Genomic DNA, 55,531 nt, shown 5'->3' with positions numbered 1-55,531 from the left:
AGCGCCGACCCGGCCGTGAGCACGTGCGTCAGCCGCCCGGGCAGCGACTGGACGGCGCGCCACGCCCGTTTCTGGTCCAGGCAGTGGTCGACCGCGCGGTGGAAGGTGTAGGGCACGGCCCCGTCGCCGACGAGTTCCCCCACCACCTCGGTGTCGATCTCGTTGAGCCCGTTGAGGAAGCCCAGGACGACCCCGTCGGCCCCGGCGTCCATGAAGCTCGCGATGAGCCCCTTGAGCCGGACGACCTCGCCGCCGTCGGTGGCGAACCCGGCACGCAGCCGCAGCATGGGCCGTACCTGGATCGTGGTGGCGAGGCGGACCTTCTCGATGAGGCCGGGCTCCGGCGAGAGCCCGCCGTCGTCCATCGTGCCGACGAGTTCCACCCGGTCGGCACCGCCCGCGTCGGCGTTTCTCGCGTCGGCCGCGGTCATCGCTATCACTTCAAGAAGCGCCATGACGACATTTTGCCGGGCCCGGGCGCGTTTGGGGCTGAGGCGCGACGGCGCGGGCCGCAGGTGGCCGCGCTGCGGGTGAGAAAACGCCCACAGAGCCCCCTGTGCAGGGCTCTGTGGGCGTGAACGCACTCCGTGTTCTCGGCACCCGCCTCAGTAGAGCGTGTAGCCGCCGTCCATCACGACGATCGTGCCGGACATGAAGCTCGCGGCGTCCGAGGCGAGGAACACCACCGTGGGCGCCACCTCGTCGGGGGTCGCGTAGCGCTGCTGCGGCGCATCCTCGATCCAGTACCGCTGGAAGCGCGGCTCGTCGACCGGCGACATGTCGGTCTTGATGTAACCGGGCGCGACCGCATTGACCCGCACTCCCTTAGGCGCCCACTCTGCGGCGAGCGACTTGGTCAGGTGGTGCACCGCCGCCTTGGAGGCGTTGTACGCCGGCTGCATCTGGGGTCGGTTGACGATCAGGGCCGAGATGGACCCGATGTTCACGATGCTCCCGGAGCCACGCTCGACCATGTGCCGGCCGGCGGCCCGTGACATCCGCCACAGCGCAGTGAGGTTCGTGTCGATCACGTGGTCCCACTCGTCGTCCGTGACGTCCAGCGCCTCCTTGTGGATGCAGGCACCGGCGTTGTTCACGAGGATGTCGAGGTGGCCGACGGCCGCGATCGCCTCGTCGACGACCGCGTCCGCCGCCCCGGGGCCGGTGAGGTCCCCGAGGACGACATGCGCGGCGCGCCCGAGCGCCTCGATCTTGCGCTTCGTCTCCTCCGCCGCCTCCGCGTCGCGGCCGTGGACGACCACGTCGGCGCCGGCCTCGGCCAGCGCTACCGCGAACTCGGCGCCCAGCCCGCGGGTGGCGCCCGTCACCAGGGCCGTGCGCCCGGTGAGGTTGAACTTGTCGAGTACTGACATTTGCCCTCCTGGCAATCGACGGGGTCCCCGGCCCGTGCGCGGACCGGGGACCCCGTGCGGTGGTTGTTGTTGGCGGGTCAGCTGATCTGACCGGTCTCCTTGTACATCTCAACGTATTCCGACGCGTTCTCCTGCGTGATCAGCGGGTTGCCGACGTCGGTGTTGACCTCTTCCTCGGCGCCCGTGAGCAGGTCGTGGACGGTCTTCAGGTTGAGCTGGGCCAGTTCCGCGGCGTCCTGGAGGGAGGTGGCGGTCATCTCGCCGGCCTCGATCGCGAGCGCCGCCTCGGCGGTCCCGTCCACGCCGTACGCCTGGATCTCCTCGAAGCCCGACTTGCCCTTGACTGCCTCGAGCGCGCCGGTGGCCATGTTGTCGTTCATGGAGATGATGGCCTGGATGTCCGGGTTGGCCAGCGACCAGTCCTCCATGAGGGTGAGGGCCTCGTCCTTGTTCCAGTTGGCGATGTCCTCGCCGACGATCTGCACGTCGGGTCGCTTCGCGAAGAACTCCTGCTCCCACGCCTTGCGACGCTCGGTGCTGTGCATGTTGCCGCCGGGGCCGTTGAGCACGACCACCTTGGCGTTCTCCGGGACCTGCTCCACCGCGAGTCGGGCGACGACCGCGCCCTGCTCGTACGGGTTGGCGTCGACGGAGGAGGCGCCCTCGATGCCCTCGACGCGCGGGTTCGTGGTGATGGTCACGATGCCCGCGGCGACGGCCTGCTCGATGTAGGGACGCTGCGCCTCGGCGTTGTTGGCCTGGATGATGATGGCGTCGAACTGATTGGCGATCGCGTTCTCGATCATCCGGTTCTCGATCTCGTCGTCGGCCTGGCCGTCGAAGACCTCGAGCTCGATGTCGTCGTAGTTCTCGGCCTCGGCCTTCATCTCGTTGGCCAGCCAGGCGGCGAAGGAGTCGACCTGCGCACGCGCCACGTAGGCCACGCGGTAGCTATCCTTCTGTTCGCCGTCGCCGCCGCCGGCGGTGCTGTTGTCGGAGCCGGGGGTCCCGGTGGTGACGCTGCAGGCGGACAGGGTGGCCATCGCCACGGCGATGCCCGCCGCCGCTGCTCGCTTCAACCAAGTGTTCATTGTTGTTCTCCTGTGTTTGGTGTTGGGATTGCGGTTTGGGTTCTTGTTCTTCATTGATGTGGTGGGTCTAGCCGACCGAGCCCGTGACAGTTGGTTCGCCGCTTCCCTTCTCTTCGCGCTTCTTGAGGATGGTGGTGCGGACCTTGCCGCGCTTGCTCCAGATGTCGTAGGAGACGGCGCCGACGATGATGAGGCCCATGACGATCTGCTGGATGTAGGAGCCGACGCCGGTCAGGTTCATGATGTTGCTGAGGATGCCGACGATCAGCGCGCCCGCGAGGGTGCCGAGGGTGGTGCCGACGCCGCCGGAGAAGCTGGTGCCGCCGATGACGGGCGCCATGATGGCCTGCAGTTCGTAGCCGACGCCCGCGTTGGGGAGGCCGGCGTTGACGCGGGACATGAAGATCACGCCCGCGATGCCGACGAGCACGCCGTTGACGATGAACGCCTGGATCTTCACTCGCTCGACCGGGATGCCGGAGGCGCGGGAGGCCTCCTCGTTGCCGCCGATGGCGTAGACGGAACGGCCGTAGCGGGTGTGGTTCATCAGGTACCAGACCACGGCCGTGATCGCGATGAGGATCAGCACCGGGATGGGGAACCAGCCCAGGTTGCCCTGCCCGATGAGGACGAAGTCGCCCAACTGGGTGATGTTCTGGCCTTGCGTGATCTCCAGCACCGCGCCGCGGGCGATCAGCATCACGCCCAGCGTGACGATGAAGGCTGGCACGTTGAGGTACGCGACGAAGACCGCGCTGAAGAGGTTGCACGCCACGCCGATCGCGATCGCGGCCAGCAGCGCGAGGACCATGCTCGTCGACTGCTTGTAGACGATGACCGACACGACCCCCGCGAACGCCATCACGGCGCCCGACGAGAGGTCGATCATGCCGCCGATGATGAGCGTCATGGTGCCGTAGGCGAGGATCGTGATGACCGCCACCTGCCGCAGCACGTTGAACACGTTGTTGGTGCTCAGGAAGTTCTCGCTGAGCAGGCTGGCAATGAGGATGCCGGCCGCCAGGATTATGAAGATTGTGTACTTGCTAGCGTCGAAACGCTTCAGTGCCGACGGCATCGTCACGCCACCTCGATTTCATTCATCGCGTACTTAAGGATGGTTTCCTGGTTGAACTGGTCCCGCTCGAGCTCAGCGGTCAGCCGGCCCGACGACATCACGTAGATGCGGTCGCACATGCCGAGCAGTTCCGGCAGCTCGGAGGAGATCATGAGGATGCCCTTGCCCTGCCGGGCGAGGTCGGTCATGATCCGGTAGATCTCCCACTTGGCGCCGACGTCGATGCCGCGCGTCGGCTCGTCGAGCAGCAGCACCTTCGGCTCGGCGATCAGCCACCGCGCCAGGAGCACCTTCTGCTGGTTGCCGCCGCTCAGCGACGCGATCTTCACCTCGGTGCTGGGCGCCTTGACCCGCATCCGGCCGAAGTACTCGTCGACGATCTTCTGCTCCTCGCGGGCGTGGGCGTAGCCGCCGTAGACGACCTTCTTCATGTTCGCCAGCGTCGCGTTCTTCTTGATGCTGAGCGCCGGGATGATGCCGGCCAGGCGGCGGTCCTCGGAGAGCATGACCACGCCCTTGTCGAGCGCCTTCTTGGGATTGTTGAGCTTGACCGGCTCGCCGTCGACCTCGACGTGGCCCGCGTGCAGCTTGTCGAGGCCGATCAGGGCGCGGACGACCTCGCTGCGGCCGGCGCCGACGAGTCCGGCCAGGCCGACGATCTCCCCGGCCCGCACCTGCAGGCTGACGTCCTCGAAGAGGTTGTCGCTGGCGAGCCCCTCCGCCTTGAGCACGACGTCGCCGAGCGGCACCTGCTCCTTGGGGTACTGCTGGTGGTCGAGGTCGCGGCCCACCATCTCGGCGATCACCCGGTCGGGGGTGGTCTCGGCGGAGGGTCGGCTGCTCACCCACTCCCCGTCGCGGAGGACGGTGACGTCGTCGGCGAGCTCGAACACCTCGTCCATCTTGTGGGAGATGTAGAGGATCGCCTTGCCCTCGGAGCGGAGCCGGTTGATCTTGTCGAACAGGGCCCGCACCTCCTTGTGGGCGATCGACGACGTGGGCTCGTCCATGATGAAGATGTCGGCGCTGTGGTAGACGGCGCGGACGATCTCCAGGGTCTGGATCTCGGCCACGGTGAGCGAGCCGAGCTTGCGGTTGATGGAGTAGTCGAGCCCCTCCTCCGCGAGCACGCGCTTCGCCTCGCGCTTGATGTGCCCCCAGTCCACGCGGCCCGCCTTGGTGGGGAGCCGTCCGAGGAACAGGCTCTCGGCGATCGTCATGTTGGGGACGTAGTTGAGTTCCTGGGCGATCATCGCGATGCCCTTGGCGCGGGCGTCGATCGGGTTCTTGATCTGCACCTCCTCGCCGCGGATGCGGATGGTGCCGGCGTCGGGGTGGTAGATGCCGTTGATGATCTTCATCAGCGTCGACTTGCCCGCCCCGTTCTCGCCGCAGACGGCGTGCACGGTGCCGGCCCGGGCCGCGAAGGAGACGTTGTCGAGCGCCTTGACGCCCGGGAAGGACTTGGAGATGCCGTCGACGGCGAGCAGCACGTCACTCATGCGAGCTCCTCACGTCGGGGACCTCGACGCGCTTCACGCCCGGGTGCACGATGCGCTTGAGCGCGTCGCCGGTGGCGGTGAGCGCCTCCTCAACCTGCTCGATGCCGTAGCGGTGGGTGACGAGCGAGTCGAGCTCGACGAGCCCCCGGCTCAGCAGGTCGCGGGCGATGGGCCACGTGTTGGTGTAGCGGAAGGTGCCGGTGACGTTCAGCTCGCGCATGGCGACCTCGGCCACGGAGAGCGGGAACTCGTCGGCGCTGCCGACCAGGACGACCGTCCCGCCGGAGCGGGTGGCGCGCACGCCGCCGGTGATGGCGGGGACGGCGCCGGTGGCGTCGATGAAGACGTGTGCGTCGATGTCGTCGGTGGGCTCCGTGGAGGGGTCGACCACCTCGAAGCCGTAAGAGGCGACGAGGTCGCGGCGGCCCGCGTCGATGTCGCTCACGACGACCCGGCTGGCGCCGAACGCGCGCGCCACCTGGGCGGCGATCAGCCCGATGGGGCCGCCGCCGGCGACGAACACGGTGTCGCCCACCTTGACGCCACCCTTTTGGGCGGCGGCGATGCCGACGGACAGCGGCTCCATGAGGGCGGCGGCGTCGTCGCTGATCGAGTCGGGCACCTCGTAGGCGAAGTCGTCCTGGATCTTGGCGTACTCGGCGAACGCCCCGTCGATCGGGGGCGTGGCGTAGAACTCCATGTCGGGGCACAGGTTGTAGTCGCCGGCGCGGCAGAACTCACAGGTGCGGCAGGGCCGCTGGGGCTCGATGGCGACGCGCTGCCCCACCCGGGCGGGGTCCACGTCGGAGCCGACGGCGACGATCCGGCCGCTGACCTCGTGCCCGAGGATGAGGGGCGCCTCGACGACGTACTTGCCGATGCGGCCGTGCTGGTAGTAGTGCACGTCCGACCCGCAGACGCCCACGCTGGCCACCTGGACGAGCACCTCGTCGGGCTCGAGCGTCGGCACGGGGCGCTCCTCCAGGGCGACCTCGCCGACCGCGCGCAGGACGCTGGCCGTCATCGTTGAGGGGAGTTGATCCATTTCCATTCCAATCTCTTGCTAGAGAGCAGTCGTGAGTTGCAGGTCCGCGAGGCGCCGGTAGCGGGCGTCCGCGCCGGAGCGGTCCCTGGCGGGGAGCGTCCGTGAGGTCTCGGGCGGCGCCCAGCGCCGGGTGAGTTCGGCGACGGACTCCCCCGCCGCGACGGCCGCCGCCTGGATGGCCGCGCCGCGGGCGGTGGCCTCGGGGGCGTCGACCGTGATGACCGGCCGGCCGGTGAGGTCGGCGATCACCTGCCGGTAGGCGGCCGAGCGGGCTCCGCCGCCGATGAGGATCGTGCGACCGTCGACGTCGATGCCGAACGACTGGAGCAGCCTCTCGCCACGGACGAGGCCGAGCGCCACGCCCTCGAAAGCCGAGAGGGCGAGTTGTTCGCGCGTCGTGGCGGTGGTGAGGCCCGCCAGCGCACCGGTCGCCCACGGCAGCCGCGGCGAGCGTTCGCCGTCGAGGTAGGCGGCGAGGACGGGCCGCTCGGCGGCGGGGTCCGCGTCCAGCGCCAGGCGTCCGAGCTCGGCGTGGTCGACGCCGAGCAGCCGGGCGAACGTGTCGGTGACCTTGGTGCAGTTGAGCGTGCACACCAGGGGCAGGTAGCCGCCGGTGACGTTGGCGACGCCGTCCAGGCCACCGCTCGGGTCCTTGATCGGGGTGTCGGTGGTGGCGAACACGACTCCGGAGGTGCCGAGGCTGTACGCCACGTCGCCGGGCGCGAGGCCGATGCCCTGCGCGGCCAGGTGCTGGTCGCCGCCGCCGGCGCTGACGATCGCGCCCTCGTCGATGCCCAGCTCGGCCGCGACCTCGGGGAGCAGGGTGCCCGCGGCCTCGTCGGGGCCGAGCACCTTGGGGAGCATCGGGAGCCAGTCGCGGGCGGCGATCACGTCGTCGAGGATGTCGGTGCGCCACTGCAGCAGGTCGGCGGAGTAGTAGCCGGTTCCCGAGGCGTCGGAGCGGTCGGTGACGTGGGCGCCTGTCAGCCGCCAGGTCAGCCAGTCGTGCGGGAGGCAGAGGTGGGCGACGCGGGCGAAGGACTCGGGCTCGTTGTCGCGGAGCCACGCGAGCTTGCTGATCGTGAGCGCGGCCGACGGGACCACGCCGATCTCCCGCGCCCACCACTCGGCGCCGAATCGCTCGACGAGCGCTGCGGCCTGGGGGCCGGAGGTGGTGTCGTTCCAGAGCTTGGCCGGGCGGATGACGTTCCAGTCGGAGTCGAGCGCGACGAGGCCGTGGCACTGCGCGCCGACCCCGATGCCGACGACCCGGGCATCGAGCCCGTCCGTCGCGGTGCGAACGGCGTCGACCAGCGCCGACCACCAGCGGTCGGGGTGCTGCTCGCTGACGGGCGGGTGGGTCACCGGGTGCGGCGACCGGCCGCCCCCGAGCAGCGCGCCGGTGACGGCGTCGCGAACCTCGACGGTGCAGGACTGCGTCGAGCTGTCGACGCCGAGGACCACGTCAACCATGGCTGGCCTCCGAGCGGGTGCGGTCGTGGCTGGGGAGCGTGAGGGGCGGCAGGTCGGCGGGCAGTTCGTCGAGCAGGCCCACCGCGCCGGCGGGGTGCGTCGCGTGGAACTGGCGCAGCGTGTAGCCGCGGGCCCGCATCAGGACCTCGGCGAGCGCGTCACCCCAGGCGGCCTGCGCCAGCGTGATGCCGGTGGCGACGACGCCGCCCAGCTCGGTGTCCTGCGGCACGTCGAGCGCGAGGCTGATGTCGGCGCGGCGGGCGAGGTCGGTGTCGTGGGAGCGGGTGAGCGCGATGACGGTGGAGCCGCGGGCGCGCATCACGTCGGCGCAGTCGAGCACCTCCTGAGAGGCGCCGCCCTTCGAGATCAGGAGCACCACGTCGCGGGCGTCCACCACGCCGGCGCCGCCGTGGAGGCTGTCCATGGGCGAGAAGTAGATGCTCGGCGTGCCGGTCACGGAGAGGACGTGGGCCATCCGGTGGGCCACGGCGCCGGAGGTGCCGGATCCGCCGATGAAGACCTTGCCGGGACAATCGATGATGAGGGACGCCGCACGGACGAACGACTCGTCGATGGCCTCGGCCACGGCAGCCACCGCTGCCCCGCTGGCGGCGATCCGGCCCTTCGCTGCCCGGATCACCTCGTTGACGTCCACTGTCACTCTCGGCTCGCTAACCCTCGCTGGTGTTACGACTTCGACGATTATTCGTCGTGCCAATGCCTGAAAGATAGCCCGAACGCTCGAATGTTACAAAATCGATACTCGCGCGCTCATTTGAGCGGCTGTTCGCGTGTCCATGACGACGGGGCGCATTCCACGCGGAGAGCCGTGCGGTTACGCTTTCGCGCATGAGCGAACTCGGCACGTCGAACTCGCGGCCACTGGTGGCCGGCATCGACTCCTCCACGCAGTCCTGCAAGGTCCTTGTCTGCGACGCCGACGACGGGACAGTCCTGCGACAGGGCCAAGCCCCGCACCCGGACGGCACCTCCTGCGATCCGGGGGCGTGGTGGGACGCCCTGCAGCAGGCGATCGACCTGGCTGGCGGGCTCGACGACGTCGACGCGCTCGCCGTCAGCGGGCAGCAGCACGGAATGGTGTGCCTCGACGCGGAGGGTCGCGTCATCCGCGACGCCATCCTCTGGAACGACACCCGGTCGGCGCGGGCCGCCCGCGACCTCACGGACGAACTGGGCGCCAAGACGTGGGCCGACGCCACCGGGTCCGTGCCCGTCGCGTCGTACACGGTCACGAAGCTGCGCTGGTTGGCCGACAACGAGCCCGAGAACGTGGCCCGCATCGCCGCGATCTGCCTGCCGCACGACTGGCTCACGTGGCGCATCTCGGGTGCGACGTCGCTCGAGTCGCTCGCGACGGACCGCTCCGAGGCCTCCGGCACCGGCTACTACGACGCCCGCGCCGGCGAGTACCGCTACGACCTCCTCGCCCACGCGCTGAGGATCGACGAGGAGGCCGCCCGCCGCATCGTGCTGCCGCGCGTCCTCGGCCCCAACGAGTCGGCCGGACAGGCCACCGCGCTCGGGCTGCCCGAGGCGGTCGTCGGCCCGGGCTGCGGCGACAACGCCGGCGCGGCGCTGGGCCTCGGCGTCGGCCCGGGCGACACCTGGCTGTCGCTCGGCACGTCCGGGGTGGTCGGCGCGGTCTCCGACGGCTCCTGGCACGACGAGACGGGCACCGTCTCCGGGTTCGCCGACGCCACCGGGCGGTTCCTGCCGCTGCAGGTGACCCTCAACGGGGCGCCGATCCTCGACCGCGTCCGCAAGCTGCTGGGCGTGGACTACGACGGCTTCGACGAGCTGGCCCTGTCCGCGCCGTCGGGCGCCGAGGGCGTCGTCCTGCTGCCGTTCTTCGGCGGGGAGCGCACCCCGAACCTGCCCGAGGCGACGGCGTCGCTCACCGGCATGACGAGCGCGAACACCACCCCCGCCAACCTCGCCCGCGCGGCGGTCGAGGGCATGCTGTGCCTGCTGGGTGCCTGCATCGACCGGGCCGCGTCGCACGGCCAGGAGATCCATCGCATCCTGATCGTCGGCGGCGGCTCCCGCTCCCGCGCGGTCCGGGAGATCGCGCCCGCGGTGCTGGGCCGTCCCGTCGACGTGCCGCCCGCCGGCGAGTACGTCGCCCTGGGCGCCGCCCGCCAGGCGGCGTGGACCCTCTCCGGCGACGACGTCCCCCCGGCCTGGGTGGTGGGCGACATGGTCCGCTTCGACGCGCCCCACGACCCCACGGTGATGGAGCGCTACGAGGAGCGGTTCGCGGCCGCCTTCGGCGAACGCTAGGCGGCGGGTCCCTCGTCGTCGAGCATGGCGAGGAGCGTCTCGGCGAGCTCGTGGTCTGTGACGACCTCGTTGATCAGTCCCGCCCGCACCGCGGCGCCGATCGCCCCGGCCTTGCGGGAGCCGGCCGCCACGCCGATCTTCCGCGGCACCCGCTCCAGGATGTCGGCGGGGATCGTGATGCAGCGTTCCTGGAACTCGGGGTCCACCAGACGCCCGTCGCGGGTGAGCAGGAGGCCCGCGACGTCCGCGTAGACGCCCTTGGCGAGCGCGTTGGCTAGATCCTTCTTGGGCAGCACCTCGCGGACCTGGTTGTCCTCCGGCTCCCACGAGCCCACCGACAGCAGCGCCGTCGTGATGGAACTGAACTGCTGCATGGCCCGGCTGATGTCCGGGTGGCGGCGGAGTCCTTCGGCCGTCTCCTTGTCGGCGATGTAGAGCGGGGCGAAGATCGGGTAGATCTGGCCCTGCGTCAACGCTGCGACGCGGCTCATGATCGCGATCGGCGACGAGAGGTTGTCTGCCACGAAGCCGCTCAACTGCACCAGCGACACCTGCGGCAGCGACGTCAGCTGCTGGGCGGTCGCGGTCAGGGTGCGGCCCCAGGCGACGCCGAGCGTGTCGTCGTCGTGGAGCGTGGAGCTCAGGTGCTCCGCGGCCGCCGTGCCCACCTGGTAGCGCCGCGAGTCCTCTGAGCCGTGCGACCGGACGACGACGCAGGCCCGCAGCCCCAGCGTCTTCTGCAGGCGGCGCGCGAGCCGGATGTCGGGCAGGCCCACGTCATTGACCTGGATGGTGACGACGCCCTCGTCGCGGGCGCGTTTGAGCAGGCGCGTGACCTTGAAGCGGGAGATCCCGAACTCCTCGGCGATCTCGACGCGGGACCGGTCCTCGAGGTAGTGGGCGCGCGCGACGGCGGCCATCAGCGCCCTCTCGTCACCGCCCGCCTCGTCGGCGGCGGCGAGGTCGCGGACGACGCCCTTCGTGTCGCTCGCGCTCATCGAAAGTCGCTCCTCCATCGGGTCCGAATCGCTCACAGGATAGCCCGAGGGCGTCGGGGCCCGCGCCGCCGCAGTGCCTGAAGCGTTTGCGACGAGGCAACTTGCCGCCTTCGGGGCTCGCCTGCCTCCCTCGGGGCCGCCTGCCTGCGTTCGGAAACCTGCCGGATCCGGCAGGCCAGCCCAACTCGGGCGGGCGCATTCGAGGGAGGCAGGCAAACCGGCGCCGGACACGCAGACGGGGCGGCCCGACCGAAGTCGGACCGCCCCATCAGGCTGGTTGAGCCAAGCGGGTCAGAAGCCGCCCATGCCGCCCATTCCGTCCATGTCGCCACCGGCAGCGGCCGCGGGGGCCTTCTCCGGCTTGTCGGCGATGACGGCCTCGGTGGTCAGGAACAGGCCCGCGATCGAGGCAGCGTTCTGCAGCGCCGAGCGGGTGACCTTGGCCGGATCGATGATGCCGGCGTCGACCATGTTGACGTACTCGCCGGTGGCAGCGTTGAGGCCCTGGCCGGACTCCAGCCCGGCGACCTTCTCCGCGACGACGCCGCCCTCGAGGCCGGCGTTGTGGGCGATCTGGCGCAGCGGGGCCTTCGCGGCGGCGAAGACGATCTGCGCGCCGGTCGCCTCGTCGCCGGTGAGTTCCTCGACGTGAGCGGCAGCGGCCGCCTGCAGCAGCGCGACGCCACCACCGGGGACGATGCCCTCCTCGACGGCAGCCTTCGCGTTGCGGACGGCGTCCTCGATGCGGTGCTTGCGCTCCTTGAGCTCCACCTCGGTGGCCGCGCCGACCTTGATGACGGCGACGCCGCCGGCCAGCTTGGCGAGGCGCTCCTGCAGCTTCTCGCGGTCGTAGTCCGAGTCGGAGTTCTCGATCTCGCGACGGATCTGCGTGACGCGGCCCTCGATCTGGGCCTGGTCGCCGGCGCCGTCGACGATGGTGCACTCGTCCTTGGTGACGCGGACGGAGCGAGCCTTGCCCAGCAGGTCCAGGGTCACGGTGTCGAGCGACAGGCCGACCTCCTCGGAGATGACCTGGCCGCCGGTGAGGATGGCGATGTCGGTCAGCATGGCCTTGCGGCGGTCACCGAAGCCCGGGGCCTTGACGGCGATGGACTTGAAGGTGCCACGGATCTTGTTGACGATCAGGCCGGCGAGGGCCTCGCCCTCCACGTCCTCGGCGATGATCAGCAGCGGCTTGCCAGACTGCATGACCTTCTCGAGGACCGGCAGGAGGTCCTTCAGCGACGAGATCTTGGAGTTGACCAGCAGGACGTACGGGTCGTCGAGGACGGCCTCCATGCGCTCCGCGTCGGTGACGAAGTAGGGAGAGATGTAGCCCTTGTCGAAGCGCATGCCCTCGGTGAGCTCGAGCTCGAGCCCGAAGGTGTTGGACTCTTCGACGGTGATGACGCCTTCCTTGCCGACCTTGTCCATCGCCTCGGCGATGATCTCGCCGACGGTGGTGTCAGCGGCGGAGATCGACGCGGTGGCAGCGATCTGCTCCTTGGTCTCGACGTCGATCGCGGCCTCTTCGAGCTTCGCGATGATCGCCTTGACGGCCGCCTCGATGCCCTTGCGGAGGGCGAGGGGGTTGGCGCCGGCGTTCACGTTGCGGAGACCCTCACGGACCATCGCCTGCGCCAGCACGGTGGCGGTGGTGGTGCCGTCGCCCGCGACGTCGTCGGTCTTCTTCGCAACTTCCTTGACGAGCTCGGCACCGATCTTCTCGAACGGGTCTTCGAGCTCGATCTCCTTGGCGATGGAGACGCCGTCGTTGGTGATGGTGGGGGCGCCCCACTTCTTCTCCAGGACGACGTTGCGGCCCTTGGGGCCAAGCGTCACACGGACAGCGTCGGCAAGGGTGTTCATGCCGCGCTCGAGGCCGCGGCGGGCCTCGTCGTCGAATTCAATCAGCTTAGACATATCGGTCGGGAGTCCTCCCAAGTGCGGGGCTCAGCCCCTCGGATGTTCAGGTGTCGGTTCGGTGCCAGGTGCCCGCGACGGACGGCAGATGCCTCACCTAGACCCAGGTAGCACTCAGGCTCGCCGAGTGCTAAATCCATTCTTAGCACTCGCACCCAAAGAGTGCAAAGATTCCGACGACGTCGCCGCGCCCAGGCCCGGCTGACGCGTACGCTCGTGCCGTGCCGATCTCCCGAGGGCTGCGTGACGCGGCCAACCTGCTCAACGGCTCCACCATGCTCGGCGTCCTGGCCGGGCTGCTGACGCGGGCGCGATTCCGCTTTCGCGGCGGCCTGCTCGTCGCCGATCGTGCGCGGGTCCCGAAGGCCGTGACGGCGTCGGCGATCACGGTCGGCAGTGTGGTGCTGGTCCCCCGGCAGAGCCTGGAGGACGCCGTCGCGCGGATCCCTGCACTCATGGAGCACGAGGACCAGCATGCTTGGCAGTACGCGTACTGCCTGGGGCTGCCGTTCCTGCCGCTCTACCTGGCGGCGACGGCGTGGAGCCTCGCCCGGACGCGCGACCGGGCGCACGCGAACTTCTTCGAGGTGCAGGCGGGGCTGGAGACCGGCGGCTACCGCCGGCCGTACTGATTCAGTGGAGGCGGCGGGCCGAGCGGGCGGCCTGGCGCTGGCTCCGGAGCCGGCGGAGTCGCTTGACGAGCAGCGGCTTGTAGGCGAGGGCTTCGGGCTGGTCGAGCAGCGCGTTCAACTGCTGGTAGTAACGGGCCGAGGAGCAGCCGAAGGCCTCCATGATGGCCTGGTCCTTGGGCGACGACGACGTGAACCAGCTGTCCTCGAAATCGAGGATCGCGGCATCGCGCTCGGCGATACCAGCGGCGGTGAACGACATGGCTTCGGACATGCAAGGAGTCTAACCGAGGAATCACAACAGTGTCATTCATCTCCCCACACCGGGGACTTCGCCAGCGGCTAGCATTGCATGGATCAAAGATTCAGGAGGACCGTGTCGATGCGAGGCTTGACGGGCACCGTGCAGCATTTTGCGTGGGGTGACCGCACCGAGATCCCGCGGATCCTGGGCATCGAGCCCGACGGGCAGCCGTGGGCCGAGTACTGGCTCGGGGCCCACGAGGCCGGACCGTCGCACTTCGACGACGACCCGCGCGAGACGCTGGCCTCGTACCTCGCCAAGCACCCCGAGGAGATCGGCATCCGCAGCGTGAAGCGCTTCGGCCCGAAGCTCCCCTACATGATGAAGATCCTCTCCGCGGCCGGCCCCCTCAGCCTGCAGGTGCACCCGACGAGGGACCAGGCCGTCGAGGGCTTCGCCAAGGAGTCACTCCGGGACATCCCACTGCACCACCCGGCCCGCTCGTACAAGGACGACTGGCCGAAGCCGGAGGCGATCGTCGCGCTCACGCCGTTCGAGGGGCTGCTGGGCTTCCGCGAGCCCGCCGAGACCGTGGCGCTGTTCGAGCAGCTCGGTGTCGCGTCGGAACTCACGTCGGTGATCGGACCGCTGCGCGACCGCAAGGAGTCGCTGGCGCTGCAGGAGGTCTTCCTCGACGTCCTGACCATCAACCGTCGCCGCCACCTGGTGGACCTGGTGCTGGCGCGCGCCGTCGAGTTCCTCGACGCCGGTGGGGCGCTGGGCGAGTTCGCCCGCACCGCGGTGGAGATCGACGAGCACTTCCCCGGCGACCCCGGGATCCTCGCGGCGCTGCTGCTCAACCGGTTCCACCTCGAGCCGGGCGAGGCCGTGGCCCTCGAGGCCGGCGTCATGCACGCCTACCTTCGCGGCACCGGTGTGGAGGTGATGGCCTCGTCGGACAACATCGTCCGCGGCGGGCTCACCAAGAAGCACATCGACGTCGACGGGCTGCTCGGCTTGGTGAACTTCGCGCAGCGGCAGCCCACCATCCTCCGGCCCGAAGGCGCCGACGGGCTCTACCGTTACCCGACGCACTTCCCGGAGTTCGAGCTCTGGATGATCACCCCCACCAACCACCACGAGATGACGCTGCCGCGCGACGACGCCGCCCGGATCGCGTTGGTGACCGACGGCGAGTTCACCCTCCGCGGCGACGCAGAGCACACCCTGACGAGGGGCGGGGCCGTGTTCATCCCCGCCGGCGAGACGGTGCACTGCACCGGAGCCGGCCAGATGTTCGTCTGCACGTCCGGCTCCTGACCCTCGGCCTAGCCCAGCCAGGCCCGCGTCCCGAACGACCGGATCGACTCCCCCGCCACGCCGGCGCCGAAGGCGAGCGCGGCCATGAAACCCGCCTCGTCGTGGAGTCCGTGCGCGGCGACGTGGTGGGCGAAGCCGCCGTGGAAGAAGTCGCCCGCCCCGAGCGTGTCGACGACGCCGGCCACCGGCTCGACCGCCAGTTCCCCGTCGCCGGTGCTCGTCCGGTACAGGATCGACGAGGCCCCTCGCGTCACGGCGGCGTACGGCACGCCGGCCTCCGACAGGTAGTCGAGCACGTCGCCTCCCGCGGCGGGCCGGAAGGCCGAGGACACCACCGCGGCATCGACGTGGCGCAGCAACTCCGCCGTCGTGGGCTTCCAGCTGCCGCCGTCGAGGACCACCGGCACGCCCGCCTCTCGGGCGCGGGCGGCCAGCGGGATAGCGAGGTCGGCCTCGTGGCCGTCACACAGCAGCACTGAGTAGGCAGCGGCGTCGATCGCGTCGAGGAACGCGGTCGGTTCCAGGGCGACGCCCGCACCCGCGTGACTGCGGTCGCCCGTCGACACCACCGCACGCTCCCCGGTCCCCCGAGTCACCAGGATGGAGGCGACGGTGACCCGTCGCCCCTGGGCGGTGGGCGCCCGGAGCACGTCCACGCCGCCTGCCGCGAGATCGCCGCGCATCAGGTCCCAGGCCGGGCCGTCGGGCACGCGGGTGACGAGCGTCGCGCGGCCTCCGGATCGGGCGAACGCCACTGCGGCGTTGGTGGCGGGCCCGCCCGCGGCGAGCATGTCGTCGAGAGCGCGGATCTTCTCGTCGGGGCGCGGCAGGGCATCGACGAGCTGCACGACGTCGAGCGTCGCCAGGCCGACGAACAGGCCTGCGGGTTCGGGCATGGGACCTCCTGGGTTCCCCCCACCCTAATGAGGTCGGCGGATTAGGTCTTGCGCGCACGGAATCGGCACAATGGAGCCCACTGCCTCCTTAGCTCAGCGGCCAGAGCACCTGTCTTGTAAACAGGCGGTCGAGGGTTCGACTCCCTCAGGGGGCTCCAATCCCTAAGGAGCAACACGTGGTAGAACCGAGCCGTTGGGCACAGATCATCGCGGCGAACCCGGAGCACTCGCACCGCTACATCCAGCGGTTCCGGATGATGGCGGAGAACGGCGCCGACCTGCTCGGCGAGGCACGCACCGTCGACGCCATGGCGCCCCGTAACGCCCGCATCCTCGACGCGGGCTGCGGCCCCGGCAGGCTCGACGGTCACCTCCACTCCCTCGGCCACAGCGTCGTCGGCATCGACGTGGACCCCGCGCTGATCGCCGCCGCAGAAGAGGACCACCCGGGACCGACCTACGTCGTCGGCGACCTCGCCGAGATGGACCTGCCTGCAATGGGCATCGAGGAGCCGTTCGACGTGATCGTCTCGGCCGGCAACGTGATCGGCTTCCTCGCCCCGAGCACGCGGGTGGAGGTGCTGCGTCGCTTCGGCGCCCACCTCGCCGAGGACGGGCGCGTCATCGTCGGCTTCGGCGCCGGCCGCGGCTACGAGTTCTCCGACTTCTTCACCGACGTGGACGCCGCCGGCCTGAAGCTCGACGTGGCGCTGGAGAGCTGGGACCTGCGGCCCTTCACCCACGACTCGACGTTCCTCGTCGCCATCTGTTCGCTGCGCTCGTGAGGGGAATCCGGCGCTTTTGATGCCAGATCGCCCACCGCACCGTAAGCTCCCCCCATGTTGGGCACGAATCCCTTCGTGGAGCCGGGTGCGGGGGCGTCGGTAGACCTGGGCGGACTGGGTGTGCAGTTCAAGGTGCGCGGTGAGGCGACCGGCGGTCTGTTCGCGCTGGTGGAGCACCCAGTGGAGCCGCGTGTCATCGTCGAGCCTCACAGTCACCAGCACGAGGACGAACTGTCCTACGTCCTGGAGGGCACGGTGTGGGTCCGCGTGGGCGACGAGGAGTTCGAAGCCAAAGCCGGGGCGTACGTGTGGAAACCCCGGCAGGTGGTGCACACCTTCTGGAACGCCGGGCCCGAGCCTGCCCGGATATTGGAGATCATCACGCCCGCAGGGTTCGAGAACTTCTTCGAAGAGCTGGCCGCACTCCTCCAAGCCGAGCCGCCTCAGGATGAGGACATCGCTTCGCTGTGCGACCGGTACGGCCTCACCTTCGATCACTCGTGGCTGCCCGATATCCAGTCGCGATTCGGGCCCATGCGGATGGTGTAGGGCCTCGGATGACGCGACGGCTGAGACCGTCGCATGTTGGCAAGGAGGTTCATGATGTCGTCGCAGTTCCTAGTGCAAGCCGAGGGTGATGAGGTCACCGCCCTTGGGTCGACCTATCGCGCGAAGACCGACGGGGCGCACGTGGCGATGGCCTATTCGGCGATGGAGGAGGAGTTCTGGGGCGACACCACGCCCCTGCACTCGCACACGGACGCTGAGGAGGCCTTCTACGTCCTGAGCGGACGGCTCGAGGTCTGGGTGGAAGGACAGGCGGCTACAGCGGCGGCCGGTGCGTTCATCGTCGTGCCCCGTGGGGCGGTTCACGGTTTGCGCCGCCTCTCGTCGGAGCCCGTTCGCATGCTCACCTTGGTTTCACCTCCGGGGTTTGAGCAGTTCTTCACCGAGGTCGCCGAGCAGGGCGAGGAGCAGCTGTTGGCCGAACCCGACCGGCTTCTCGCCCTCGCTCGGAAGTACGGCACCGAAATCATCGGCGACTACCCCGCCCCCAGCTCGGAAGATGCCTGACTCCAGCAGGCGACGCGGCGGGCCGCCCATGCTCGGGCCTCGCGCCATCCTGGTTCCATGAAATCTCCACCCGGGGGCCCTATGGCACAAAGACTGTCAGAGGTGCCTGCTTGAATAGTTCACATGAGCGATTCACTGCGGAATCTGAGGGGCGCGATCGACGCCGCGCTCGTGGATCTGCGCGCGCTCAGGATCACGAGCGACGACGACGCCGCTCAAGTGAAGGCCGTGCTCGCGCAGTTGGAGATCGAGGAGGCCAGACTCGCCGGCCTACGGCTGCAGTTGGTCGGCGAGGCGCAGTTGGCGGGGGCGGCGGCTGCGATGGACCAGGTTCGCAATTCGCCGCGCACCACCAGCGGCGAGGCCTCTGGTGCGCTGCGGCTCGGGAGAGATCTCTCGGACCGGTTCTGGGTCCTCGCCGAAGCGCTGAGCGACGGGTTGATCTCGGTGGCGCAGGCGGAGGCGATCGTCGCCGGGTTGAAGCGGCTTCCGGTCGCGCTGGGCCGGCACCAACTTGAGCTGTGCCAGCGTCAACTGCTCGGACACTGCGACGAGCTGGGTCCAGCCGAACTGCGCATGGCGGCGCTGCGGATGTGGGAGCTCTTGGACCCTGACGGGGCTGAGGACCTCGAGGCTGCGCGGTTGCAGCGCGAGGAGCGGCTCGCCAAGGCCGGCCGTGCGGTCCGGCTCACCCCCGACCATCACGGCTCGATGCGGCTGTCGGGCCAGTTGCCCACCGCCGACGCCGCGTTGCTGCAGGCTCAACTCGACGCCCTGATGCCACCCGCCTCCTCCTATATGGATGAAGGTGAGGTGCCGAGCCCGGAGGCCCGCCGGGCGGATGCGCTGCTGCGGCTCGCCAACATCGCGGCCGCCTCCGGAGAGGTCCCGGCCCAGGGCGGGGACCGTCCCCATGTGCAGATCACGATGCCGCTGTCGCTGCTCACCGACGGACTCGGCGCGGCCGGGGTGTTCGGGTTCGGCGGCGAGACCATCTCGGCGGGGGAAGCGCGTCGGATGGCGTGCGACGCCGGCCTGATCCCGCTCGTCCTCGGCTCCGACTCCCAGCCGTTGGATGTCGGGCGCGAGTACCGGCTCGTCCCCAAGGGACTACGGACGGCGCTGACCCACCGCGATCAGGGTTGCGTGTTCCCGCACTGCACCGCCCGCCCCGCGGCCTGTGAGGCGCACCACATCCGGCCGTGGTGGGCCGGCGGCGACACGTCGATGCACAATCTCGTCTTGTTGTGCCCGCACCACCACCGGCTGGTGGAGCCCGATCCCGAGCGGGCACCGGAGTGGCAGTGGGAGATCCGGATCGACGAGGCCACCGGCAGACCGCTGTTCGTTCCGCCCCGGCACGTCGACCCCGTCCGGAGGCCACGACAACACCGCCGCTTCACGCTTCAAGAGGTGACGGCCCCACCGCCTGACGAGGGACGACTCTGCCCGGATCCGGATCCGTGGCACCCGCCAGACGAAGACCCATGGCACCCCCGGGACGGTCTCACTTCTCCTGGGAGGCCTCAACCTTCTTCTTGCTGGTGAAGTAGGTGGAGAACATGATCACGACGATGAGCCCGATCGCCACGTAGCCGGCGATCCGCGCGTACCAGTTCAGCAGGTCGACTGCGGGCTCGCCCACGCTCCAGCCGAGCCAGAAGTAGAACACCAGGAACGCGGTGCTCGCGATGTAGTCGTAGACCAGGAAGCGCTTGATGCTCATCCCCTGCGCGCCGGCCAGGACGAACACCACCTGCATCAGGGGAAGCGGCATCGGGATGTAGGCGATGAAGAACCCGATCGGACCCAACTTCTCGGCCCAACGCTCTGCGCGGGCATAGTTGCGCTGCGCACGCTTGCTGCGGCCCGCCCAGATCTCGATCATGCCCCGGCCCCAGAGCTTGCCGGCCCACCAGTAGACCCAGTCGAACTTCAGGCTCATGATCGACGCGGCCACCAGGACCCACGGCCAGTGCGGCATCTGCCCGACGGCGGCCAGCGCACCGGACGCGGCCGTCGCCGTGCGACCGCCGGTGAGGATCGCGAGCCAATCGGGCGCCGCCGCGATCATCCAGGCCCGGGTGGGGATGAGGATGAGGCTGAAGACGCCGATGAACATGAACCAGCCGAGGCACCAGTAGTCGGCGCGCGTCGGTTGCTGCTTCCAGGGCATCCCCTCGTCATCCCACCACGGCTTCTCCTCGGCTGCGGGCGTCGCCGACGGCTCCTCCGCCTCTCGCTCGGCGGGGGTCTCGGCGTGCTCGTCGGGTGAGGTCACGGGCTGCATGCTACCCGCTCCGTGGGATGGCCCCTTACGGCCCGGGGCAGGGCTGGTGTACATTCTGGAACACGGAACATGAAAAGGTTTCGCTCTCCACTACGGATCGTCGGGCACGTACCTGCCCGTGGAAAGGAATATGTGGCATGGCCACTGTAAGTTTTCGTGACGCCACCCGCCGTTACCCCGGCGCCGACCGCAATGCCGTCGACAAGCTGAACCTCGAGATCGAGGACGGCGAGTTCATGGTCCTCGTCGGCCCCTCGGGCTGCGGCAAGTCCACCTCGCTGCGCATGCTCGCAGGCCTCGAAGAGATCAACGAAGGCTCGGTCTTCATCGGTGACCGCGACGTGACGGATCTCCCCCCGAAGGATCGCGACATCGCGATGGTCTTCCAGAACTACGCCCTGTACCCGCACATGACCGTTGCGGACAACATGGGCTTCGCCCTGAAGATGCAGAACGTGCCGAAGGCCGAGCGCCAGGAGCGCGTGCAGGCCGCCGCCAAGCTGCTGGGCCTGGAGGACTTCCTCGGCCGCAAGCCGAAGGCACTCTCCGGCGGTCAGCGCCAGCGCGTCGCCATGGGCCGCGCCATCGTGCGCGAGCCGCAGGTCTTCCTCATGGACGAGCCGCTGTCGAACCTCGACGCCAAGCTGCGCGTCTCCACCCGCACGCAGATCGCCGCGCTCCAGCAGCGTCTCGGCGTCACCACCGTCTACGTGACCCACGACCAGGTCGAGGCCATGACGATGGGCGACCGCGTCGCCGTCATGAACAACGGCGTCCTGCAGCAGGTGGCCTCGCCGCTGGAGCTGTACGACACCCCGGTCAACCTGTTCGTCGCTGGCTTCATCGGCTCGCCGGCCATGAACTTGATGCAGGGCAAGGTCGTCGACGGCGGCATTCAGGTCGCCGATTACACCATCCCGGTGCCCCGCGAAGTCCTCGCGAAGGCCAACGGGGAGCAGACGCTAACCGTCGGCATCCGTCCGGAGGCGTTCAAGGTCTCCCAGGATGGCCAGGGCCTCCCGATCGACCTCGCGGTCGTCGAGGAGCTCGGCGCGGACTCCTACCTCTACGGCATGCTTGCCACGCTGTCCGAGGAGGAGCGCCTCAACGCGCAGCAGATCGTCGCCCGCGTCGGCGCCCGCACGGCCCCGCACAAGGGTGAGGTCGTCCGCCTCGCGATCGATCCCGCGCAGGTGCACGTCTTCAGCAACGAGACGGAACTGCGTATCTCCTGATACCCGATAGGAAAGGGCCCCCGGTTCGCCGGGGGCCCTTTTCGTTTGCCGGGGCTCAGTGGAGCGACGAGTCCGCCTCCGCGAGTCGCCAGCCGAGGAACCGGACGACGAGACCGGCTCGCGTCGGCGCGCAGACGAACGGTCCGGCCGACAACTCGGCCCCCTCGGGAATCGGGACGACACGCAGGAACTGCCAAGGCTCGTCGCCACGTCGTGCCCTGATGGTGACGGCATCCCCGGCGCGGGACGCCCGCACGGTCACGACGTGCCCGTTCCATTCCGGCACGGGCGCTACGGACCAGTCGGATCTGGGCCAGGTGACCACGGCGCCGGCCTGCAGCACCCCGTCGGCGTACTCGACGCCGCACTTGATCCAGTGCTCGGCGTCCTGCCGCAGGAAGAGCCCGGCTTGGTCGAACTGTTCGGTGAAGTCGACGGCGACGTCCACCTCCATGGCGTGGTCGGTCGGGAAGGGGGCGACCAGCGCGTGCTCGGTGTCGTGGACGAAACCGTAGCTGGTGGTACGCCACGCGTCGCTGCCCTCCGCCGCCTCGACGACGAGCGCGCTCTCCTCCGCGTGCGCGCGCACCGGCTCGTTCGTCCATCCGCCCTCGTCCCAGTTCATTCGCGTCATGCGGGCCAGCCTGTCACACCGGACCGCCTGCCGGGCGCGGACGTCGGGCCTAAGCTCGATGCATGAAGCTATCCGAGACCTTGCTCCCCAAGTTCAACGCGCAGATCACGCTCGAGTTCGCGTCGTCGATGGCCTACCGGCAGTTGGCGATCGAGATGGACGTGCAGGACCTCCCCGGCATGGCACTGTGGCTGCGCCACCAGGCCGACGAGGAGATCGTCCACGCCAACAAGTTCATCGACCACGTCGTCGACCGCGGCAACCACCCCAGCATCGGCGTCGTCGATGCGCCCAATGTGACCGTCGGCGCGTCCCCGGCGGAGGTGTTCGAGGCGGCGCTCCGGCACGAGCAGACCGTCTCCGAGTCGATCCGCGACCTCTACCGCGCCTCCGACCAGGAGGGCGACCTCGACTCCCGCCCCCTCCTCAACTGGTTCGTGGAGGAGCAGATCGAGGAGGAGGCCACCGTCAGCGAGATCCTCAGCAGGATCCGCCTCGTGGGCGACGACGGCCCCGGTCTGCTGCGCCTGGATGCGGAACTCGGCCAGCGGCCGACATCCAGCACCGAGGGCTGACCGGAGCCACGCCGCCCGCCGTCAGGACTCGTCGCCCTCGAGCCGGAACCCGACCTTGAGGCCCACCTGGTAGTGGGCGACCCGGCCGTTCTCGATGTGGCCGCGGATCTCGGTCACCTCGAACCAGTCGAGGTTGTGCAGGGTCTTCGCTGCGCGGCCGATCGCGCCGTCGATGGCCTGGCTCACCCCCTCGGTGGAGCTGCCGACGATCTCGGTCACCTTGTACACGTTGTCGCTCATGGTGTTTCTCCCGTCCCAGGGCCGCGGGCCCGCGGCCGTCGCGAGTTTCCAGCCTACGTCCACGGATCGTCCGCCGGACCTGTTTCGATGCATGGCCAACGGGGCCCGGCGGACCTACAATGGGTAGTAGGACGACCGCTCCGGTGGGCAACCGCCCGCCGTCCCCTCGCCCACCCTCTCGTTTCGTTCGGGGTGAGTGCCATGACTGGCACAAGCAAGGTTCTGAGCGCCGTGGCGCTCGTCGTACTTCTCCTGATGTCGCTGGCGGGTTCGCTGTTCGCCGCCGGCTACGCCTTCACCGACCTGCCGCTCTGGCTGCCGATCCTAGGGTCGCTGCTCTGGCTCGCGATCGCCGTCGGGCTCACGTTCGTCGTGCTGCGGTTTCCCGAGGTCGCGGTCCAGGTGATGCTCGCCGTGACCGCGGTGGTGGCGCTGCTCATCGTGCTGGACGGCACGCTCGGCATCTTCCGCCGCGACGAGCTCGGGCCCGTCGCCACGGTGCTGCTGCTCGCGGTGTTCGTGCCGCTCGCATTCCTCGGGCTGCGGCGCCCGGTCCTCGCGGCCCTGATGCTCGCGACGTTGGCGCTCGTCCAACTCCTCGGCGCGGGGCTCATCCGGAGCGGCGTCGGCGACGGCGCGCCGTTCGTCGCGCTGCTCCGCGGCTCCTCGGGCATCGTCGTACTGCCGACCCTGCTCGCCGCCGCGCTGTTCCTTGTCGCGGGCCTGCTCGCCCACGACTCGTGGCGGCTGCACCCGACGCACGGGGCCCGGATGGCGCACTGAGCCCGCCCGCCGCGACGCGGGGGCCGACCGGCTACGCCCAAGTGCGCGGGTCGCCCTCCCACGCGCGGCGGACCATGGCCTCAAGCACCTCGAGGTCGACGTCCTCCGGCTTGTTGACGTACAGGCAGGCAACGCCGGCGGTGTGCTTGCCGAGCCGCTCGAGGAGATCCGGGTCCCGGGCCAGGCCGTACAGCGAGAGCTTGGCGCGCCGCGGGCTGAACCCGACGCGGAAGGTGTCACCCTCGCGTCCGGTGGCGTAGCGGTAGTGCACCTCTCCGTAGCCCACCATGCTCTCGCCCCACAGCACGGGGGCGGCCCCGTCGGTGGCGCGTGCGAACAGCTCCAGCAGCAGGTCGGCGTGCCCGCGGCGCCGGGCGTCGAGTGTGTCGAGGTAGTCGTCGAGGCCGGCCGGCGAAGGCGCCGTGCGGAGGTCGGGCACCCGTCGGGCAGGGGCCCCGACGCCGGGCACGGATTCGAAAGGTGTGGCCATGCGCGGACTCTACCGCCGGCGGACGTCGTCGCTCAGGCACAGTCGCGTGCGAGGTGACGGAGGTCCGTCGCCCCTCGGACAGCAGAAATCGCTTGCGCCCATGGCGGCTACGGTGGGGCGCATCGCTGAAGGAGGATCGATGGCTGAGCTTGGACGCTGGACGCAGGCGGCGCGCGGCGGGTTGGACACGGACACGGGACGGGGCGCGGTGGTGCCCCCGATCTACCTGTCCACCAACTACACGTTCCTCGCACCCGGCGAACCGCGCGCGCACGACTACTCCCGCTCGGGCAACCCCACCCGCGACGTGCTCAACGATGCGCTCGCGCACCTCGAGGGCGGCGCCGGTGGCGTCTCCGTGACGTCGGGGATGGCCGCGGTGACCCTGCTCGTGGAGGCCTTCGTGCCCGTCGGCGGCCGCATCGTCGCCCCGCACGACGCCTACGGCGGCACTTGGCGGCTGTTCACCATGCTCGCGGCGACGGGTCGGCTCACCGTCGACTTCGTGAACCTCGCGAAGCTCGACGAGGCGGCCGACGCCCTTTCACAGCCCGCCGACATGGTGTGGATCGAGACCCCGTCGAACCCGCTCCTGCGCATCACCGACATCGCCGCCGTCTCCGCCCTGGCGAGGAAGACGGGCGCGAGGGTCGTCGTCGACAACACGTTCTGTTCGCCGCTCCTCCAGCAGCCGCTCGCGCTGGGTGCCGACTTCGCCGTGCACTCCACCACCAAGTACATCGCCGGCCACTCCGACGTCATCGGCGGCGCCGTCGTCTCGGCATCGGCCGAGGACCACGAGAAGTGCGTGCTGTGGGCCAACTCGCTCGGCCTGACGGGGAGCGCCTTCGACGCGTACCTCACCATGCGCGGGCTCCGCAGCCTCGATGCGCGACTGCGCGTGCACGCCGAGAACGCGGAGGCCGTCGTCGACGCCTTCGACGGGCACCCCTCGGTCGCCCGGCTCCACTACCCCGGCCTGCCGGACCACCCGGACTTCCAGCTCGCCCGGCGACAGATGTCGGGCTCCGGCTCGGTCATCACCGCGGAGCTCGCGGGCGGGCGGGCGGCCGTCGACCGGTTCCTCGACGGGCTGCAGATCTTCCACCTCGCCGAATCCCTGGGAGGGACGGAGTCGCTGGTCTGCCACCCGGCGACCATGACGCACGCCTCCATGACGCCCGAGGCCCTCGCCGAGGCCGGGATCACCGACGCGACGTTGCGCTTCAGCGTCGGGATCGAGGCCCGCGACGACCTCGTCGCCGTGGTCTCCGAGGCGCTCGAGCGCGTGGGCTGAGGCCCGAGGCGCTCCCCGGTCCGACGAGTAGACTCGGGCCGTGCCCAGATTCCTCGCCGCCAAGCCCAACGCCGCCCTCCTCCGGCTGCCCTGGCACATGCCGCTGGAGGAATGGCCGTCGGACTACCTCGTCGCGCTGCCGCGCGGTATCTCGCGGCACGTGGTGCGCTTCATCCAGGTCGGTGACGACATCGTCGCCGCGAAGGAGATCCTCGAGGAGGTCGCGGTCGGCGAGTACCGGCTCCTCACCGAACTCCGCCGCCTCGGCATCCCGTCCGTCGAGCCCTTGGGCGTCGTGCTCGGCCGCACCGGACCGGACGGCGCGCTGGACCCCGTCCTGCTGACGAAGCACCTGCCGTTCTCGTTGCCGTACCGGGCGCTGTTCTACCGCGGCGTGAAGTCGGAGACCGTCCAGCGCCTGCTCGACGCGATGGTGGTCCTGCTCGCGCGGCTGCACCTCAACGGGTTCTTCTGGGGCGACGTGTCGCTGTCGAACATCCTGTTCCGCCGCGACGCCGGCGAGTTCGCCGCCTACCTCGTCGACGCGGAGACCGGCGAGATCCACGCCCGGCTCACCCCCGGCCAGCGCCGCCACGACCTGGAGATCGCCACCACCAACCTGTACGGCGAGTTCCTCGACCTCGAGGCGGGCGGCCTGCTCGACGAGTCGCTCAGCCCCGAGTGGCTCGTGCGCACGATCGAGGAGCGCTACCACCAGCTGTGGAACGAACTCACCGGCATCGAGGAGTTCTCCGACAACGAGATGCACCGCCTCGAGGGCCGCGTCCGACGCTTGAACGCCCTTGGCTTCGACGTCGCGGAGATCGACGTCTCCACCTCCGCCGACGGCCGCAAGGTCCGCATGCAGCCGAAGGTGGTCGACGCGGGTCACCACAGCCGTCGCCTGATGCGGCTGACCGGCATCGACGCCGAGGAGCACCAGGCCCGTCGGCTCCTCAACGACATGGACACCTACCGGGCCGGACTACCGAGCAACATGCCCGAGTCGGTCGCGGCCCACAAGTGGCTCGTGGAGGTGTTCGAGCCTGCCATCAACAGCATCCCCGCCGAGCTCTCCGGCAAGCGCGAGCCCGCGCAGTTCTTCCACGAGCTGCTCGACTACCGCTGGTACCAGTCGCAGCGGGAGGACCGATCCGTACCGACGGAGGAGGCCGCGCGCGGCTACATCAACGACGTGCTGCGGCAGTTGCCCGACGAGGAGCTCGGCACCCTGGCCACGGGCTCCGAGCGCGAACTCGCCAACAAGTACGACCCCTCGCAGGGCTACGCGGACGAGGGCGACGAGGCACCTCCCCACGACCCGTGGGAGGACGAGGCCAACGACCCGGCCCTGCCGCTCGCCACTGGCTTCGACATCGAGGCGCTGCGCGCGAAGGCCGCCGCCAAGGCCAAGAAGACCGACGGCTAGGCGCGCTTCGTCGCGTGCACGTACTCGACGGCGCCGGCCCGGTGCCGCTCGGTCGCGACGACGTCCACGTCCAGGTCCCGGAGGTGGTCCGACGGTCGACGCAGCCAGTGCTCGTCGAACAGCGGGCCCGTGACTCGCTCGAGCAGCCACTGCACGGCGTAGAGCGCGCGGTTGGTGGAGCGGATGTGGTCGGCGAGCAGCAGCGTGCCGCCCGGCTTGAGGACACGGAGCATCTCGACGAGGCCCCGGCGGTCGTCGTGGAAGCCGCAAAGCACGAACGTCGACAGCACGGTGTCGAAGGAGGCGTCGTCGAAGGGCAACTCCGCGCCGCTGCCGACGTGGAACCGCACCTCCCGGCCGAGGTCGGCCGCGCGTCGCCGCGCCCGGTCGAGCATCCTCGGGTTGATGTCATTGAGGGTCAGCGACACGTCCGCATCGTAGTAGGGCATGTTCGCGCCGGTGCCGGCGCCGATCTCCAGCACTTGGCCTCGAGCGCGGGCGGTCACCCACCTCCGGGCCGGCGCCATGACCGTCTTCTCCACCGGCTTCAGCAGCCGGTCGTACCACGCGCCCTCATCGATCGCCATGGCGCCAGTCTGCCCCCGCTCGGGGCGCGGCGCCAGAGCCGGTCAGCAGCCGTCGGGGCCGCAGGCCTCGCCCGAACCGCCGTCCAGCGTGATGAGGCTGGGCTGCTTCTCCGACCAGACGGTCTCGAGCGCCTGTGCGAACAGCTCCGGCGGCTGGGCGCCCGAGACGCCGTACTTGTTCTCGAAGACGAAGAACGGGACGCCGCGCACCCCGATCTGGTGGCCCTCCAGGATGTCCTGCTCGACGCGAGCGTCGAGTTCCTCGGAGGCGAGGGCGTCGCGCGCGGTCGCCTCGTCCAGGCCGGCGGCCGTGCCGAGCGCGACGAGGGTGTCATCGTCGCCGATGTGCTTGCCCTCGACGAAGTGGCCCTCCAGGAGGGCCTCCTTGAGCCGGCCGGCGCGGGTGCCGCCGTCGGCCGCGTCGGCCTGCTTCGCCGCGTGGAGGAGGCGGTGTGCCTTACGGGAGTTGGCGACGACGAGGCTGTCGAAGTCGTAGTCGAGCCCCTCGCCGGCGGCCTGCTCCTTCACGTGGGCCAGCATCTCGCCGACCTGCGCCCGGGGCATGCCCTTGACCTCGGACAGGTACTCGGCCTCGGCGCGGTGGTCGTGCTCCGGGAGGCTCGGGTCGAGCTGGTAGCTGCGCCAGGTCACGTTCACGGCGTCCCGGTGCGCGAACCCGTCGAGGGCCTTCTCGAACCTGCGCTTGCCGATGTAGCACCAGGGACACGCGATGTCGGACCAGATCTGCACGTCAATACTCACATCTTCAACAATGCCCGAGACGGCCAAAACATTCCGAGAAGTTGCAGGACGGTGCCCGGAGAGGCCGTCCAGCGGCGCGGGGCGCTCTCCAATAGACTGACCGGGTGACGTTCAGGCTGTATGACTCCGCGACCCGCACGGTGCGCGACCTCGTGACCCTCGAAGAGGGCCGCGTGTCGATCTACCACTGCGGGCTGACCGTGCAGTCGTCGCCCCACCTCGGCCACATCCGCAAGGAGGTCGTGTTCGACGTGCTGCGACGGTGGCTCGAGCACTCGGGCTACCAGGTGCGGGTGGTGGCGAACGTCACCGACATCGACGACAAGATCCTCGCCAAGTCCGCCGAACGTGGGGTCGAGTGGTTCGAGCACGCCTACACGTTCGAGCGCGAACTGCACGAGGCCTACGCGTCGCTCGGCTGCCTGCCGCCGAGCTACGAGCCGCGCGCCACCGGCCACGTCCCCGAGATGGTGGAGCTCATCGCGACGCTCATCAAGCGCGGCCACGCCTACCCGGCCGCCGACGGCTCCGGTGACGTGTACTTCGACGTGCAGTCCTGGCCCGCGTACGGAGAGCTCAGCGGCCAGAAGATCGACGAGATGGCGCCGGCCGAGGACGCCGACCCGCGCGGCAAGCGGGACCCCCGCGACTTCGCGCTCTGGAAGGGCCACAAGCCGGGCGAGCCCGAGACGGCGTCGTGGCCGTCGCCCTGGGGCCGTGGCCGCCCGGGCTGGCACATCGAGTGCTCCGCGATGGCCGGCAAGTACTTGGGCGACGCGTTCGACATCCACGGCGGCGGGATCGACCTCCGCTTCCCGCACCACGAGAACGAGCTCGCGCAGTCGCGCGCCGCCGGCCGCCCCTTCGCGACGTACTGGATGCACAACGCCTGGGTGACGATGTCGGGCGAGAAGATGAGCAAGTCGCTGGGCAACACGGCGAAGGTCAGCGAGGTCACGAAGACCTACGACCCGCGTGCCGTGCGCTACTTCCTGCTGGCCCCGCACTACCGCTCCACGATCGAGTTCTCCCCCGGCGACGACGCCACCCGCGGTTCCCTGGAGGAGGCCGAGCGGGCGATCGGCCGCATCGACTCGTTCCTTGACCGCGCGTCGGAGCAAGTCGCCGAGGGCTCCCGAGGCGACGCACTCATGGACCTCCCCCACTGGCAGGCGTTCGCCGCCGCGATGGACGACGATCTCGGGACCCCCGGTGCGGTGGCGGTCCTGTTCGAGGCGATCCGCGCCGGCAACCAGGCCCTGGCCGGCGGCGACCAGGAGCAGATCCGCCGCCACTACTTCGCGGTGACGAGCATGCTCGACGTGTTCGGGCTGAATCCCGGTGCGCCGGAGTGGGCGGCGCAATCCGCCGTCGACGACCTGACACCGGTGGTGGACAAGCTCGTCGGTGCGTTGCTGGAGCAGCGCGCAGAGGCGCGCCGCGCCAAGGACTGGGCCGCGGCCGACGCGATCCGCGACACTTTGGCCGGCGCCGGCCTCACGATCACCGACACCCCCGACGGCGCAAGATGGAGCGTGAACTGATGGCCGGAAATTCCTCCCGACGTGGTGCGGGCAGCAAGGGCCGAGGCAAGGCCGCGGGATCGGGCGGGCGCATCCGGCGCTCCCTCGAGGGCCGCGGACCGACCCCGAAGGCCGAGGACCGCGTCTACCACAAGGCCTACAAGGCGAAGCAGGAGGCGCAGAAGCGCCAGGCCGGGCGTCCCCGTCGGGCTCCCCGCGAGAAGGCGGGCGCGGACTGGGTGGTGGGCCGCAACCCCGTGTTCGAGGCGATGACCGCCGGCATGCCGGTCAAGCAGGTCTACCTCGCCGAGGGCGCGGAGCGCGACGACCGCCTGCGCGACATCCTGAAGTTCGCGGCCGAGCGGTCCGTGCCGCTGCTGCAGGTGCCGCGCGCGGAGCTCGACCGGGTGACCGGCGGGCTCGTGCACCAGGGCGTCGCCCTCCAGCTGCCGAGCTACGAGTACGCCCTGCCCGAGGACCTCTTCGCCGACGGCGTCGACACCAACGCCGTGTTCATCGCCTGTGACGGGATCACCGACCCGCGCAACCTGGGCGCGATCATCCGCTCCGCCGCGGGCTTCGGCGCCTCGGGCGTGATCATCCCCGAGCGGCGCTCGGCCTCGATGACCGCGGCCGCTTGGAAGACCTCCGCCGGTGCCGCCGCGCGCGTCCCCGTCGCGATGGCGAAGAACCTCAACCGCGCGCTCGAGCAGGCGTCCAAGATGGGGTACACGATCGTCGGCCTCGCCGGTGACGCGGAGACGACGGTGGGTGCCACCCCGGGCGCCGACGGGCCGCTGGTCATCGTCGTGGGCTCCGAGGACGAGGGCCTCTCCCGGCTGGTGCGCGAGCACTGCGACGCGTTGATCTCGATCCCGATCGTCTCGGAGGTCGAGTCCCTCAACGCCTCTGTCGCGGCCTCCATCGCCCTCTACGAGGCGAGCCTCCAGCGCCAGCCACCCAACCCCGGTCCCTGAGGAAGGCGCGAAGCGCCCGTCTCGAAGGGCCGCCCGGCTCACGGCCACAGGGATCGGCGCACCGGCACGGTCAGAAGCGGTCGGGGCCGTCGCTGAGCGTCAAGGCGAACCGCACCGGGGTGCTGCCGCCGGTGAGTGTGGCGGGGACTTGAAGCTCTGTGTACTGAACCGTCGCGCGACCCACGGCGTCGAACGTCAGCGTCGCGGCGTCCTCCCAGCCGTCCACCTCGAAGGTCGGGATGATGTCCGCCCGCTGGCGGCGCACCTCCTCGGTCGACACGGTCAGCGGCGCGACGAGCGGGGCGGGCTCCCCCGTCGCCGAGCGGTACTCGAACGAGGCCTGGAGGTCGAGCTCCACCACGGCCGGAAGTTCCCTGAACGCCACCGTCGCGTGCATGGGGATGGTCAGCCACATCCGGCCGACGGGCGCCCAGCCGTGCACCGGGTTCCAGGGCGCGAGGAACGCGTTGTCGGGGGCCAATCCCAGCTCCAGTTCGCCGGTCTCCCGCTCGATGCCCTCGGGCGGCGCCGTCGTGAAGGCGCGCTCGTACGTCGCGCTGCCGGGCTCGAACGCCACGACGCGCCGCTCCCGGAAGCCCTCGTTCGCCGCCCACGCGTCGTCGTCGACCGCCGTGCCCGCGGTGAGGTCGACGCGGACCGTCCTGCCCTCGTCGGTGACCCCCAACACGACGCGGCCGCCGTCACGCACGCAGGCGACGATGAGCTCCCAGTCGACGCCGTACGCGCCCCGCGAGTAGCCACCGAACAGGTTGCGCAGGGGCAGCGGCGACCCGTCGACCTCGAGGAACGCCTCGACGGGGTGCTCGACGTCCTCCTCGAACGCCGGCCGGCCCGCGCGAGCCGTGAACGCGACGAAGCGGTGGCCCTCGGGCGCACGGAGGGGGTTCATCCGGTCCAGGTGCGTCGCCACGTCGTACGGCAGCACCTGCCCGCTGTAGATCTCCCCGATCCGTCCGTCCAGGTGGGGGGTCGAGAAGACGAGGCCCGACGGTGCCGCGCCGGGCAGCGCCACGTGGCGGCCGTCGGTGGAGCGCCCGAAGAAGGACGACTCCACCTCCACCTCCTCCGGGGCGGAGCTGCGTTCCTGCTCCGGCGAGCGGTGCGCCGCGGGGGTGAAGTCGACGGGTCCGCCGCAGCCCGCGAGGATGGGCAGCCCTGCCATCGTCAACACCGCACGCCTGGAGCACTTCACGCCGCAAAGGGTAGTGACCACGGCGGTCCACGGAAGTGGTCGTCTCCGCCCGCCGGGACTAGATTGGTACCCACCCAGACACCGAAGGAGCCCCCGTGAGCCAGCTCAACGCCGTATCGGATGCGTACAAGACCCTGCTCGACATGGTGGAGAAGGTCGAACCCAGGATCGCAGCCGCCACGCGCCAGGAACTCACCGACCAGCGCGCGTCGCTGAAGCTGATCGCGTCCGAGAACTACGCCAGCCTCCCGGTGCTGGCGACGATGGGCACCTGGCTGAGCGACAAGTACGCCGAGGGCACCGTCGGGCACCGCTTCTACGCCGGCTGCCAGAACGTCGACACCGTCGAGTCCGTCGCCGCCGAGCACGCCCGCGAGCTGTTCGGCGCCGAGTACGCCTACGTGCAGCCGCACTCCGGCATCGACGCGAACGTCACCGCCTACTGGTCGATCCTCGCCCACCACGTCGAGTCGCCCGCGCTCGAGGAGTTCGGCGCCCGCACCGTCAACGACCTCAGCGAGGCCGACTGGGAGACGCTGCGCAAGCGGTTCGGCGAGCAGCGCCTCATGGGCATGAGCCTCGACGCGGGCGGCCACCTCACGCACGGCTTCCGCCCCAACATCTCCGGCAAGATGTTCCACCAGCGCGCCTACGGCACCGATCCCGAGACCCAACTGCTCGACTACGACGTCGTCGCGCAGCAGGTCCGCGAGTTCAAGCCGCTCGTGCTCGTCGCCGGCTACTCCGCGTACCCGCGCCGCGTGAACTTCGCCAAGATGCGCGAGATCGCCGACGAGGTCGGCGCGGTCCTGATGGTCGACATGGCCCACTTCGCCGGGCTCGTCGCGGGCAAGGTGTTCACGGGCGACGAGGACCCCGTGCCCCACGCGCACGTCGTCACGACGACCACCCACAAGTCCCTGCGCGGCCCCCGCGGCGGCATGATCCTGGCCACCAAGGACTACGCGGCCGACATCGACCGCGGCTGCCCGCTCGTGCTCGGCGGCCCGCTGTCGCACGTGATGGCGGCGAAGGCCGTCGCGCTGGCCGAGGCCCGCACCGAGGAGTTCCGCACGTACGCGGCCAACGTCGCGGCCAACGCGAAGGCGCTCGCCGAGGGCCTGCTGCGCCGCGGTGTCCGGCTCGTCACGGGCGGCACCGACAACCACATCGTCCTCATGGACGTGCGCGACTTCGGGCTCACCGGCCGCCAGGCCGAGGCCGCGCTCCTCGAGTCGGGGATCGTCACCAACCGCAACTCGGTCCCGAACGATCCGAACGGCGCCTGGTACACCACCGGCGTCCGCCTCGGCACCCCGGCGCTCACGTCCCGCGGCTTCACCACCTCCGACATGGACGCGGTGGCGGAGATGATCGCCGGCGTGCTGAAGTCCACCAAGCCCACCACGACGAGCAAGGGCGAGCCGAGCAAGGCCAAGTACGACCTCTCCGACGAGGCCCGCCAGCACTCGCTCGACGAGGCCGAGCGGCTCCTCGGGCAGCGCCCCCTCTACCCCGGCTTCGACATCTGATCGACGACGACGCACGAATGGCTCGGGCCCGGTCACGACGACCGGGCCCGAGCCATTCGTGGTTCGCGGGGGATCACTCGAAGCTGGCGATGGCCTCCGCGATCTCCTGCAGTTCGTCGAGCGTGGCGGGCGGCTCGCCCGCGCTCATGACGTTGTAGAAGCGGTCGGGCGCCTTGCCCGGCCGGAAGTAGCACTGGTCGAAGGAGCCGACGCCGTCGTCCTCCAACGTCCCGCAGAACCCGCCCTCGAACTCGCGGACGTCGGCCATCATCTGGCGGAAGCCGTCGACCTGCGCCTCGTCCGTGCCCTGCCCGGCCACCATCACGTAGGCGTTGTCGGGCCGGACGTAGGCGTCGAAGCCGCCCACCATCGTGTGCTGCCAGTCCCCGACGGTCGGGGGAAGTGTGTCGGGGAGGATCTCGTACTCCTCGACGTTGAAGTCGTCACCGGGGTCGACGCTGGGCGCGGACGGCACCGGCGCCGGCGCAGGACTGGCCTCGTCGTCACCGGAGGTCACCTCGTCGGACGGCGCCTCGCTCTCGACCGGCTCGGAGTCGGTCGCCTCGGAGGTGGCGGCCTCCGTGGTGGGCTCCTCCGAGGGTGTCGGGGAAGCCTCCTCCGTGGCAGCGGGCGCGCTCGTCGTCGCCGCGGGAACCGGCTCGGCGTTGTCCTGGCCGCCGTCACGGGTGAACCACCAGACCGCGAGGATGATCAGCGCGAGCGCGAGCGCCACGATCGTGACGATCGCCGCCGACGAGGGGCCGCGACGCGCCGGTTCTGGCGGCAGACCGGCAGGCCCGTGGTCGCCGCCGGCCCCCCGCACCCCACCCATCGACTGGTCGTAGCGCGGGTCGCGAGGTCCCGGGTCGGGGCGGTCGCGTCCGCCGTAGCCGTGCTCGTCCGGCGGTGGGTAGCCGCCGGGGCCGTAGTCCTGACCGCTCATCGCGCACCTCGCTGTTCGTCGGGAATTGGCGGATCCAGTCTTTCACCCTCGATGGTCACGAGCGACGCGACGGCGATGGCCGCCAGACCTTCGCCACGGCCGGTGAGGCCGAGCCCGTCGGTGGTGGTGGCCGACACCGTCACGCGGGCGCCGAGCGCCCGGCCCATCACGGTCTCCGCCTCGGTGCGGCGCGGCGAAAGCTTCGGCCGGTTGCCGATGACCTGCACGGCCACGTTGACGATGTCGTAGCCCGCCTCCCGGACGCGGCGGGCGGCCTCCTCGAGGAACCGGACGCCGCTCGCGCCGGCCCACTCCGGCTCGCTGGTGCCGAAGTTGCTGCCCATGTCGCCCAGACCGGCGGCGGAGAAGAGCGCGTCGCACGCGGCGTGCGCGGCCACGTCGCCGTCGGAGTGCCCCTCAAGGCCCACCGGCGACTCCGGGAAGCGCAACCCGGCGAGCCACATCTCGCCACCCTCGACGAGCCGGTGCACGTCGGTGCCGATGCCCACCATCATGTGCGTTGCCTCCTTGCCCCGACGATCGCCTCGGCGACCAACAGGTCGAACGGTTCGGTGATCTTCAGCGCCTCGCGGTCGCCGGGAACGAATGCGATGGGTTCACCCAGCGCCTCGCAGGCGGACGCGTCGTCGGTCACGGTGAGCGCACACTCGACGGCGTTGCGGTGCGCCTCGCGCAACAGTGCACCGTCGAACCCCTGCGGGGTCTGCACGGCGCGCAATTCGTCGCGGTCGACGATGCTGCTCCCGCCGGTCGTCTCACGGCGGACGGTGTCCACGACCGGCAGCACCGGGATGACGGCGCGGGCACCGTCGCGGACTGCGCGCACGACGTCGCCGACGACGCGCGCCGGCACGAGCGGGCGGGCCGCGTCGTGGACGAGCACGACCGATGCCTCCCCCAGCGCGTCGAGACCGAGGCGCACGGAGTCCTGTCGTTCGACGCCGCCGGGGACCACGACCAGGGGCGCGGGCACGCCGTCGAGGATGGTCCGGAACTCGTGGAGGTGGCTCGCCGGGGCGACGACGACGACGCGCTGCACGCCACCCTCGACGAGGGCATCGACTGCGCGGCGCACGATCGGGACGCCGCACAGTTCGACGAGCGCCTTGGGGATGGGGTGTCCCAGCCTGGAACCAGAACCGGCCGCCACCACAATGGCGGCGACCGGTGCGGAATCGCTTGTCACGTTATGAGGCGAGGACTTCGTCGAGCATCACTTCGGCCTTCTCGTCGTCGATCTTCTCGGCGAGCGCCATCTCCGCGACGAGGATCGAGCGCGCCTTGGTGAGCATGCGCTTCTCACCCGCGGAGAGTCCCTTGTCACGGTCGCGGCGCCACAGGTCGCGGACGACCTCGGCCACCTTGATCACGTTGCCGGAGTGCAGCTTCTCCATGTTGGCCTTGAACCGGCGGGACCAGTTCGAGGGCTCCTCGGTGTGCTGCGCGCGGAGGATGTCGAACACTCGCTCGAGGCCCTCCTGGTCTACGACGTCGCGGACACCGACGAGATCGAGGTTGTGGGCGGGGACACGGACTACCAGGTCGTTCTGACCAATGATGCGGAGGACCAGGTACATGCGGTCCACACCCTTGATCTGGCGGTTCTCGATGTCCTCGATGACGGCCGTGCCGTGATTCGGGTAGACCACAGTTTCACCGATGGAGAAAGTCATACGTTAAGACCCCTTTCTGAGACCATTCTATCAGGCTCCCCGGCGAGCCAGTTGGACAACGGGAGCGCCGGTGTGATTGAGTGCTGCCGCCAATTCTTGCTCCGTCGAGGACGACGCCCGAGGCAGGCGACGAACCGCGGCTTCTTTGGTTAGGATGGCGCGCGTACACATACGGAGGGTTGTTCTCGCATGACCGCTAGGAAGTTCAGCGCCCGCGGCGTCGCCGTCGCTGCGATCGTGTCCGTCGGGCTGCTGTCCGGTTGCACCGCCACCGGCTGGGTCGCCGAGGCCCCGCCCGCCGCGGGCGTGCAGGCGCAGACCGAGGCCCTCCAGAAGGCACGCAACATCATGTTCGTGGTCGACGACTCCGGCGAGGGCGTGCTCCTCGGCGCGATCTCGAGCGTCGACCCCGCCAAGGTCACCGGCATCCGCTACACGCCCCAACTCCCCGACGGCAGCGCAGGCTCCGAGGACTCCATCGACTTCACGGCCGACCTCCCGATCAACGGCGCCGTCACCCTGGGCGGCCCGGACCTCGTCGTGAGCAACGACGAGCTCACCCCCGGCCGCCTCGCGGACGTGACGATCGAGTTCGAGGGCGCCGCTCCCCTCTCGCTCAAGGTGCCGGTCTACAGCGCCGAGCACGAGGACTACGCCCAGGCCTGGTCGGACGCCGTCGAGGGCTGACGCGGAACCCCGACCTCAGCCCTCGTACTTGTAGCCGAGCCCGCGGACGGTCACGAGCCGCTCCGGGTTCGACGGGTCGCGCTCGATCTTGGAGCGCAGCCGCTTGATGTGCACGTCGAGGGTCTTGGTGTCACCCACGTAGTCGGAGCCCCAGATGCGATCGATCAGCTGCCCGCGCGTCAGGACGCGGCCGGGGTTGCGCAGCAGCAACTCGAGCAGGTCGAACTCGCGCAGCGCGAACCGCACCTCCTCGCCATCGACGTAGACCTGGTGACGTTCGACGTCGATGCGCACACCGCCCACCTCGACCACGTCGGGGACCAGCTCCTGATCCTGTCCCCGACGCAGGACGGCCCGGACCCTGGCGACGAGCTCACGGTGGGAGAACGGCTTGGTGACGTAGTCGTCGGCGCCCAGCTCCAGCCCCACGACCTTGTCCACCTCGGAGTCACGTGCGGTGACCATCACGATCGCGACGTTCGACCTGGCACGCAGCTGTTTGCAGACCTCGAGCCCGGGGATGCCCGGCATCATGAGGTCGAGCAGCACGAGGTCGGCACCCTGTTTGTCGAACTCCGCGAGCCCCTCCGCGCCGTCCGGGGCGCTCACCACGTCGAAGCCCTCCTTCTCGAGCATGAAGGTGAGCGCCTCGCGGTAGGACTCCTCGTCCTCGATGATCAAGATACGGGTCATGGAACCTCTTTCCGATGCTCTACGCGTGGGTGGTAGGCGGGGAACCGCAATGTGAACGTAGACCCCTGTCCGGGGATGGACCAAACCTTGATACTGCCCCCATGCGCCTGCGCGATGTGGCGCACGATCGACAGTCCGAGCCCGGTGCCGCCGCTCGAGCGGCTCCGCCCGTAGTCGACGCGGTAGAAGCGCTCGAAGATGCGCTCCTGGTCCTCGGGCTTGATGCCGATCCCGTTGTCGGAGACCTTGACGTCGACGAACTCCTCGCCGTTCTCGGTGGCGTCCACGATGCTGATCGCGACGCGGGCGCCCTCGTCGGAGTAGTTGATGGCGTTCTGGATCAGGTTGGTGACCGCGTCGGTGAGCTGCCACTGGTCGCCGAGGACCCGGGTGTCGGTGGGGTGCACGTTCAGGATGTTGACGTGGCGCTTCTCGGCGCGCTCACGGCAGCGCCGGATCGCCTCCGCGACGACCTCCGCGACGTCGACGCTCTCCTTCTCCAGCAGCGGGTCCGCGGCCTGCAGCCGGGACAGGTCGATGATCTGGCGGACGAGCTCGGCGAGGCGGCCGGTCTCGGTCTGCAGCCGACCGGCGAAGCGCTCCACGGCGGCCGGGTCGTCCTTCGCCGCCTCGACCGCCTCCGCGAGCACCCCGATGGCGCCGATCGGGGTCTTCAGCTCGTGGGAGATGTTGGCGACGAAGTCCCGACGCACCGCCTCCACGCGGCGCGCGTGGGCGTCGTCGAACGCGACGAGCAGGACCATGTCGTCGTCCATGCATGCGATGCGGCAGTGCAGTTGGAGGGTGGCCTGGCGGCCGGGGACCGGCTCCCGGACGACCTCGCCGTCGAAGCGCTCACCGGTCTGCCGGACCTCGCGGACCTTGTCGTGCAGCCGTTTGAAGCCGACGCGCGTCCCCCGGATGGCTCCGATGCGCACGGCGGCGTCGTTGTGGGCGAGGAGTTCGTCGTGCGGTCCGATGACGGCGACGCCGGCGGGCACCTCGTCGATCACCGCCTCGACCGTGTGGTGCAGCTGGGGGCCCTGCGCCGCCTCGAGCGCCCGGCGACGGCGCGCGACCTGCCACCGGAAGAAGAGCACCAGGCCCACGGCGAGCAGTGCGACGGCAGCGCCGAAGAGGGCGGCGAGCGTGGGCGGCATGTGGCCGAGTGTAGTCGGCACGGCCGGTGTCCGCCCTTCCCCGAAGGCTTCACCCGTCGTTCAGGTGGCGTTCACCGAGGACCCCCCGACGCGCCGCCGGAAGGGGCTAGCGTCGGCCGTCGAAACCCGCACTCGATACACTGTGCTGATTGAGCACCCGGCAAAGGAGTCACCCGCATGCGTTCCAGCTACCACGAAGAGCTCGACGGAATCATCGAGCAACTCGTCCACATGGCGTCGCTCGTGGAGACCGCGATGCACGACGCGTCGGAGTCACTGATCAACGCCGATCTGACGAAGGCCGAAGCCGTCATTTCCGGGGATGCGCAACTGGACGCGCTCCACGAGGAACTCGAGTACAAGTGCCTGTCACTCCTCGCCCTGCAGGCGCCGGTCGCGGGCGAGCTGCGGATCGTCGTCTCCGCCATCCGCGTGGTGTTCGAGTTCGCCCGCATGGGCGACCTCGCCGCACACATCGCGAAGATCGCCCGCCTCCGCTACCCGGAGCACGCGGTGCCGAAGGACCTCGAGCCGAACTTCATCGAGATGGCCCGGATCGCCGAGCAGATGGTGCAGCTCGCCAAGACGACGCTGAGCGAACACGACGCGGAGGAGGCGATGAAGCTGGCCAAGGTCGACGCGGACGTCGACGGTCTGCGTCGCGAGCACTTCCAGGTGATCCTCGACGAGAACTGGCAGGGCACCGTCGAGGACGCCGTCGACGTTGCGCTGCTCGGCCGCTACTACGAGCGCTTCTGCGACCACGCCGTCGCCGTCGGCCGCCGCACGATCTACCTCGTCACCGGCGCCGCACCCACCGGCGAGGACTGGCCGAACGCCTGATCGTCCGCTTGTTGCACCGTTGCCGCGATGCCGCAGGAGGGCCGCGGTACCGGTGCCGCTAGGCTTTGGTCCATGACCTACAAGCTGATCCTGCTCCGCCACGGCGAGAGCGAGTGGAACGCGAAGAACCTGTTCACCGGCTGGGTGGACGTGGAGCTCAACGAGAAGGGCCGCGGCGAGGCCGTCCGCGGCGGCGAACTCCTCAAGGAGCAGAACCTCCTGCCCGACGTGGTGCACACCTCCCTGCTGCGCCGCGCGATCAACACCGCCAACATCGCACTCGACCGCGCGGACCGGCACTGGATCCCCGTCCACCGGTCGTGGCGGCTCAACGAGCGCCACTACGGCAAGCTCCAGGGCCTCAACAAGACCGAGATCCGCGACCAGTTCGGCGAGGAGCAGTTCATGCAGTGGCGTCGCAGCTACGACGTGCCGCCGCCGCCGATCGACGTGGACAACGAGTTCAGCCAGCACAACGACCCGCGCTACGCGGACATCCCCGAGGACCAGCGTCCCCGCACCGAGTGCCTCAAGGACGTCGTCGCGCGCATGCTGCCCTACTGGGAGTCCGACATCAAGCCGGACCTCGAGGCGGGCAAGACCGTGCTGATCGCCGCGCACGGCAACTCGCTGCGCGCGCTGGTGAAACACCTCGACGGCATCTCCGACGACGACATCTCGGGCCTGAACATCCCCACCGGCATCCCGCTCTACTACGAGCTGGACGACGACTTCCGCCCCGTCACCGCCGGCGGTCGCTACCTGGACCCCGAGGCCGCCGCGGTCTCCATCCAGGCGGTCGCCAACCAGGGCAAGAAGTAACGACGCGCGACTCGCCAGCGTTTGCTCGATTCACCTGCGATGTATCGCTGGTGAACGTGGCGAACGCTGGCGAGATCGTTTTGGCGGCCACCCCGCTGAATGGAGACGCATGCCACCGACGAGGACCGAACGGCTGGTCGACGAGGCGCTCGCCCGGGTGCCGCGCGGCCGCTGGACCACCTACGGCGACCTCGCGAAGGTGGCCGGGACGAGCGCCCGGATCGTCGGCGCCCTGATGGCGACGGGTGACTTCGAGCTGGCACACCGGGTGCTGACGGCGTCAGGCAGGCCGTCGAGCGGCTTCGGCCCCGAGCAGCAGACGATCCTCGAAGCCGAGGGGGTGCCGTTCGACGACCTCGGACGCGCCGACCCCGCATTCCGCGCCGTGCTGCCGTCGGGCTCGGAGGAAATCGCGGACCACTAGGCTGGCCCCATGAAGACTGCAGTGGTTACAGGGGCAAGTTCGGGCATCGGCGCGGCGACGGCACGTCGTCTGGCGGCCGAGGGCTTCAAGGTGTTCTGCGCGGCGCGCCGCAGCGATCGCATCGAGCAGCTCGCCGAGGAGATCGGCGGCGTGGCGGTCACCTGCGACATCCTGGACGACGCCGACGTGGCCCGGCTCGCGGAGACGGTGGGCGGCCACGTCGACGTGCTGGTCAACAACGCCGGTGGGGCGCTGGGCCTGGAGCCCGTCGTCAACGCAGAGCTGGAGTTGTGGGACCGCATGTTCCAGACCAATGTCATCGGCACCGCCCGTGTCACCAAGGCGCTCTTCCCCGCCCTGAAGGAGGCCCGCGGCATCATCGTGTTCGTCACCTCGACGGCGGCGGACGCGGGCTACGAGGGCGGCGCCGGCTACTGCGGGGCCAAGGCGGCCGAGCGGTCCATGGTCGAGTCGATGCGTCTCGAGTTGTTCGACACCGACGTCCGGATCACCGAGATCTGCCCCGGCATGGTGGCCACCGAGGAGTTCTCCCTCACCCGGTTCGGGGGCGACCAGGAACGCGCGGAGAAGGTCTACGACGGCGTGCCCGACCCGCTCACGGCGGACGACATCGCCGACACCATCCACTTCATGGTGACCCGACCGCACCACGTGAACCTCGACCGCATCACGATCCGACCGCGGGCGCAGGCGGCGCAGCACAAGGTGTACCGGGGCTGATTCAGCCGCGGCGCCGGAACGGGTTCCCGAAGACGGGGCGCGGCTTCCGGGGCAGGACGGCGCTCGTCGTCGGTTCCAACGGCTCCGGCCCGAGGACCTCCTCGGCCGCCTCCGCCTCGGGCTCGACGCGCTCGCGGCGGCGGATCAGGGCACGGAAGAGCATCGCCGACTTCTCCGACTCGCCGCCCACGACGCGCCCGTCGGCGGTCACCCAGTTGATGTCCGCCGCGGCGCGGTCGCCGGTGCGGAGGTCGATCATGTCGCCCAAGTAGCGCAACACGACGGCGCCCGCGGCCGCGACCGGGACGGCCAGGAAGGCGCCGATGATCCCCGCCCAGCCGCCGCCGAGCAGGACCGCGAGGATCACGATGACGGGATGGAGCTGCATCACGCGGGCCTGCAGCACGGGCTGCAGCACGTTGCCCTCGATCTGCTGGACGAGCACGACGAGCGCGAGCACCAGCAGCGCCTGGACCAGCCCCCCGGTAACGAGCGCCACCAGCACCGCGACCGCGCCCGCGGAGAAGGCGCCGACGATCGGGATGAAGCCGGCCATGAAGGTCAGGACGGCGATCGGGAAGGCGAGCGGCACGTCGAGCAGCCACAACCCGAGCCCGATGAAGAGCGCGTCGACGAAGCTCACCACGGCCTGGGTGCGGATGTAGCCCGAGAGGGTGACCCAGAGCCGGGCGAACAGCTCCGACACGTGGAAGCCCCACCGGCGGCCCACGATGCTGCGGGAGAAGCCGACGAACTTGTGCCCGTCCTTCAGCATGAAGAACACGATGACGAGCGTCATCGCGAGCGTGACGATGCCGCTGCCGACGCTGCCGCCGAGGCTGAGGGCGATGGAGACGATGTCGCTCGAGTAGCCCTGGAGCCAGTTCGTGAACTGCTGGAGGTACTCGTTGAGCTGTTCGTCCTGCAGGTTCATCGGGGGCCCCGCCACCCACTGCTGGACCTGGCGGATGCCGCGGATCGTCTGGTCCGCGAGCTGCGGCCACTGCGCCACCACGCTGGGCGCGATGAGGCTCACGAGGCCGCCGATGACGACGATGCCGGTGAGCAGGCTCAGCGCCGCGCCCAGGCTGTGCGGCAGGCCGATGCGGCGCAGCCCGGAGACGATGGGATAGAGGACCGAGGCGATCAACAGGCCGAGCAGCACCGGGATGATGGCGCTGCTGAGCTGCAGCAGGCCCCAGCCGACGATGCCCAGCGCGATCACCGTGATGACGAACCGGCCGCTCCAGGCGGCGAATGACCGGGCACCCTCCCCGATGACGTCGGCGCGGTCCACTGGAGCGTCCGGATCGGGGGCCGGCAACGCCTGATGGCTGCCGAGGCCCGGCACCGGCTCGTCGAGGGACATCGGCTTTGTGGGCTCGTCTTCGTCGGGCGACACAGTTCTCCTTCGGTTCGCAGCCATGCTACTGCGCCGCCCCCGTGCGCGAGCCGGAGCCACGGGGGACGACGGATCGTGCCGCAGTTCCTGCCGACTGTGCAGCGGCCCCGGGGACCCCGGGGAGCGGTGTGGTCGACTGTGGAACAACACCTCCCGGGCCGGCCCTCGGCCCCGGGAAGCGATCAACGGAGATGCCGATGACCAACGAACTCACGACGCTCGAGAAGGCCGCGCTGCTGAGCGGCAAGAACGTCTGGGAGTCTCGCGACCTGCCGCGGCACGACGTCCCCTCGTTCTTCATGGCCGACGGCCCACACGGCGTGCGCAAGCAGGTCGGGTCCGGCGATCACCTCGGCCTCAACGCGTCCGAGCCCGCCACCTGCTTCCCCACGTCCGCGACGGTGGCGTGCAGCTGGGACGTCGACCTGGCCGAGGAGCTGGGGCACGCCCTGGGCCGCGAGGCTGCCTCCCTCGGCGTCGACGTGCTGCTCGGTCCCGGCCTCAACCTGAAGCGCAGCCCGCTGGGCGGCCGGAACTTCGAATACTTCTCGGAGGACCCCTACCTGAGCGGCAAGCTCGCCGCCGGTTACGTGCGGGGGATCCAGGCGGAGGGCGTGGCTGCCACGCCGAAGCACTTCGCCGTCAACAGCCAGGAACTCCGCCGCATGGCGTCGGACTCCATCGTCGACGAGCGCACCCTGCGCGAGCTGTACCTGACGGCCTTCGAGATCGTCGTGCGCGAGGCGTCGCCCCGCGCGCTGATGACCTCCTACAACAAGGTCAACGGCACCTACGCCCACGAGAACCGCCACCTGCTCACGGAGATCCTTCGCGACGAGTGGGGCTTCGACGGCGTCGTCATCAGCGACTGGGGTGGCAGCAACGACGCGGCCGCCGCGATCGCCGCCGGGGCCAACCTCGAGATGCCCGCCCCGGGGCTCGACTCGGTGCGCCAGCTCGTGGCTGCCGTCGAGGGGGGACGCCTGCCGGAGGCCGACCTGACCGCGCGAGCGGCGGAGGTCATCCGACTCGCACTCACCGCGGGCGCGGGGGCGCGCCCCACCGTTGACCACGACGCGCACCATGCGCTGGCCCGCCGCGCTGCGGAGGAGTCCATGGTCCTGCTGCGCAACGAGGATTCCCTCCTCCCGTTGGCCCCCGGCACCAGCGTCGCGCTGATCGGCGACATGGCCGACACCCCCCGCTACCAGGGAGCCGGCTCCTCGCAGGTCAACCCCACGCGACTCAGCTCGGCGCGCGAGGCGATCCTCAGCACCGGGCTGGAACTGACGGCCTACGCGCAGGGATACCGCCGCCACTCCCCCATCGACGCCGAGCTGGAGTCTCGAGCCGTCGAGGCGGCGCGGAGCGCGGACGTGGCGCTCGTCTACCTCGGGCTCGACGAGATCAGTGAGTCCGAGGGCGTGGACCGGCGCCACATCGACCTGCCGGACGCCCAGCTGTCGCTGCTGCGCGCCGTCGCCGCCGTGAACGGCAACGTCGTCGTCGTGCTGAGCGCCGGGTCCGTGGTGGACCTCTCGTGGACGGAGCAGGCGCGCGCCGTCGTGCACGGCTACCTGTCAGGGCAGGCGGGCGCCGAGGCGGCGATGCGGATCCTGACCGGCGCCGCGAACCCGTCCGGCAAGCTGGCCGAGACGTACCCCGTATCGCTGGTGGACACGGCGGCCTTCGGCCGCTTCCCCGCCGAGGGCGCGTGGAGCGTCTACCGCGAGGGCCTCTTCGTCGGCTATCGGCACGCCGATGCCGCCGGCCGCGCCGTCCGCTACCCCTTCGGGCACGGGCTCAGCTACACCGACTTCGCGTACTCGGACCTCCGCGTCACGCCCGAGGGCGCAGAGTTCACCGTCACGAACACCGGCCCGGTCGCCGGTGCGGAGGTCGCCCAGCTCTACGTCGCGACGCCGGACAGCGCCATCGTGCGCCCGGTCAAGGAGCTCAAGGGCTTCGCCAAGGTGCGGTTGGCGCCCGGCGCGGCCGCCCGCGTGGTCATCCCGTTCGACCGCTACACCTGGCGCCACTTCGACGTCGGCTCCGGGACTTGGGTTGTGGAGGACGGCACCCGCCTGGTCATGGTCGGCGGCAGCTCGGCCGACCTGCCCCTCACCGGGAAGCTGGAGGTGCCCGGCACGACCCTCGACACCCCCGTCGCTCCCGAGACGGTGCGACGCGCGATGCTCCGCGGCCTCACCGACGACGAGCTCGGGGAGTTCTTCGGCATCGTCGTACCACGTGAGTCGAACTCCGCGGAGCTCGACCGCAACGACCCCCTCGGTGACCTGCGACGGGCCCGCAGCCCGCTCGCCCGGCTGGCGCACTGGGTCCTGCTCACGCTGCGCCGTAGGAGCGAGGCGAAGGGTGAGCCCGACCTGAACATCCAGTTCCTCTACAACATGCCGTTCCGGGCCATCGCGAAGATGTCCAACGGCATGGTCAGCGACGAGATGGTCGACGGCATCGTCGCCCTCGTCAACGGCCACCACTTCCGCGGACTGAAGGAAGTCGTCGGCGGATTCGTCCGCAACCGGCGCACCGGCAAGGCCCTGACGCGCAGCCTCACCAACCCCCTCTGATCCACAAGGAGCAACCCGCCCATGTTCACGAAGGTCCGCACGATGTGGAGCCGCTTCAGCGAGCGCCGCCCGGAGCTGTCGAAGTTCCTCATGTTCTTCATCCTCAGCAATGGGGTGACCGTGCTGCAGATCGTCGTCATGCCGGTGTTCCGGGCGATCTTCGCCCGGACGTCGCTGATCGACACCAACTTCCAGGTCTGGCCGGTGGGGTCGAACGTGGACGGGTCGCAGTACTTCATCTTCGACTACGCCGCGGGTCCGCTGCCCGACGGCGGCGGCGGCCTGGCGTACTTCCTGGCGGTGCAGCTCGCCATCGGCATCGCGCAGGTGATCAACTTCTTCGCCCAGCGCAACATCACCTTCAAGTCCAACACGAGCGTGTGGCGGGCCGCCTTCTGGTACCTGGTGGCCTACGTGGTCATCACGCTCGTGGCCGCGGCCGCGCAGGGCTTCTACAAGGCCCCGATCTACACGTTCCTGATCGACACCCTGGGCTGGGGCCAGACGGGCGAGACCGCCGCTGACGTCGTCACGATGATCATCAACGCCGCGATCTCGTTCTGGGTCTTCTACCCCATCTTCAAGGTCATCTTCCGCCAGGAGCCGGTGCCCGCGGAGGAAGTCCCCGCCGAGCAGGCTGCCTGAGAGGAGCTCCGATGAAGACGCTGACCCTGGCGGTGCCGAGCTACAACTCGGCGGCCTACCTCCACCGTTGCCTCGACTCGATGCTGCCGCAGGACGACGACCTCGAGGTCATCGTCGTCAACGACGGCTCCAGCGACGACACCTCCGCCATCGCGCACCGCTACGCTGCACAACACCCCGGAGCGGTCCGCGTCGTGGACAAGCCCAACGGCGGCCATGGCTCAGCGGTCAACGCGGGCCTCGACGCGGCCACCGGGCGCTACTTCCGAGTGGTGGACAGTGACGACTGGCTCGATCGCGGGGCGCTGACTGCGCTGCTCGGGGTTCTCCGTGGCCAGGACCGATTGGACCTGGTAGTCAGCAACTTCGTCTACGAGAAGGAGGGCAAGGCCCACTGCCACGCCATGCGGTACCGCTCGACGCTGCCCGTCGGTCGTGAGTTCGGATGGCAGGAGGTGGGCCGGTTCCGCCCCGACCAGGGCATGCTGATGCACGCGCTCACGTATCGCACGGCGGTGCTGCGCAACTCCGGCCTCCGCCTGCCCGAGCACACGTTCTACGTCGACAACCTCTATGCGTTCCTCCCCCTGCCGTACGTGTCCCGGCTCTTCTACCTCGACGTCGACCTGTACCGCTACCACATCGGCCGCTCGGACCAGTCGGTCAACGAGGCCGTGATGCTGAAACGACTCGACCAACAGCTGCGGGTGAACCGCGCGATGATCCATGCGCTGCCCCCCGCGGGCGCCACGCCGAGCGCCCTGCACCGATACCAGGTGCACTACCTGGGGCTCGTGTGCGCCGTCTCGTCGATCATGCTGATCCGCGCGGGCCGCCCGGAGCACCTGCAGCAGAAGCGTGAGCTGTGGCGTGACCTGCGCGCCGCCCACGCCCCGGCGCACCAGCGGCTGCGCCGCAGCAGCATCGGCCGGCTGGTCAACCTCCCGGGCAGGCCTGGACGAACGATCTCGGTGCTCGCCTACCGCCTGGCCCAGTCGGTCGTCGGCTTCAACTGATCGGGAGCAGCACGGTCAGGGTGAACCAGTTCTCCCGACCGGAGAACGTCGCCTCGCCGCCGTACTTCTCCGCCGCGTGCCGGATGCTCTTGAGTCCGAGGCCGTGCATGTCGCCCGTCTTCCGGGTGGCGAGCTCGCCCTCCTCGTAGCGCAGTTCCCCGTCGAAGTAGTTCTCGAACTTCATCACGACGAACCGTGCCTGGTTGAACACCGCGACCCGGATCAGCCGCTGCTCCGGGTCGCGCAGCCGCAGGACGGACTCGATGGCGTTGTCCAACGCGTTGCCGCAGATGCTCGCCAAGTCCATCACGTCGACGAACCCGAGCGCCGCCCCGTCGGCGACGGCGGTGAAGTTGATCCCCCGGGAACGGCAGTAGCGCGCTTTGGATGTCAGGACGGTGTCCAGCACGGGGTTGCCGGTGTCGAACGCGGCCCCGAACTCGTCCAGGGTCTCCTCCAGCGCGTCCAGTTGCCTCCCGCGGCGCTCCGGGTCCAGTTCCGCCCGGATGACCGCGAGGTGGTGCTTGAGGTCATGGGAGGCGCGGCTCACCGCCTCGATGTCGCGCTTGGCCGCCAGGTACTGGTCGTGCTGCGTACGCAGCACCGCGTCCATCGCGGCCACCTCGAGGTCGGCCCGCTGCTTCCGCAGTTGCTCGTGCTGCGCGTAGAGGGCGATGTAGCCGGCCAGGTCCACGAGCGTGCGGATGTAGAACACCTCACGGGAGAGCTCGCCGCTGAAGGGGGTGTTGGGCGTGACGAAGCTCAGGTTGCTGAGCGCGAACGTCCCCAGCGCCATCGCCGCAGCGATCGCCAGCATTCGCGGCCCGACCGCAGGTGCAGTGGAGTCGAAGTGCCGTCGCTCGAGCATGTGCGCAGCACCGAAGGCACCGGCGTAGAAAGCCAGCAGCGCCAGCGTCGGGAACAGGGTCGTGACGCCGGGCTCGGGGTGGAAGTAGAACGTGTGGATCTGCCACTCCAGCGACGCCACCAGTTCGGCGAGCACGAACGCGCGCGCCGTCACGTAGCCCGCGTCGCGGAGGTTCACCGTCGTCGCGACGGCGACGAACGCCAGCATGCTGGTGGCGGCGAGCCCCATGCCGAGCGTCCACAGGTACTGGGGCAGCGTGCCGGCGAACAGCTGCACGCCGACGAGCAGGACCAGGCCGCCGGCGACCGTCACCACGGTCCCGACGACGCCCCAGCGCCGGGGCAGCACCACGATGTAGACGACGCAGGCGAGCCACTCGGCGAGCCCGGTGACCGCCCGCGGGATGTTGGGCAGGATCTCCGTCATGCCGGGTTCCCGCCGAAGTAGTCGGTCAGCGCCTCGAGGAAGGGCTTCTTGCGCGCCCGGCTCACGGGCAGGGAGATGCCGCCGGTGTGCCTCGACTCCCCGCCGCTGAACCCCTCCACGTGCCGCAGGTTGACCAGCAGGAAGCTGTTGGATCGGTAGAAGCCCCGGGGCTCGAGCTGCGCCGCCATCTCCTTCAGCGTGCCGAGCATCGACAGCTTGCCCTCCCGGGTGTGGAACACCAGCCGGTGCTTGATGCTCTCGATGTAGACGACGTCCGCCAGGTCCACCCGCAACATCTCCCCGCCGACGGTGAGCAGGATGTGGTCGTCGCGAGCCTTGTCGAGCCGCTCGAGCGACCGCTTCAGTTCCTGCGAGAACGCGAACCAGGGCACCGGCTTCAGCAGGTAGCTGAGCGCGTCCACCTCGTAGCCCTTGATCGCGAACTGCGCCATGTTCGTGACGAAGATGAGGATCACTCCGGGGTCGACCTCCCGGATCAGGCGGGCGGTCGCGAAGCCATCGAGGTTGTCCATCTGGACGTCGAGGAAGATGATGTCGAACCGCGGACGATAGGCGGCGGTGAGCTCCGACCCGTCGGCGAACTCCTCCACCTTGAACTGGACCCCGTGCTCGAACTCGTACCTCGCGAGGTAGGACATGAGTAGGTGGCGGCTCTCCCTCTGGTCGTCGACGACGCCGATGGTGATCATCGCGGCCCTCCTCACTGGCGAGCCAACTTTACCAATCGGCATCCCGGCCACGCTGGTAGCCTTGGCTGAGCGCAGCCGGGAGGGAATATGGATCTGTTGGTCGTGGGCTCCGGGCTGTTCGGGCTCACCATCGCGGAGCGCGCCGCCGATGAGCTGGGCCTCCAAGTCACGGTCGTCGAGTCACGGGACCACATCGGCGGCAACGCCTGGAGCACGGTCGACGAGGACACCGGCATCGAGGAGCACCGCTACGGTGCGCACATCTTCCACACGTCGAACGACAAGGTGTGGGGGTACGTCAACCGGTTCACCGACTTCACCCCCTATGAGCACCGCGTCTACGCGCGCCACCGTGGCGAGGTGTTCCCGCTCCCCATCAACCTGGGCACCATAAACCAGTTCTTCCGCCGCGGAATGGGCCCCGACGAGGCGCGCCGGCTCATCGCCGAGCAGGCAGCCGAACTGGCCGGGCGCGAGCCGGGCAACCTCGAGGAGAAGGCCATCTCGCTGATCGGGCGCCCGCTGTACGAGGCGTTCATCCGGGGCTACACCGCCAAGCAGTGGCAGACGGACCCCCGCGACCTGCCCGCGGGCATCATCACCCGGCTACCCGTTCGATTCAACTACGACAACCGCTACTTCAACGACACGCACCAAGGCATGCCCCGCGACGGGTACGCCGCCTGGCTGCAGCGCATGGCGGACCATCCCCGCATCGACATCCGGTTGGGGGTCGACTTCCTGGCACCCGGCCACGAACTCAGCCGCGATGCCGTCGTCGGACAGGTGCCCGTGGTGTACACCGGACCCCTCGACCGCTACTTCGGCCACCGGTACGGGACGCTCGGCTGGCGGACGCTGGACTTCGAGCGCCGCGTCCTGGACATCGACGACCACCAGGGCACGTCGGTGGTCAACGAGTGCGACGAGGACGTGCCGTACACGCGCACGCTCGAGTTCAAGCACTTCCACCCCGAACGGACGCATCGCTCGGGGACGGTGGTCGTGCGGGAGTTCTCGCGCTTCGCGGAAGCTGCCGACGAGCCGTTCTACCCCGTGAACGCGGCGGGCGACCGCGCGGTGCTGGAGCAGTACCGGCAGGCCGCCGCCGACGAGCCGCGGGTGCTGTTCGGGGGCCGGTTGGGCACCTACCAGTACCTCGACATGCACATGGCGATCGGCTCCGCGCTCGCCCGCTTCGACAGCACCGTCCGCCCCTGGTTCTGAGCGGAGACGACGCTGCGGGCCCCGCCTGAAGCGGGGCCCGCAGTGGGTCGTGGACGAGCCAGTGGTCAGCCGTGGCGGCGGACCCGTCGCCACACCAGGAATCCACCCAGCAGCACCAGCGCGCCGAGCGCCGCCGAGACGGCGTACTGCACGTACACCCAGGTGGGCGGGGTGTACGAGACCGTGGCGCCGGGAGCCAACCCGTTCATCGCGTTGGAGTTCGCCACCGTGTAGAGGATGTTGTGGGTGGCGTTGCGGATGTCCGTGACGGCTTTGGCCGACTTCGTGTCCTCGAAGGACTTCGACGGCTGGAACGTCAGAGTCAAGTCGGTGCCCGCGCTGATGCTCTGGTTGGGGTTCATGTACGGGTACAGGTTGAAGTCCGAGATGGCGAAGCCCTGGAAGCCCCATTCGTCGCGGAGCACGTTGGTCATCAGCGCCTCCGAGCCACCGGCCCACGTGGTGCCGATGCGGTTGAACGAGCTCATGATGCCCGCCGCGCCGATGGTGGTGTCGGTGCGGTTGCCGTCGGAGATGTACGGGACGTCCATCGTGATGTTCTTCACCGCCATCTCGAACGGCTTGAGATACAGCTCACGGATGGTCTGCTCGGTCGCCCAGGTGGCGATGCCGTTGTTGACGCGGTTGGTCTCCTGCTCGTTGAGCGCGAAGTGCTTCAGCATCGTGTAGACGCCCTTCTCCGCGACCCCGTTGGCCACCGAGGTGAGCATCGCGCCCGAGAGCAGCGGATCCTCCGAGTAGTACTCGAAGTTGCGGCCGCCGAAGGGGGAGCGGTGCAGGTTCGCCGCGGGGGCGTACCAGCCGTTGATGCCCTTGTGGAGCGCCTCGTTGCCGAGCATGCGACCCATCTCGGTGCCCAGTTCCACGTCCCAGGTCTGGGCAATCAGGAACTGCGACGGGTAGGCGACGCCGTTGATGGAGGAGTTGATGAACGAGGAGAAGCCCGCGGGGCCGTCCGGCTCCAGGGTCTGCGGCTTGGCGATCGAGCCGATGCCGGCGGTCTGGTAGGCGCCGTTCAGCAGCAGGTCGGTCATCTCCCCCACGGTGAGGGAGTCCATCAGTTCGGCCCACTTCGGGTCGTCCTTGGCGAGGCCCCGCATGTCGATGAGCGTCAGGTCGGATCCCTCCCCCGTCTCCGGCGCTTCGCCCTCGAACTCGTCGGCGGCGGCCTCGTGGTCCCACGGGGTGAACCCTGCGACGACCGCGTCGTCGGCCACGTACTGGGCCTCGGAGGGGGCGGTGGGGAAGGTCCCGGCGAAGTCCGCCCGCGAGAGCGAGAGGATCTTGCCGTCCTGCGGCTCGGCGGTGAACTGGGCCGACACGTCGTCGAACTGGTTCGTCACCTCAACCAGGTCGGTGGAGCGGTGGTCGTCACCCGAGTACACGACGTCGTCCGCCACCGTGTAGGTGATGGGCTCGACGCCATCTGCCACCGTGTGCGAGTCGGTGCGCAGCGTGATCTCGTACTCCCCACCCTCAAGGACGTAGGCGCGCTGTTCGAGGTGGTCGTAGGACGCCATGTCCTCGACGGCGAGCTCCAGCGTGAGCGTCTCAGAGCTGCCGGGCTCGATCAGGCCGGTCTTGGCGAAGTCACCCAGCACGACGTCGGACTTCTCGATGCCGCCCGGGGTGTACGGGGCGGAGTAGTAGAGCTCGACGACGTCGCGTCCCGGCACGTCGCCGGTGTTGGTGACCTCGACGTCGACCTTGATGGTGCCGTCGACTTCGCTCGCCTCGGAGGAAACGACCCGCCATGCGAAGTCCGTGTAGCTCAGGCCGTAGCCGAAGGGGTAGACCACGGCGTCGTCGTAGTCGATGAATCCCTCCGCCGCGGCGGTCTCGTAGTAGCGGTAGCCGATGTAGATGCCCTCGGCGTAGTTCACGAAGGGGGCGTCGGAGGTCAGCGTCGCGTTCGAGGTGGCGCGCTCCACCGCGGAGACCGGGAACGAGGCCTCGATGTTGGAGTAGATGAAGTCACCGAAGTTGGCGTAGGTCGGGTCCTTGGTGAAGTCGGCGGCCCACACGTCGGCCGTGCGGCCGGACGGGTTCACGTCACCGGCGAGGATCCCGCCGAGGGCGGAGAAGCCGCTGGCGCCGGGCGAGCCCGCGAGCAGGATCGCGTCGACCCCCGGGTCGTCCTGGAGGTCGCCCATCTCGATGGTGGTCGAGGCGTTGACGACCACCACGACCGTGTCGAACGACGACTTCGCGAGCGCGATCAGGTCGCGCTCGTCCTGGTTGAGCTCCAGCTGGTGCTGGCCTTCGGCCGCGTTGTCGTCCCACCCGGACATGTCGCGGGTGAGGTCGCCGCCCTCGCCACCCGGGCGGCCGATGAAAACGATCGCGGCGTCCGAGAAGTCCTGGAAGGAGCCCTGCAGCTCCTCGTACTGTGCGACGGGCAGCTCCCCGACGTTGTAGCTGGAGGCGCCGGGGTTGTCCATCTCGATGTGGCCGCGCCGGTTCTCCGCGGCGAACGCTTCGATGGTCGCGTAGACCTGCTCGTTGACCTCGAAGCCGGCGCCCTCGAGGCCGCCGCGGGCGGTCACCGCGGAGCGGGTGTCGACGGAGCCGGAGCCGGCACCGCCGAAGACGGGGTCGGCCGCGGCGCGCCCCAGCATGGTGACCCGTCGCGAGGACGCGAGCGGCAGGGCACCGCCGTCGTTCTTCGCGAGGACGATGCCGCCCGCGGCGATCTCCTCGACGAGTTCCTTGGCCGCCGCGTCGACCTCGTCCATGCTGGCGAAGTCGGCGGTGTAGTACTCGGTGTCCCAGCCCTCGGACTCCTCCGAGTTCGTGAACGTGTAGGTGCCCGACCCGAGCTGGGACTCCACCCAGCCGCCTCCGACGACGAGCGCGACGTTGGCGGCGACGACGAGCGCCGTCACGGTCGCGAGCACCGGGATCCAGATCCAGAGGAACCTCTTGTTCGACATGGGTGCCTTCCGGCGATCAGCGACCTGCTGCGGTCTGGCGTTCACTACTTGTCTCCTTCGAGCACTGACTTGATGATTGTGCGCGACCGGGGGCTATTCGGTCACTTCGGTGATGGTGCCGTCCTGGTCGATCTGCCAGGTCTGGCCGGTGGCGGCCGAGTCGGCCTCGATGGTGAAGTTCCCGCCGTCGACCTCGATGGTCCCCTGCACGCGGGAGGTCTTCTCGGAGTAGGTGTAGGGCATGACGAGGAGCCCGTACTTCACGGTGGGGGCGTCGACGTCGCTGGCCAGCATGACCTGCTTCCAGTCGTCGTCCTCGAGGGCCTCGAGCACGGTCTGGCGGGCGACCTCGAGGTCCTCGGCCACGTCGATGTCAGCGGCGGCGGAGGAGGAGGCAGCGGGGGCGGCGGAACCGGCGTCGCCCGAGCAGGCAGTGAGGCCCAGCGCGCCGGTCAGGGTGATCAGCAGACCGAGTCCGGTCGTCACAAGCTTGGTGGTCTTCATCGTGTTTCCTTGTCGTCTCTGGCCCCGGGCTGCTCCCGGAACCGGTGGCGGGTGGCGGGCCGATGGGGACCGGCCCGCCACCCGGGGTTTGTTCAGCCGGCGATCGGGCCGGAGTAGTTCAGGCCGAAGCCGTAGTCGTAGGCGTTGCCGTTGGCGTCGGTGTAGGGCGTCATGTCCTTCGCGACGTCCTCGAGCTGCTTCTCCACCGTGTCCATGTCGGCCGGGAACTGGATCGGCAGGCGGCCCTTGGGCTCGTAGAGACCCAGCGCCACCTCGAGGAGCGCCTGGTCGCTGGTGCCGAAGCCGACGACGATGGCGTCGGAGTCGGCCTCGAACTCCGTCGGGACGACGGGGTTGATGGCCTTCAGCACGGTCACGACGGGGATGTCCTTGCCGCTGGCCTCGACCGCAGCGACCGCCCGCTCGAAGGCGTCAAGGTCGGCCTCGTTCGCGATGCGCGAGGTGTTGCCGTAGTAGGAGCGGTTCTGCTTGGTGCCGTCCTCGAGCAGGTCGCCCGAGATCGACGTCTTGCGGACGTTCTCGCCGTCAGCCGTGTAGGGGCGGTACTGCAAGGACAGCGGGTACCACTCGTCGGTCTCGAGGTCGTGGCCGATGTTGGAGAAGTTGCCGCCGTTGTCCGGGCTGTCCATGCCGACAAGGACGAGGTCCACGTCGGTGAGGTCGGGCGCGGTGTAGCTGGTGACCTTGTCCTCGGAGTCGGTGACGGCCTCGTCGGTGATGACGGTGCCGAAGTACTGCTCCGCGACCTCGAGGTCGATGCTCGGGCCCTCGGTGTACTCACCGGGGCCGAAGGCGCTGGCGAAGCCGTTGCTGAAGGACCGCGGGATGTAGACGGTCTTGTCCTTCCAGTCAGCTGCCTCGGCGGCGGCGATCGTGTCCCCGTCGTTCTTGACCATCACGACGGAGTCGAGCTGCGCGGCGTAGCCGGCCTCGACCTTGTCCTCGCTGGCCAGGATCTCGGCGGACTGCTCGGGGTCGAGGAAGGCGCTCTCGTAGAGGCCCGGGTTGAAGAGCATCGTGAGGATGCGCGCGCCCGACTCCTGGAAGCGGGTCTCCGCGTCGACCTCGAGCTCGCCCGCCTCGAACTTCTGCTGCCACAGTTCCGCGGCCTCGAGGAGGAAGGTGGCGTCGTTCACGCCGCCGAACATGTCGTGCCCGGTGCCCAGTACCTCGAGGTACCGCTCGGCGGGAGCGAGCTCCTCGGCGCCCCACGCCATGCCGAAGAAGGCACCCTCGTCCTTGGATCCGCTCATGACGCCCCAGTCGGTGACGACGACGCCCTCGTAGGCGTTGTCCTCACGCAGGACGGACATGCGCCCGTTGTCGTAGGCGGTGCCGACGCGCTCGCCGAACAGGGGCTCGCCGTTGGCGTCCAGAGCGATGGAGTACGCGGTCATGACGGCCGCGGAGTCGAGCGAGCCGAGGAAGCCGTCGGCGTGCTCGTCGAAGTTGCCGCCCGGGTAGACACCGTACTTGCCGGCGTCCGTGTGGCCCTCGCGACCGCCCTCGCCCGGCCCGTCGCCGGCCCAGTGCTTGATCATCGCGTTGACGGACTCGGAGCCCCAGACGTCCTCTCCCCCGGTGCCCTGGAAGCCGTCGACGTAGGCCGCCGCGAGCTCGGTGTTCTGGGCCACGTCCTCGCCGAACGTCCCGCCGACGCGCAGCCAGCGGGGCTCGGTGGCGAGGTCGATCTGGGGGCTGAGTGCGGTCGTGATGCCGAGCGCCCGGTACTCGGCCGAGGCCATCTCGCCGAAGTTCTTGGTGTGCTCGGCGTCGAAGGTGGCCGCCAGGCCGAGGCTGGAGGGCCAGCGCGAGATGTCGGCACCCTCGGCGTTGTAGCCACCGGATCCGGCGGTCGAGC

Annotated in this window: 55 protein-coding genes and 1 tRNA gene (2 of these 56 running past the window's edge); 25 read left to right on the top strand and 31 right to left on the bottom strand. The window is 69.7% G+C overall.

Features of this window, described 5'->3' with window-relative positions; all coding sequences use genetic code 11:
• From BLR46_RS04960 to BLR46_RS04925, 8 genes are all read right to left on the bottom strand, one after another.
• Window positions 1–455: the 5' portion of a copper homeostasis protein CutC gene (locus tag BLR46_RS04960; RefSeq protein ID WP_093249427.1), read on the bottom strand. Its footprint begins 268 nt before the window's first position; 455 of the gene's 723 nt are visible here — the first part of the coding sequence; the start codon lies at window positions 453–455; its stop codon lies beyond the left edge, outside the window.
• A gap of 150 nt (window positions 456–605) precedes the next feature.
• On the bottom strand, window positions 606–1,373 hold the full coding sequence (locus tag BLR46_RS04955) for an SDR family NAD(P)-dependent oxidoreductase (RefSeq protein WP_093249425.1): 768 nt from the start codon (window positions 1,371–1,373) through the stop codon (window positions 606–608).
• A gap of 77 nt (window positions 1,374–1,450) precedes the next feature.
• Window positions 1,451–2,464, bottom strand: coding sequence for a sugar ABC transporter substrate-binding protein (locus BLR46_RS04950; protein ID WP_093249423.1), 1,014 nt, complete (start codon window positions 2,462–2,464; stop codon window positions 1,451–1,453).
• 67 nt (window positions 2,465–2,531) lie between these two features.
• A complete protein-coding gene (locus BLR46_RS04945; RefSeq protein WP_093249420.1) occupies window positions 2,532–3,542 on the bottom strand; it encodes an ABC transporter permease in 1,011 nt (336 codons plus the stop codon).
• Between the two features lie 2 nt (window positions 3,543–3,544).
• The gene (locus tag BLR46_RS04940) at window positions 3,545–5,044 is read right to left on the bottom strand and encodes a sugar ABC transporter ATP-binding protein (protein WP_093249418.1); all 1,500 of its coding nucleotides are present in this window, start codon (window positions 5,042–5,044) and stop codon (window positions 3,545–3,547) included.
• Complete coding sequence (locus BLR46_RS04935; protein ID WP_093249416.1) at window positions 5,037–6,089, bottom strand: NAD(P)-dependent alcohol dehydrogenase; 1,053 nt, start codon at window positions 6,087–6,089, stop codon at window positions 5,037–5,039. The genes BLR46_RS04940 and BLR46_RS04935 overlap by 8 nt, the downstream gene beginning before the upstream one ends.
• Before the next feature lie 18 nt (window positions 6,090–6,107).
• Window positions 6,108–7,562, bottom strand: a complete 1,455-nt coding sequence (gene xylB / locus BLR46_RS04930; RefSeq protein WP_093249413.1) for a xylulokinase — start codon at window positions 7,560–7,562, stop codon at window positions 6,108–6,110.
• Complete coding sequence (locus BLR46_RS04925; RefSeq protein ID WP_143008215.1) at window positions 7,555–8,223, bottom strand: SIS domain-containing protein; 669 nt, start codon at window positions 8,221–8,223, stop codon at window positions 7,555–7,557. The genes xylB (BLR46_RS04930) and BLR46_RS04925 overlap by 8 nt, the downstream gene beginning before the upstream one ends.
• A 188-nt stretch (window positions 8,224–8,411) precedes the next feature.
• On the opposite strand from BLR46_RS04925, the gene xylB (BLR46_RS04920) reads away from it, so the two are divergent.
• On the top strand, window positions 8,412–9,863 hold the full coding sequence (gene xylB, locus BLR46_RS04920) for a xylulokinase (RefSeq protein WP_093249408.1): 1,452 nt from the start codon (window positions 8,412–8,414) through the stop codon (window positions 9,861–9,863).
• Here the strand turns inward: xylB (BLR46_RS04920) and BLR46_RS04915 are convergent.
• Window positions 9,860–10,861 carry a sugar-binding transcriptional regulator gene (locus tag BLR46_RS04915; protein WP_176761664.1) on the bottom strand — a complete coding sequence of 334 codons (1,002 nt, stop codon included), beginning with the start codon at window positions 10,859–10,861 and terminating at the stop codon, window positions 9,860–9,862. The genes xylB (BLR46_RS04920) and BLR46_RS04915 overlap by 4 nt on opposite strands.
• A gap of 291 nt (window positions 10,862–11,152) precedes the next feature.
• The gene (groL, locus tag BLR46_RS04910) at window positions 11,153–12,784 is read right to left on the bottom strand and encodes a chaperonin GroEL (RefSeq protein WP_093249403.1); all 1,632 of its coding nucleotides are present in this window, start codon (window positions 12,782–12,784) and stop codon (window positions 11,153–11,155) included.
• Window positions 12,785–13,005: 221 nt separating this feature from the next.
• Between groL and BLR46_RS04905 the strand changes: the two genes are divergently transcribed.
• The gene (locus tag BLR46_RS04905; RefSeq protein WP_218118321.1) at window positions 13,006–13,416 is read left to right on the top strand and encodes a hypothetical protein; all 411 of its coding nucleotides are present in this window, start codon (window positions 13,006–13,008) and stop codon (window positions 13,414–13,416) included.
• Between the two features lies 1 nt (window position 13,417).
• Here BLR46_RS04905 and BLR46_RS04900 read toward each other — a convergent pair whose 3' ends face one another.
• Window positions 13,418–13,687 carry a DUF3263 domain-containing protein gene (locus BLR46_RS04900; RefSeq protein ID WP_093249401.1) on the bottom strand — a complete coding sequence of 90 codons (270 nt, stop codon included), beginning with the start codon at window positions 13,685–13,687 and terminating at the stop codon, window positions 13,418–13,420.
• Between the two features lie 108 nt (window positions 13,688–13,795).
• Between BLR46_RS04900 and manA the strand changes: the two genes are divergently transcribed.
• Window positions 13,796–14,977, top strand: a complete 1,182-nt coding sequence (gene manA / locus BLR46_RS04895) for a mannose-6-phosphate isomerase, class I (protein ID WP_093249399.1) — start codon at window positions 13,796–13,798, stop codon at window positions 14,975–14,977.
• A gap of 8 nt (window positions 14,978–14,985) precedes the next feature.
• Here the strand turns inward: manA and BLR46_RS04890 are convergent, their stop codons facing one another.
• Window positions 14,986–15,873: a PfkB family carbohydrate kinase gene (locus BLR46_RS04890; RefSeq protein WP_093249397.1), complete on the bottom strand. Its 888-nt coding sequence runs from the start codon at window positions 15,871–15,873 to the stop codon at window positions 14,986–14,988.
• An 82-nt stretch (window positions 15,874–15,955) separates the two neighbouring features.
• Between BLR46_RS04890 and BLR46_RS04885 the strand changes: the two genes are divergently transcribed.
• From BLR46_RS04885 to BLR46_RS04865, 5 genes are all read left to right on the top strand, one after another.
• A tRNA-Thr gene (locus BLR46_RS04885) sits at window positions 15,956–16,031 on the top strand.
• A gap of 18 nt (window positions 16,032–16,049) precedes the next feature.
• Complete coding sequence (locus tag BLR46_RS04880; protein ID WP_176761663.1) at window positions 16,050–16,658, top strand: class I SAM-dependent methyltransferase; 609 nt, start codon at window positions 16,050–16,052, stop codon at window positions 16,656–16,658.
• Between the two features lie 54 nt (window positions 16,659–16,712).
• Entirely contained in the window at window positions 16,713–17,207 is a 495-nt protein-coding gene (locus BLR46_RS04875) for a cupin domain-containing protein (RefSeq protein WP_093249394.1), read from the top strand.
• Between the two features lie 54 nt (window positions 17,208–17,261).
• Window positions 17,262–17,732, top strand: coding sequence for a cupin domain-containing protein (locus tag BLR46_RS04870; protein WP_176761662.1), 471 nt, complete (start codon window positions 17,262–17,264; stop codon window positions 17,730–17,732).
• A 123-nt stretch (window positions 17,733–17,855) separates the two neighbouring features.
• Entirely contained in the window at window positions 17,856–19,280 is a 1,425-nt protein-coding gene (locus tag BLR46_RS04865; RefSeq protein ID WP_093249390.1) for an HNH endonuclease signature motif containing protein, read from the top strand.
• Here BLR46_RS04865 and BLR46_RS04860 read toward each other — a convergent pair.
• Entirely contained in the window at window positions 19,240–20,013 is a 774-nt protein-coding gene (locus tag BLR46_RS04860; RefSeq protein WP_245701490.1) for a DedA family protein, read from the bottom strand. The two genes, BLR46_RS04865 and BLR46_RS04860, sit on opposite strands and share 41 nt — an antisense overlap.
• A gap of 146 nt (window positions 20,014–20,159) precedes the next feature.
• Here BLR46_RS04860 and BLR46_RS04855 point away from each other — a divergent pair, with 146 nt between their 5' ends.
• A complete protein-coding gene (locus BLR46_RS04855) occupies window positions 20,160–21,257 on the top strand; it encodes an ABC transporter ATP-binding protein (RefSeq protein WP_093249385.1) in 1,098 nt (365 codons plus the stop codon).
• Between the two features lie 55 nt (window positions 21,258–21,312).
• Here BLR46_RS04855 and BLR46_RS04850 read toward each other — a convergent pair whose 3' ends face one another.
• A complete protein-coding gene (locus BLR46_RS04850; protein ID WP_093249383.1) occupies window positions 21,313–21,891 on the bottom strand; it encodes a DUF1349 domain-containing protein in 579 nt (192 codons plus the stop codon).
• A gap of 62 nt (window positions 21,892–21,953) precedes the next feature.
• Here BLR46_RS04850 and BLR46_RS04845 point away from each other — a divergent pair, with 62 nt between their 5' ends.
• Window positions 21,954–22,466, top strand: coding sequence for a ferritin (locus BLR46_RS04845; RefSeq protein WP_093249381.1), 513 nt, complete (start codon window positions 21,954–21,956; stop codon window positions 22,464–22,466).
• 21 nt (window positions 22,467–22,487) lie between these two features.
• Here BLR46_RS04845 and BLR46_RS04840 read toward each other — a convergent pair whose 3' ends face one another.
• Complete coding sequence (locus tag BLR46_RS04840; RefSeq protein WP_093249378.1) at window positions 22,488–22,706, bottom strand: dodecin; 219 nt, start codon at window positions 22,704–22,706, stop codon at window positions 22,488–22,490.
• A 201-nt stretch (window positions 22,707–22,907) separates the two neighbouring features.
• Between BLR46_RS04840 and BLR46_RS04835 the strand changes: the two genes are divergently transcribed.
• Entirely contained in the window at window positions 22,908–23,489 is a 582-nt protein-coding gene (locus tag BLR46_RS04835; RefSeq protein WP_143008213.1) for a hypothetical protein, read from the top strand.
• Window positions 23,490–23,520: 31 nt separating this feature from the next.
• On the opposite strand, the gene BLR46_RS04830 is transcribed toward BLR46_RS04835, so the two are convergent.
• Window positions 23,521–23,979, bottom strand: coding sequence for a DUF1801 domain-containing protein (locus BLR46_RS04830; RefSeq protein ID WP_093249374.1), 459 nt, complete (start codon window positions 23,977–23,979; stop codon window positions 23,521–23,523).
• Between the two features lie 139 nt (window positions 23,980–24,118).
• On the opposite strand from BLR46_RS04830, the gene BLR46_RS04825 reads away from it, so the two are divergent.
• Window positions 24,119–25,276: a trans-sulfuration enzyme family protein gene (locus BLR46_RS04825; RefSeq protein WP_093249372.1), complete on the top strand. Its 1,158-nt coding sequence runs from the start codon at window positions 24,119–24,121 to the stop codon at window positions 25,274–25,276.
• 97 nt (window positions 25,277–25,373) lie between these two features.
• On the top strand, window positions 25,374–26,705 hold the full coding sequence (locus BLR46_RS04820; protein WP_093249587.1) for a DUF4032 domain-containing protein: 1,332 nt from the start codon (window positions 25,374–25,376) through the stop codon (window positions 26,703–26,705).
• Here the strand turns inward: BLR46_RS04820 and BLR46_RS04815 are convergent.
• Both BLR46_RS04815 and BLR46_RS04810 read right to left on the bottom strand, forming a co-directional pair.
• The gene (locus BLR46_RS04815) at window positions 26,702–27,292 is read right to left on the bottom strand and encodes a class I SAM-dependent methyltransferase (RefSeq protein ID WP_093249370.1); all 591 of its coding nucleotides are present in this window, start codon (window positions 27,290–27,292) and stop codon (window positions 26,702–26,704) included. The genes BLR46_RS04820 and BLR46_RS04815 overlap by 4 nt on opposite strands.
• 42 nt (window positions 27,293–27,334) lie before the next feature.
• Window positions 27,335–28,054: a DsbA family oxidoreductase gene (locus BLR46_RS04810; protein WP_218118320.1), complete on the bottom strand. Its 720-nt coding sequence runs from the start codon at window positions 28,052–28,054 to the stop codon at window positions 27,335–27,337.
• Between the two features lie 104 nt (window positions 28,055–28,158).
• Here BLR46_RS04810 and cysS point away from each other — a divergent pair, with 104 nt between their 5' ends.
• Window positions 28,159–29,598, top strand: coding sequence for a cysteine--tRNA ligase (gene cysS, locus BLR46_RS04805; RefSeq protein ID WP_093249367.1), 1,440 nt, complete (start codon window positions 28,159–28,161; stop codon window positions 29,596–29,598).
• Window positions 29,598–30,554, top strand: a complete 957-nt coding sequence (gene rlmB / locus BLR46_RS04800; RefSeq protein ID WP_093249365.1) for a 23S rRNA (guanosine(2251)-2'-O)-methyltransferase RlmB — start codon at window positions 29,598–29,600, stop codon at window positions 30,552–30,554. The genes cysS and rlmB overlap by 1 nt, the downstream gene beginning before the upstream one ends.
• A 70-nt stretch (window positions 30,555–30,624) precedes the next feature.
• Here the strand turns inward: rlmB and BLR46_RS04795 are convergent, their stop codons facing one another.
• On the bottom strand, window positions 30,625–31,767 hold the full coding sequence (locus tag BLR46_RS04795) for a hypothetical protein (RefSeq protein ID WP_143008212.1): 1,143 nt from the start codon (window positions 31,765–31,767) through the stop codon (window positions 30,625–30,627).
• Window positions 31,768–31,862: 95 nt separating this feature from the next.
• Between BLR46_RS04795 and BLR46_RS04790 the strand changes: the two genes are divergently transcribed.
• A complete protein-coding gene (locus tag BLR46_RS04790) occupies window positions 31,863–33,299 on the top strand; it encodes a glycine hydroxymethyltransferase (protein WP_093249361.1) in 1,437 nt (478 codons plus the stop codon).
• A 73-nt stretch (window positions 33,300–33,372) separates the two neighbouring features.
• On the opposite strand, the gene BLR46_RS04785 is transcribed toward BLR46_RS04790, so the two are convergent.
• The 4 genes from BLR46_RS04785 to BLR46_RS04770 are packed head-to-tail and all read right to left on the bottom strand — an operon-like array spanning window position 33,373 to window position 35,936.
• Window positions 33,373–34,242 (bottom strand): hypothetical protein, encoded by an 870-nt coding sequence (locus BLR46_RS04785; RefSeq protein WP_093249358.1) that lies wholly within the window; start codon window positions 34,240–34,242, stop codon window positions 33,373–33,375.
• Window positions 34,239–34,757 carry a 2-C-methyl-D-erythritol 2,4-cyclodiphosphate synthase gene (ispF, locus tag BLR46_RS04780; protein ID WP_093249357.1) on the bottom strand — a complete coding sequence of 173 codons (519 nt, stop codon included), beginning with the start codon at window positions 34,755–34,757 and terminating at the stop codon, window positions 34,239–34,241. Before ispF ends, BLR46_RS04785 begins: the two co-directional genes overlap by 4 nt.
• Window positions 34,754–35,449, bottom strand: coding sequence for a 2-C-methyl-D-erythritol 4-phosphate cytidylyltransferase (ispD, locus tag BLR46_RS04775; protein ID WP_093249355.1), 696 nt, complete (start codon window positions 35,447–35,449; stop codon window positions 34,754–34,756). Before ispD ends, ispF begins: the two co-directional genes overlap by 4 nt.
• A gap of 1 nt (window position 35,450) precedes the next feature.
• Complete coding sequence (locus BLR46_RS04770; protein WP_093249353.1) at window positions 35,451–35,936, bottom strand: CarD family transcriptional regulator; 486 nt, start codon at window positions 35,934–35,936, stop codon at window positions 35,451–35,453.
• 189 nt (window positions 35,937–36,125) lie between these two features.
• On the opposite strand from BLR46_RS04770, the gene BLR46_RS04765 reads away from it, so the two are divergent.
• On the top strand, window positions 36,126–36,623 hold the full coding sequence (locus BLR46_RS04765; RefSeq protein WP_093249351.1) for a hypothetical protein: 498 nt from the start codon (window positions 36,126–36,128) through the stop codon (window positions 36,621–36,623).
• 15 nt (window positions 36,624–36,638) lie between these two features.
• On the opposite strand, the gene BLR46_RS04760 is transcribed toward BLR46_RS04765, so the two are convergent.
• Together BLR46_RS04760 and BLR46_RS04755 are read right to left on the bottom strand one after the other, a co-directional pair.
• Entirely contained in the window at window positions 36,639–37,316 is a 678-nt protein-coding gene (locus BLR46_RS04760) for a response regulator transcription factor (protein WP_093249348.1), read from the bottom strand.
• The gene (locus tag BLR46_RS04755; protein WP_093249345.1) at window positions 37,313–38,476 is read right to left on the bottom strand and encodes a sensor histidine kinase; all 1,164 of its coding nucleotides are present in this window, start codon (window positions 38,474–38,476) and stop codon (window positions 37,313–37,315) included. Before BLR46_RS04755 ends, BLR46_RS04760 begins: the two co-directional genes overlap by 4 nt.
• A gap of 177 nt (window positions 38,477–38,653) precedes the next feature.
• Between BLR46_RS04755 and phoU the strand changes: the two genes are divergently transcribed.
• From phoU to BLR46_RS04735, 4 genes are all read left to right on the top strand, one after another.
• Complete coding sequence (phoU, locus tag BLR46_RS04750) at window positions 38,654–39,319, top strand: phosphate signaling complex protein PhoU (RefSeq protein ID WP_093249343.1); 666 nt, start codon at window positions 38,654–38,656, stop codon at window positions 39,317–39,319.
• Window positions 39,320–39,391: 72 nt separating this feature from the next.
• Window positions 39,392–40,141, top strand: a complete 750-nt coding sequence (locus BLR46_RS04745) for a phosphoglyceromutase (RefSeq protein WP_093249340.1) — start codon at window positions 39,392–39,394, stop codon at window positions 40,139–40,141.
• A 109-nt stretch (window positions 40,142–40,250) separates the two neighbouring features.
• Entirely contained in the window at window positions 40,251–40,565 is a 315-nt protein-coding gene (locus BLR46_RS04740; protein WP_093249338.1) for an MGMT family protein, read from the top strand.
• A 9-nt stretch (window positions 40,566–40,574) separates the two neighbouring features.
• Complete coding sequence (locus BLR46_RS04735) at window positions 40,575–41,306, top strand: SDR family oxidoreductase (RefSeq protein ID WP_093249336.1); 732 nt, start codon at window positions 40,575–40,577, stop codon at window positions 41,304–41,306.
• A 1-nt stretch (window position 41,307) separates the two neighbouring features.
• On the opposite strand, the gene BLR46_RS04730 is transcribed toward BLR46_RS04735, so the two are convergent.
• Window positions 41,308–42,708, bottom strand: a complete 1,401-nt coding sequence (locus BLR46_RS04730; RefSeq protein ID WP_176761661.1) for an AI-2E family transporter — start codon at window positions 42,706–42,708, stop codon at window positions 41,308–41,310.
• A gap of 197 nt (window positions 42,709–42,905) precedes the next feature.
• Between BLR46_RS04730 and BLR46_RS04725 the strand changes: the two genes are divergently transcribed.
• From BLR46_RS04725 to BLR46_RS04715, 3 genes are read left to right on the top strand one after another with little or no spacing between them, the layout of a single operon-like run.
• On the top strand, window positions 42,906–45,299 hold the full coding sequence (locus BLR46_RS04725; RefSeq protein WP_093249331.1) for a glycoside hydrolase family 3 C-terminal domain-containing protein: 2,394 nt from the start codon (window positions 42,906–42,908) through the stop codon (window positions 45,297–45,299).
• A gap of 21 nt (window positions 45,300–45,320) precedes the next feature.
• Window positions 45,321–45,944, top strand: coding sequence for a GtrA domain-containing protein (locus BLR46_RS04720; protein WP_093249329.1), 624 nt, complete (start codon window positions 45,321–45,323; stop codon window positions 45,942–45,944).
• An 11-nt stretch (window positions 45,945–45,955) separates the two neighbouring features.
• On the top strand, window positions 45,956–46,960 hold the full coding sequence (locus BLR46_RS04715; RefSeq protein ID WP_093249328.1) for a glycosyltransferase family A protein: 1,005 nt from the start codon (window positions 45,956–45,958) through the stop codon (window positions 46,958–46,960).
• On the opposite strand, the gene BLR46_RS04710 is transcribed toward BLR46_RS04715, so the two are convergent.
• Together BLR46_RS04710 and BLR46_RS04705 are read right to left on the bottom strand one after the other, a co-directional pair.
• Window positions 46,953–48,254, bottom strand: a complete 1,302-nt coding sequence (locus BLR46_RS04710; RefSeq protein ID WP_093249326.1) for an ATP-binding protein — start codon at window positions 48,252–48,254, stop codon at window positions 46,953–46,955. The genes BLR46_RS04715 and BLR46_RS04710 overlap by 8 nt on opposite strands.
• Entirely contained in the window at window positions 48,251–48,964 is a 714-nt protein-coding gene (locus tag BLR46_RS04705; protein ID WP_093249325.1) for a LytR/AlgR family response regulator transcription factor, read from the bottom strand. Before BLR46_RS04705 ends, BLR46_RS04710 begins: the two co-directional genes overlap by 4 nt.
• Before the next feature lie 87 nt (window positions 48,965–49,051).
• Here BLR46_RS04705 and glf point away from each other — a divergent pair, with 87 nt between their 5' ends.
• Window positions 49,052–50,191: a UDP-galactopyranose mutase gene (gene glf, locus BLR46_RS04700; protein WP_093249324.1), complete on the top strand. Its 1,140-nt coding sequence runs from the start codon at window positions 49,052–49,054 to the stop codon at window positions 50,189–50,191.
• 65 nt (window positions 50,192–50,256) lie between these two features.
• On the opposite strand, the gene BLR46_RS04695 is transcribed toward glf, so the two are convergent.
• From BLR46_RS04695 to BLR46_RS04685, 3 genes are all read right to left on the bottom strand, one after another.
• Window positions 50,257–53,145, bottom strand: a complete 2,889-nt coding sequence (locus tag BLR46_RS04695; RefSeq protein ID WP_093249585.1) for a glycoside hydrolase family 3 C-terminal domain-containing protein — start codon at window positions 53,143–53,145, stop codon at window positions 50,257–50,259.
• Between the two features lie 93 nt (window positions 53,146–53,238).
• Window positions 53,239–53,649: a hypothetical protein gene (locus BLR46_RS04690; RefSeq protein WP_093249321.1), complete on the bottom strand. Its 411-nt coding sequence runs from the start codon at window positions 53,647–53,649 to the stop codon at window positions 53,239–53,241.
• Window positions 53,650–53,741: 92 nt separating this feature from the next.
• A protein-coding gene (locus tag BLR46_RS04685) for a glycoside hydrolase family 3 N-terminal domain-containing protein (RefSeq protein ID WP_093249320.1) crosses the window boundary here: on the bottom strand, window positions 53,742–55,531 show its 3' portion. 613 nt of this gene lie beyond the right edge of the window; 1,790 of the gene's 2,403 nt are visible here — the last part of the coding sequence; its start codon lies beyond the right edge, outside the window; its stop codon occupies window positions 53,742–53,744.

The sequence above is a fragment of the Tessaracoccus oleiagri genome (assembly GCF_900103275.1).
GTDB classification, from domain to species: Bacteria; Actinomycetota; Actinomycetes; order Propionibacteriales; family Propionibacteriaceae; genus Arachnia; species Arachnia oleiagri.
The sequence above is the reverse complement of the archived record's forward strand: the minus strand, read 5'-3'. Positions and strand labels throughout refer to the sequence as shown.

Coding starts and splice junctions, on each gene's coding strand:
- BLR46_RS04950 (WP_093249423.1), bottom strand. CDS start 2,464: ATGAACACTTGGTTGAAGCGAGCAGCGGCGGCGGGCATCGCCGTGGCG.
- BLR46_RS04695 (WP_093249585.1), bottom strand. CDS start 53,145: ATGTCGAACAAGAGGTTCCTCTGGATCTGGATCCCGGTGCTCGCGACC.
- BLR46_RS04755 (WP_093249345.1), bottom strand. CDS start 38,476: ATGCCGCCCACGCTCGCCGCCCTCTTCGGCGCTGCCGTCGCACTGCTC.
- BLR46_RS04875 (WP_093249394.1), top strand. CDS start 16,713: ATGTTGGGCACGAATCCCTTCGTGGAGCCGGGTGCGGGGGCGTCGGTA.
- manA (WP_093249399.1), top strand. CDS start 13,796: ATGCGAGGCTTGACGGGCACCGTGCAGCATTTTGCGTGGGGTGACCGC.
- BLR46_RS04735 (WP_093249336.1), top strand. CDS start 40,575: ATGAAGACTGCAGTGGTTACAGGGGCAAGTTCGGGCATCGGCGCGGCG.
- glf (WP_093249324.1), top strand. CDS start 49,052: ATGGATCTGTTGGTCGTGGGCTCCGGGCTGTTCGGGCTCACCATCGCG.
- BLR46_RS04760 (WP_093249348.1), bottom strand. CDS start 37,316: ATGACCCGTATCTTGATCATCGAGGACGAGGAGTCCTACCGCGAGGCG.
- BLR46_RS04870 (WP_176761662.1), top strand. CDS start 17,262: ATGTCGTCGCAGTTCCTAGTGCAAGCCGAGGGTGATGAGGTCACCGCC.
- BLR46_RS04935 (WP_093249416.1), bottom strand. CDS start 6,089: ATGGATCAACTCCCCTCAACGATGACGGCCAGCGTCCTGCGCGCGGTC.
- BLR46_RS04945 (WP_093249420.1), bottom strand. CDS start 3,542: ATGCCGTCGGCACTGAAGCGTTTCGACGCTAGCAAGTACACAATCTTC.
- BLR46_RS04915 (WP_176761664.1), bottom strand. CDS start 10,861: ATGAGCGCGAGCGACACGAAGGGCGTCGTCCGCGACCTCGCCGCCGCC.
- BLR46_RS04705 (WP_093249325.1), bottom strand. CDS start 48,964: ATGATCACCATCGGCGTCGTCGACGACCAGAGGGAGAGCCGCCACCTA.
- BLR46_RS04855 (WP_093249385.1), top strand. CDS start 20,160: ATGGCCACTGTAAGTTTTCGTGACGCCACCCGCCGTTACCCCGGCGCC.
- BLR46_RS04840 (WP_093249378.1), bottom strand. CDS start 22,706: ATGAGCGACAACGTGTACAAGGTGACCGAGATCGTCGGCAGCTCCACC.
- BLR46_RS04745 (WP_093249340.1), top strand. CDS start 39,392: ATGACCTACAAGCTGATCCTGCTCCGCCACGGCGAGAGCGAGTGGAAC.
- BLR46_RS04690 (WP_093249321.1), bottom strand. CDS start 53,649: ATGAAGACCACCAAGCTTGTGACGACCGGACTCGGTCTGCTGATCACC.
- phoU (WP_093249343.1), top strand. CDS start 38,654: ATGCGTTCCAGCTACCACGAAGAGCTCGACGGAATCATCGAGCAACTC.
- BLR46_RS04835 (WP_143008213.1), top strand. CDS start 22,908: ATGACTGGCACAAGCAAGGTTCTGAGCGCCGTGGCGCTCGTCGTACTT.
- BLR46_RS04710 (WP_093249326.1), bottom strand. CDS start 48,254: ATGACGGAGATCCTGCCCAACATCCCGCGGGCGGTCACCGGGCTCGCC.
- BLR46_RS04765 (WP_093249351.1), top strand. CDS start 36,126: ATGACCGCTAGGAAGTTCAGCGCCCGCGGCGTCGCCGTCGCTGCGATC.
- ispF (WP_093249357.1), bottom strand. CDS start 34,757: ATGATGGTGGGCATCGGCACCGACGTGCACCGGCTCGTCGAGGGTGGC.
- BLR46_RS04770 (WP_093249353.1), bottom strand. CDS start 35,936: ATGACTTTCTCCATCGGTGAAACTGTGGTCTACCCGAATCACGGCACG.
- BLR46_RS04825 (WP_093249372.1), top strand. CDS start 24,119: ATGGCTGAGCTTGGACGCTGGACGCAGGCGGCGCGCGGCGGGTTGGAC.
- BLR46_RS04845 (WP_093249381.1), top strand. CDS start 21,954: ATGAAGCTATCCGAGACCTTGCTCCCCAAGTTCAACGCGCAGATCACG.
- BLR46_RS04815 (WP_093249370.1), bottom strand. CDS start 27,292: ATGGCGATCGATGAGGGCGCGTGGTACGACCGGCTGCTGAAGCCGGTG.
- BLR46_RS04955 (WP_093249425.1), bottom strand. CDS start 1,373: ATGTCAGTACTCGACAAGTTCAACCTCACCGGGCGCACGGCCCTGGTG.
- BLR46_RS04720 (WP_093249329.1), top strand. CDS start 45,321: ATGTTCACGAAGGTCCGCACGATGTGGAGCCGCTTCAGCGAGCGCCGC.
- xylB (WP_093249408.1), top strand. CDS start 8,412: ATGAGCGAACTCGGCACGTCGAACTCGCGGCCACTGGTGGCCGGCATC.
- BLR46_RS04725 (WP_093249331.1), top strand. CDS start 42,906: ATGACCAACGAACTCACGACGCTCGAGAAGGCCGCGCTGCTGAGCGGC.
- BLR46_RS04715 (WP_093249328.1), top strand. CDS start 45,956: ATGAAGACGCTGACCCTGGCGGTGCCGAGCTACAACTCGGCGGCCTAC.
- BLR46_RS04785 (WP_093249358.1), bottom strand. CDS start 34,242: ATGAGCGGTCAGGACTACGGCCCCGGCGGCTACCCACCGCCGGACGAG.
- BLR46_RS04820 (WP_093249587.1), top strand. CDS start 25,374: ATGCCGCTGGAGGAATGGCCGTCGGACTACCTCGTCGCGCTGCCGCGC.
- groL (WP_093249403.1), bottom strand. CDS start 12,784: ATGTCTAAGCTGATTGAATTCGACGACGAGGCCCGCCGCGGCCTCGAG.
- rlmB (WP_093249365.1), top strand. CDS start 29,598: ATGGCCGGAAATTCCTCCCGACGTGGTGCGGGCAGCAAGGGCCGAGGC.
- BLR46_RS04900 (WP_093249401.1), bottom strand. CDS start 13,687: ATGTCCGAAGCCATGTCGTTCACCGCCGCTGGTATCGCCGAGCGCGAT.
- BLR46_RS04830 (WP_093249374.1), bottom strand. CDS start 23,979: ATGGCCACACCTTTCGAATCCGTGCCCGGCGTCGGGGCCCCTGCCCGA.
- BLR46_RS04890 (WP_093249397.1), bottom strand. CDS start 15,873: ATGCCCGAACCCGCAGGCCTGTTCGTCGGCCTGGCGACGCTCGACGTC.
- BLR46_RS04850 (WP_093249383.1), bottom strand. CDS start 21,891: ATGACGCGAATGAACTGGGACGAGGGCGGATGGACGAACGAGCCGGTG.
- BLR46_RS04940 (WP_093249418.1), bottom strand. CDS start 5,044: ATGAGTGACGTGCTGCTCGCCGTCGACGGCATCTCCAAGTCCTTCCCG.
- BLR46_RS04865 (WP_093249390.1), top strand. CDS start 17,856: ATGAGCGATTCACTGCGGAATCTGAGGGGCGCGATCGACGCCGCGCTC.
- xylB (WP_093249413.1), bottom strand. CDS start 7,562: ATGGTTGACGTGGTCCTCGGCGTCGACAGCTCGACGCAGTCCTGCACC.
- BLR46_RS04740 (WP_093249338.1), top strand. CDS start 40,251: ATGCCACCGACGAGGACCGAACGGCTGGTCGACGAGGCGCTCGCCCGG.